The sequence below is a fragment of the Sorangium sp. So ce385 genome, assembly GCF_051474135.1.
Classification (GTDB): Bacteria; Myxococcota_A; Polyangia; order Polyangiales; family Polyangiaceae; genus Sorangium; species Sorangium cellulosum_D.
Window position 1 is genome coordinate 1,035,448 of record NZ_CP150337.1, and the last position, 57,671, is coordinate 1,093,118.

The window sequence follows — 57,671 nt, forward strand, 5'->3', positions numbered from 1 at the left end:
GACTCGACGGGCGGGCGATTCGTCAAGCCGAGCGTGAAGTTCTACCTGACGGCGATCCTCTTTGTCGTGTTCGACATCGAGGCGGTGCTCATCTACCCGTGGACGGTCCAGTTCCGCTCCCTGGGGTGGACGGGCCTCGCAACGATGAGCTCGTTCATCGCGCTGCTCGTCGTCGCGCTCGTGTACGTGTGGAAGAAGGGAGCTCTGGAATGGGAGAAATGAAGGGTGGAGGGCCCTCGACGCGAGTGATGGAGGGCTCCGAGCACGGGTTCGCGACGACGCGCGTGGACGCGCTGCTCAACTGGGCGAAGAAGTACTCCCTGTTCCAGTACCCGTTCGTGACGGCCTGCTGCGGCATGGAGTACATGGCGATGGCGAGCCCGCGCTACGACATGGCGCGGTTCGGCGCCGAGGTGCCGCGCTTCTCGCCGCGCCAGGCCGACCTGCTCTGGGTGGTGGGGACCATCAGCCAGCGCCAGGCGCCCGCGCTCCGGCGCATCTACGAGCAGATGGCCGACCCGAAGTGGGTGCTCGCCTTCGGCACGTGCGCCTCGTGCGGCGGCTTCTACGACAACTACACGACCGTCGCCGGCATCGACAAAATCATCCCCTGCGACGTCTACGTGCCCGGGTGCCCGCCGCGCCCCGAGGCGGTGCTCGACGGCCTCATGCTCCTCCAGGACAAGATCGCGCGCGGCGACCGCACGCCGGCGATCGTGAAGCCGCGCGAGGACCCGGCCCAGACCGCGGAGCGCCTCGTCACCCTCCAGCGCAAGGAGAGGAGCCAGCAGTGAGCAAGAAGGTCCTCGAGATCCTGACGGCCCAGTTCCCGGGCGCCGTCCTGGAGACGCACTCGCAGTTCGGCGACGACACCGCGGTGATCGACCCGGCGGTGTGGCGCGACGTCGCGCTCTTCCTCCGCAACGACCCGCGGACGCTGATGAACATGTTCGTCGACCTCACGGCGGTCGACTACCTCTGGCGCGGCGACGTGCCCCGCTTCGAGGTGGTCTGCCACCTGCGCTCCTTCGAGAGGAACCACCGCATCCGGATCAAGGCGCGCGTGGGCGACGAGGAGGGCAACGGCGCCGAGATCGACTCGATCGTGCCGGTGTGGAAGGGCGCGAACTGGTTCGAGCGCGAGTGCTACGACCTGCTCGGCATCGTCTTCCGCGGGCACCCCGACCTCCGGCGCATCCTGATGTACCCGGAGTTCGAGGGGCACCCGCTGCGCAAGGACTACCCGGCCAACCGCATCCAGCCGCTCATCCCGTTCCGGGAGGTGCCGAACATCGGCAAGCTGCCGCCGTTCGGCCCCGACGAGGGCATGAGCTTCGGCCGCCAGACGCACGACTTCGCGATGCTGAACGCGGGCGCGGGCGCGTCGCTCGAGTCGACCGGCGGGGACGAGGCCTCGGACAAGGGCAAACCGCAGGGCATCGGCGTGGGTGCGCTGCAGGAGCGGAGCTGAACGATGGAACCCCTGGATCGCGACCTGGACGAGGCCCACCTCGATCTCCCGAGCGAGCCGATGCTCCTCAACATGGGGCCGTCCCACCCGGCGATGCACGGCACGGTGCGGATCGTGCTCGAGCTCTCGGGCGAGACGATCAACAAGGCCGACGTGCAGATCGGCTACCTGCACCGCGGCTTCGAGAAGATGTGCGAGCGCGGCACGTGGACGCAGGTCTTCCCGTACGTCGACCGGCTCAACTACGTCTCGCCGATGCTCAACAACGTCGGCTTCGCGCTGGCGGTCGAGAAGATGCTCGGCGTCACGGTGCCCGAGCGCTGCCAGTACTACCGCGTGATCCTCGGCGAGATGGCGCGCATCTGCGATCACATGATCTGCAGCGGCGCCATGAGCATGGAGCTCGGCGCCTTCACGCCGTTCCTCTACCTGTGCCGCGCGCGCGAGATCTTCTGGGAGATCTTCGAGGAGGAGACGGGGGCGCGCCTGACGCACAGCTTCGGCCGCGTCGGCGGCATGGCGCGGCCGCCCACGCCCGACTTCAAGTCGATGGTGCGGGTGGGCCTCGCGCGCGTGCTCGCGCTCGTCAACGACGCCGAGAAGCTCATCCTGAAGAACCGCATCTTCCTCGATCGCCTCGACGGCGTCGGGCAGATCTCGCAGGAGGACGCGCTCGCGCTCGGCTGGACGGGCGTCGTGCTCCGGGCGACCGGCCTGGCGTACGACGTGCGCCGCGCGAACCCGTACATGGTCTACGACCGCTTCGAGTTCGACGTGCCGGTCGGCACGCGGGGCGACAACTACGACCGGTTCATGTGCCGCCAGGAGGAGATCCGCCAGTCGGCGCGGATCATCGAGCAGGCGCTCGACCAGATGCCCGACGAGGGGCCGGTCAACATCGACGATCCGCGCATCGTGCTGCCGCCGAAGGAGGAGGTCTACACGACCATCGAGGCGACCATCCAGCACTTCAAGATCGTCATGGAGGGCATCAAGGTGCCCGCCGGCGAGTGCTACTCGTACACCGAGGCCGGCAACGGCGAGCTCGGCTTCTACCTGGTGTCCGACGGCAGCGGCACGCCCTACCGCGTCCGCATCCGGCCGCCGTGCTTCGCCACGACGCAGGGGCTCTCGCAGCTCATCACCGGGCTGATGATCCCCGACGTCGTGCCGACCTTCGGCTCGCTCAACATGATCGGCGGGGAGTGCGACCACTAGCGACGGCGCTCCCGTCATCGACCTAAGGAAGCTGGGGCCCGCGCGGCCCCGCCGGGAACCGAGAGCACGATGCCTACGATCAAGATCGACGGAAGGGAGATCCCCTTCGAGAGCGGTGACACGATCATCCGGGCGGCGCACCGCGCCGGGATCGACATCCCCCATTACTGCTGGCACCCGGGCCTCAGCGTCGCCGCCAACTGCCGGATGTGCCTCGTCGAGGTGCTGCCGCCGCCCGGGCGCCCGGCGATGAGCCTCGACATCCTCCGCTGGGACCCGGCCAAGCAGGACTACGTGCCGGCGGCGAAGCCGAAGCTCCAGCCGGCCTGCCAGATGGCCTGCGCGAACGGCATGGAGGTGCTGTCCGAGAGCAGCGATCACGTGTCCGAGGCGCGCTCGGCGGTGCAGGAGCTCCTGCTCCTGAACCACCCGGTCGACTGCCCGATCTGCGACCAGGCCGGCGAGTGCCGCCTCCAGGACTACTGGCTCGAGCACCAGCGCAAGGGCAAGCGGATGCACCAGGAGCCGGTGCACAAGCCGAAGGCGGTGACGTTTGGGCCGACCATCGTCTACGACGCCGAGCGCTGCATCGTCTGCACGCGGTGCATCCGCGTCTGCAACGAGCTCGCCCGCGATCCGGTGCTCTCGGTCCGCGAGCGCGGCAACCTCGGGGAGATCACGGTCTCGCCGGGGCGCGAGCTCGACCACAACTACACGCTGATGACCGAGCACGTCTGCCCGGTCGGCGCCCTCACGTCGCGCGACTTCCGGTTCAAGGCGCGGGTCTGGTTCCTCCGCAGCGCCCGGACCATCTGCCAGGGCTGCGCGACGGGCTGCAACGCCTACCTCGACTACGATCCGCGCAACAACACGCCGTACCGGCACCGCCCGCGCGAGAACATGGCCGTCAACACGTACTGGATGTGCGACGACGGCATGCTGTCGTACCGGCACGCGGTCGAGGGGCGGCTGCTCACGGCGCTCGTCGGCAACGACGACGCGAGCGTCGAGGACGCCCTGGCCGCGGCCAAGGAGCAGCTCAGCGGCCACGCCGACGACCCGTCGCGGGTCGCGATCGTCCTGTCGGCCCAGCACTCGAACGAGGACAACTTCGCGCTCTACCACCTCGCCACGACGTACCTCGGCGCGACCGACTTCTTCGTGTCGGGCAGGCCGCTCGGCCAGGGCGACGACATCCTCATCAGCGAGGACAAGAACCCGAACACCCGCGGCGCCGTGCAGATCGCGGCGGCGACCCCGCCGCGCCCGGTCGCGGAGCTGCTCCAGGGGATCGCGTCGGGGCAGTACGCGTACGTCGTCGCCCTCGGGTCGGACCTCGAGGTCGACGCGGGCGAGGCGCAGCGGGCGCTCTCGCGGCTCAAGGGGGTGGTGACGATCGCCGCCCACGAGGGGCCGCTGGCGAAGGCGGCGCGCGTCGCGCTGCCGGCGTGCTCCTGGGCCGAGGCCGAGGGGACGTACGTGAACCGGAAGGGCCTCGCGCAGCGGAGCGAGCGGGCGCTGCTCCCGCACGGCGACGCGCGCCCGGCCTGGGAGCTCATCGGCCGGCTCGGGCGCGCGCTCGGGTACGAGACCGGGTGGAAGACCCTCGCAGAGCTGCGCCGCGCCATGCCGCCCGGCGCGGTCGCGGGGGCGGGCGCGCCCGCCGCGGTGCTCGGCGCGGCGCCCCCCGCGCACACCGCGGCGGCGACCGCCGTCGCCGACGGAGCGCGGGTTGAGCCGAAGAAGACGGAGGCCACGGCATGACTCTCGTCGAGGTCGTTCTCGCGATCGTGAAGATTCTCATCGTCGTCCTGTTCCTGCTGAACATGGCGGCGATCGCCACCTGGGCCGACCGGCGCCAGGGCGCGATGGTGCAGGACCGCGTCGGCCCGAACCGCGCGGTCGTCTACCTGCCGTCGATGCTCGTGCGCGGCATCGTGTTCTTCCCGCCGGCGCTGCTCGGGGCGCTCGCCGTGTTCACGGCGACGCGCGAGATGACCGGGCCGTCCGCCGTCGAGACGCTGGTGGTCGGCGCGCAGCTCGCGGTGCTCGTGACCTGGTTCGGCCTGCTCGTGTTCTGCGCGTCGGCCCGCCGGGGCGGCCCGATCAACGGGGCCGAGGAGGCGCTCGCCCGCGTCGACCCGCGCAACATCTTCTACGCCGGCGTCCTGGGCCACGTGCTGGCCTTCTTCGTCACGCAGGCGGTCCCGGTCGCGGCGGCGCCCACGGCCGCGCGGGTCGTGTGCGGGCTGCTCGGCGCGCTGCTCGTCGTGACGGGCGCGTACACGGCGCTGCGCGTCCCCGAGGGCAAGATCCCGCTGCGCCTGCTCGGCACGCTCCACGCGGCCGCCGACGCGATCAAGATGATCTGGAAGGAGGACTTCATCCCGAAGAACGCCGACCGGCTCCTCCACTCGCTCGCGCCGCTGCTCGCGATGTTCCCGGCGCTGGTGACGTTCGCGGTCATCCCCTTCGGCGACAAGCTCTGCTTCGCGGACAACGGCGACGGGATCTTCGGCTTCGCGGACCTCCCGCTCCTCCAGCGGACGGTCGACCCGTCGTTCACGTGCAGCGGCCACGTCGTGAACCTCCAGGTCGCCGACCTCAACGTCGGCATCCTCTACATCTTCGCGATGGCGGGCACGGGCATCATCGGCGCCGCGCTCGCCGGCTGGGCGAGCGACAACAAGTTCTCGCTGCTCGGCGGCCTGCGCGCCGCGAGCCAGATGGTCAGCTACGAGGTCGCCATGGGCCTCAGCGTCGTCGGGCTCTTCATGATCTACGGCAGCGTCCGGCTCGGCGACATGGTGCAGTGGCAGGCCCAGCACGCGTGGGGGATCTTCGTCCAGCCGTTCGCGTTCATCCTGTTCCTCGCGGCCCTCGCGGCCGAGACGAAGCGCATCCCGTTCGACCAGCCCGAGGGCGAGAGCGAGATCGTCGCCGGCTACTTCGTCGAGTACTCCGGGATGAAGTTCGGCATGTTCATGACGGGCGAGTACGTGGAGCTCATCACGTCGAGCGCGCTCCTCGTCACGCTCTTCTTCGGCGGCTACCACCTGCCGTTCCTGGACCGCGACGGCATCAACATCGTCCTCGGCGACGCGACGCTGTTCCAGTACAAGATGACCCACTGGGCCGTGAGCCTGACGTACGTCCTCGCCTTCTTCGGCAAGACGATCCTCATGTCGTGGGTCCAGGTCTTCTTCCGCTGGACGCTGCCGCGCTTCCGTTACGACCAGGTGATGCGGCTCGGGTGGACGAAGCTCCTGCCGCTCACGCTCGTCAACATGATGGTGACGGGCATCGTGATCCTGGCCGTCGACTCGGCGCCGGCGGGGCTCCGCGGCGGCCTCCAGGTCGCCGCCGACATCACCCACGCGGTCGTCGCCGTGGGCGGCTTCGCGGCGGTCGTGGCGATGATCGCCGGCCTCCTCGAGCCGGTCGAGCGCCAGCGCATCATCGTCTCCACCTCGGCCCGGTTCGCCGCCGCGGCGGGGGGCACCAAGGCGGCGCCGCAGCAGGCGTAGAGGAGGATCCCATGGCGAAGGCTACCCCGAGCAACCCCTGGACGAAGCCGGCCGGCAGGCCCGTCGCCGGCAAGCCGATCCCGCGTCCCTCCCGGAGCGCCGACGTGCAGGCCTACATCCCCGAGATGGTGAAGGGGCTGGGGCTCACGATGAAGCACTTCTTCAAGAACACGAAGGAGATGGTGCTCGGCCAGAAGCCGGACCCGGTGCTCAACGCGCTGGAGCCGGGGGTCACGACGATCAGCTACCCCGAGGAGAAGCGCCCCTACCCGGAGCGCTTCCGGGGCATCCACCGGCTCACGCTGCGCGAGGACGGCTCGCCCCGCTGCGTCGCGTGCCTCTGCTGCTCGACCGCGTGCCCGGCGCAGTGCATCGCGATCGATCCGGCCGAGTACCCCGAGGGCGATCGGCGGCACGGCTACGAGCGGTACCCGAGCAGCTTCGTCATCGACGAGCTCCGCTGCGTCTTCTGCGGCTACTGCGTCGAGGCGTGCCCCGTCGACGCGATCCGCATGGACACGGGCCTCCACGCGGTGCCCTACGACTCGCGCGAGCAGTTCATCTACCGGCGCGATCTCCTCATGAGCCTCACCGATCGCTCGGGCTCGCGGCTGACGGCGAACAAGCGCCACGAGCCGGGCGACCCGACGCACCCCGGCCTCACGCGCGAAGCCGCGGATCACTGAGCCGCGCCCACCCGGCGGGCTCCTGCCCGCCGGGCGATGAACCGGCGGGCTCCTGCCCGCCGGGCGGTGAGCGACGGCGGGCTCCTGCCCGCCGGGCGATGAACCACGACAGGTAGAGCCGGAGGCACCTCGCCCGCGCGAGGTTCTGCTAGAACGGCGAGCCATGGCGACGACGTACGGCTCCTTCGAGGCGGTCATCGGGCTCGAGGTCCACGCGCAGCTCCTCACCCGCACCAAGGCGTTCTGCGGCTGCGCGACCAGCTTCGGCGACCCGCCGAACACGCACACCTGCCCGGTCTGCCTCGGCCTCCCGGGCTCGCTCCCGGTGCTGAACCGCGAGGCGGTCCGGATGGCGGTGAGCGCCGCGCTCGCGCTCGGCTGCGAGATCCAGGAGAGCAGCATCTTCGCGCGGAAGAACTACTTCTACCCGGACCTCCCGAAGGGCTTTCAGCTCAGCCAGTACGATCGGCCGCTCGCGCTGCGCGGCGCCCTCGAGATCGAGACCGAGGCCGGCAAGCGGCGGGCGGGGATCACGCGCGTCCACATGGAGGAGGACGCGGGCAAGAACCTCCACGGCATCGGGGGCCTGTCGGTCGTCGATCTCAACCGCGCCGGCACGCCGCTCATCGAGATCGTCGGCGAGCCCGACCTCCGCTCGGGCGCCGAGGCCGCCGAGTACCTGAAGCGGCTGCGCGAGATCCTGATGTTCATCGGCGTCAACGACGGCAACCTCGAGCAGGGCAGCTTCCGCTGCGACGCCAACGTCTCGGTCCGCCCGGTCGGGGAGGCGAAGCTCGGCACGCGGACCGAGCTCAAGAACATCAACTCGTTCCGCTTCGTCGCCGAGGCGATCGATCTCGAGATCCGGCGGCAGATCGCGCTCATCGAGCAGGGCGGCCGGGTGCGGCAGCAGACCCGCGGGTACAACGCCGAGAAGAAGGAGACGTACCTCCTCCGCGACAAGGAGAACGAGTCCGGCTACCGCTACTTCCCCGAGCCGGACCTGCCGCCGCTCGTCGTGGACGAGGCGTTCCTCGCCGAGGTGCGCTCCGCGCTCCCGGAGCCGCCGGCCGACAAGCGCCGCCGCTTCGCCGAGTCGCTCGGGCTGACGCCGTACGCGGCGCAGGTCCTGACCGGCCACCCGCAGATCGCGGCGTTCTTCGAGGAGGCGGCGCGCCTCCACGGCGACGCGGTCAAGGTCGCGAACTTCGTCCAGGGCGAGGTGCTGCGCGACACCCGCACGGCGGGCCTGTCGGCGACGTTCCCGGTCTCCCCGGCGCAGGTGGCCGGGCTGCTCCGCCTCGTGGACGAGGGCGCGATCAGCGGCAAGCAGGCCAAGGAGGTCTACATGGAGATGGCCGGCACGGACCGTGCGCCCGGCGACATCGTCCGCGACAAGGGGATGGCCGTGATGAGCGACGCCGGCGCGATCGAGGCGATCGCCGCCTCGATCATCGCCGCGAACGAGAAGCAGGCGGCGGCGTACCGCGCCGGCAAGACCGCGCTGCTCGGCTTCTTCGTCGGGCAGATCATGAAGAAGACGGGGGGCAGCGCGAACCCGGCCGTCGTGAACGACGTCCTCAAGCGGCTGCTCGAAGGCGCCCCCGCCGCCGGCGCGTAAGGAAGGGAGCTGCCGCCGCGGGCGTCGCGCGGGCCTTCGTCCCGCCGGGCGCTCGCCACGAACTTGGCGAGCGGCGGTCTCGCCGCGGTCATCTGCATCCCGTATGCGGTCGCCTGCGACGCGCGGGCGCGCCGAGGCTTCCTCTCCGTGCGGTTCCACGCCAAGGATCGCCCCGCCGCCTGAACCGCCCGGCGACCAGGACACCCGAAGCATGGTCAGCGCTCTCCCCCTCGACGCCCTCCGCTTTCCGCTCCGCACCGCCGGCTTCGTCGGCCTCACCTTCGGCATGTACGGCCTGCTGGAGATCGACACCGCGCTCTCCAGCGACGCCGATCGCGAGGTGGTCCTCCATACATGGATGCGCCGTTACGGGCGCGCGCTCCTGAAGTTGTACGGCCTCGACGTGCGCGCCGGCGGTCTGGTCCAGGCGGAGCCCACGCGCGGCCCCGCCGGCGGCGCGGCCGACCCGGCCGTGGCGAGCGGGGCGTACTACCCCGGGCGCGATCCGCGGGGGATGGGGCGGCTGTTCGTGATGAACCACCGCTCCGCGCTCGACATCATGGTCACGCTCGCCTTCTTCGAGGCGACCGTCGTGAGCCGCGCCGACCTCGCCGGCTGGCCGGTCATCGGCATGGCGGCGCGCCGCGTCGGAACGCTCTTCGTCGACCGGTCGAGCAAGCGCAGCGGCTCCGCGGTCGTGCATGCGATGTGCACCGCGCTCAAGCGCGGCCGTGGTGTGATGGTTTACCCCGAGGGGACCACGTTCTCGGGGGATGAGGTGCGGCCGTTCCGCGCGGGCGGCTTCACCGCGGCCTGCCGCGTCGGCGCCGAGATCGTCCCCGTCGGGCTCGCGTACGGCGGCGCGGAATCGTCCTACGCCGACGAGTCGTTCGCGGCGCACATGGCCCGGGTAAGCCGTGCGCGACGTATCCCCGCGGCGATCGAGGTCGGCGCGCCCATCGCCACGGCAGGCCAGGACGTCGGCGCGGTCCGCGACGAGTCGCATCGGGCCGTCCAGGCGCTCGTCCACCGCGCCCGCGCGCGGCTCAGCGCCGACGTATAGGCGCCCGGCCCCGCTCCTGCGCCGCTGGCTTCTGCGATCGGCCCTCGCTACGATGCGGGCCGCCGGCGACCATCATGGAGCGTGAAGGCAACCCCACCGAGACCGCCATGGCGTGGCAGGTCCTCAAGCAGCCCCGCGGCGGGGCGATCCATAATGAGCTGATGTTCCTGGCGGACGCGAGCGAGCAGCTCACCGGATCGCTAGATCCGCACACGATCCTGGAGCGTCTCGCGCGTCTGTCGGTCCCCTTCCTCGCGGACTGGTGCACGGTCGACCTGATCGAGCGCGGCGCCGCGGACGCGATGGGCCTGGTCAGCTCCGTGCCGCCGCCGTCGCCGCTGTCCGAGGCCGACGGGCCGCCGTTCGCGCCGGGGGTGAGCGCGCTCGACGTCACGCCCGCGCCGGGCATCTACGCGCAGCGCCGCCAGCGCGCCGCGGCCGAGGCGGCGGGCGAGGGGCGCGCGGGGCAGGCGGGCGCGCCGAAGAACCGGTTCTGCCGGGTCGCGGCCAAGCACGTGAACCCCGAGCGCGAGGGGCTCCTCCGCGCGATCTCGCCCGACGCCGAGGAGCGCCTCGGCATCGCCAAGGTGCTGCACAGCGGCGAGTCCGAGCTGCTGCACGAGCTCGACGGCGACCAGGGCGAGGAGGCCGCCGAGCGCGCCGCCGCGCTGGAGCAGCTCGGCACGCGCTCGGCCATGGCGGTGCCGCTCATCGCGCGCGGCCGCAAGCTCGGCGTGCTCTCGTTCGGCGTCTCCGAGTCGAACCGCATCTACTCCGCGGACGACCTCGTGCTCGCGGCCGAGCTCGCGCACCGCGTGGCGCTGGCGCTCGACAACGCCTACCTCTACCGGAAGGCGGAGGAGGCGCGCCAGTCCGCGGAGCGGAGCGCGGACCGCGCCGCCTGGCTCTTCGCGGTCACGGCCGCGCTCTCCGACGCGATCACGCCGCCCGCGGTGCTCCGCGTGCTCGCGAGCGACGTCGTCGCCGCCGCCGGCGCGGTGACGGGCATGGTGGCGCTGCGCGCCGGGCTCGGCGGCGAGCTCGAGACGGTGCGCTCGACGGGGTACCTGGAGGCGCAGATCGCGCGCTTCAAGACGTTCGAGCTGAGCGCGGAGCTGCCGCTCGCGCGGGCGGTCCGCGAGCGGCAGCCGATCTTCCTCGAGTCGGACGAGCGCTTCGTCGAGTTCGAGCCGGGCTTCGTGTCCTGCTGCGCCGCCACGGGCGAGCGCGCGTACGCCGCGATCCCGCTGTTCCTCGAGGGGCGCGTGCTCGGCGCCGTGGGCTTCGGCTTCTCGGCGCCGCAGTCGTTCTCCGAGGACGACCGGGCGTTCATGCTCGCGCTGGTCCAGCAGAGCGCGCAGGCGCTCGAGCGGGCGCGCCTCTCCGCGCTGCAGACGGAGGAGGCGATGCACCTCTCGCACGAGGTGCTCAAGCAGATGCCCGAGGCGATCCTCGTCACCGACGTCGAGGGCAACATCCGGTACTGGATGGGCGAGGCCGAGTCGATCTTCGGCTACCTCTCCGAGGAGATCGTCGGCAAGAGCATGGCGCTCCTGCACCGCGACGACGTCCGCGACGAGACCACGCGGAGGATCCTCCAGCAGATCGAGGACGCGCGCACCTTCGTCGGCGAGGTCCCGTGCGTGCGGCGCGACGGCTCCGAGGTGCCGATCGAGGTGACGGCGTACGCGGTGCACGACCAGGAGGGCCGCCCGCTGTTCCTGGTCGGCATCCACCGCGACATCACCGATCGGAAGCGGTCCGAGGAGGAGCGCGCGCGGCTCATCCGGGTGCAGGCGGCGCGCGCCGAGGCCGAGGAGGCGGCGCGGCGCTTCGCCTTCCTGGCGGAGCTCAGCACGGCGCTCGCCGCGTCGCTCGACTTCACGGCCACGCTCCAGTCGCTCGCGCGGCTCGTCCTCCCGGTGCTCGCCGATTTCTGCCTGGTGGACATCGACGACGGCCTCGGCCTGCGCCACGTCGCGGTCGCGCACGTGAGCCCGCTGAAGGAGCCGCTCCTCCGGTACTTCCACCCGAGCCGCGTCGATGGCGAGCCGGGCCCGGTGGCGCGCGTGCTGCGCACGGGCCGGTCGGAGCTCTACGCCGACGTGCGCGGGGACGTGCTGCTGCACGACGCGATGACGAGCGAGGAGGCCGCGGCCAACCGGGCGCTCGCGCCGCTCTCGTACCTCGTGGTGGCGCTCCGGGCGCGCGGGCGGATCCTCGGCGCGATCTCGCTCGTGTCGTCGGAGTCCGGCCGGTTCTTCGAGCGGTCCGACGTCGCCTTCGCCGAGGAGGTCGCGCACCGCGCCGCGCTCGCGCTCGACAACGCGCGGCTGTACCGCGAGGTGCAGGACGCGAACCGGCTGAAGGACGAGTTCCTCGGGACGGTGTCGCACGAGCTGCGCACGCCGCTCAACGCGATCCTCGGCTGGGCGCGGATGATGCAGGCGGGCTCGCTCGATCGGGTGGCGGAGACGCGGGCCCTGTCGGCGATCGAGCGCAACGCCGAGCACCAGGTGACGCTCATCGACGAGCTGCTCGACGCGTCGCAGGTCGTGACGGGCACGCTGAAGATCGAGCGGCTCGCGGTGGAGCTGACGCTGCCGGTGCAGACGGCGGTCGAGGCGATCCTCCCCTCGGCCGCCGGCAAGGGCGTGGCCATCGAGACCAGGCTCGATCCCGAGGGCGTGTTCGTGGAGGGCGATCCGGCGCGGCTCCAGCAGGTCGTGTGGCACCTCCTGTCGAACGCGGTGAAGTTCGCGCGGCCCGGGGGGCTGGTCCAGGTGCAGCTCTCGCAGGACGACCGCCACGCCGAGATCAAGGTGGTCGACGACGGGGAGGGCATCTCGGCGGACTCGCTGCCGCACGTGTTCGAGCGGTTCCGGCAGGAGGACAACAGCGGCGCGCGCCGCCACGGCGGCCTCGGCCTGGGGCTGTCGATCGTGCGGCACGTCGTGGGGCTGCACGGCGGCACGGTGCGCATCACGAGCGCCGGCCCCGGGCGCGGGACGACGTGCTCGGTGCAGCTGCCGCTGTCGACGGGCGCCACGGCGACGGCGCTGACGAGCGCCGGCATCGCGCCCGACCCGCGCAACCCCTTCCCGCGGCTCTCGGGCGTGCGCGTGCTCATCGCGGACGACGATCCCGACACGCTCGCGATGCTGACGTCGGTGCTGCGGCGCTGCGGGGCCGAGGTCAGCACGGCGACGTCGAGCGCCGAGGCGCTCAAGCTGCTGGAGACGTCGGAGCCGGCGCTGCTCGTTGTCGACATCGGGATGCCGGGCGAGGACGGGTACTCGCTGATCCGGAAGGTGCGGGACCTCCTGCCGCGCAAGGTGGGGCGGACGCCGGCGCTGGCGCTGACGCCGTACGCGCGGACCGAGGACCGGGTGCGGGCGCTCGCGGCCGGCTACCAGATGCACGTGCCCAAGCCGATCGAGCCGATCGAGCTGGCGGCGGCGGTGAAGAGCCTGGCGACCGGGCTCCTGCCGTGGTCACGAGACGAGTGACCGGGGGTCCAGGCGCGACGGCGCCGGGGTGGGGGTGTGCGCGGCAGCGCGCGGGGGGCGCTGGCCATCCGCCAAGACGGGGGCGGGGGAGCTCGCGCTGAGAACACCGCCCGGCATGTCTCACTTCGGGCCATGCCAGCTGAGACGTTATGGTGCGCGCCACACAAGGCGCGCCTGGGACGCGGAGACCGCTGAGACCTTATGGCACCTCGTTCGGTGCTCCAGCGCGCCCCCCGCGCGCTGCCGCGCACACCCCCACCCCGGCGCTCACGCCTTGACGCCCGGTGGAGAGGAAAAAGGGGGACTTAGGGCCGCGGAGGCCACGGAGAGGGGAGGGCACACGAACCATGTGCCGAGAGACGAGCAGCGACATGTGGAGCGCACGCCTCAGCGATGGCACTGGCCGTATATCACTTCACCGGCGATTTGCGACATTGACCGAGAGATATACCAGGTGAGGTGGACCGACACTGGTTAAAGCGTAATGCATTGCGACACACCGGGGGCCGGGCCTCTCGAGATCGCGATGGAGGGAAGCTTGGTCGAAGTTTTCCGATTCGGGTGGCGGCTAGGCCGCGAAGGGTCAAGGGGTCGGCTACGGAGAGGATCGCAGCCCTGACTCCTCGAGGTACGCTGAGGGAATGGGGGTTCCGAAACGGCCGACTTGGATCGCGCTCATTGGCGTCGCATTCGCTCTGCCCATGGCGTGCGGCAGGAGCGAGAACGCCGATCGTCCGGCTGCGAGCGGCGGGACATCGAGCGGTGAGACATCGGGCGGCGGCGGTGAGGCCGAGGCCGGGGAACCCGGGGCCGTAGGAAACGGTGGGAACGGAGCCGGCGGTCATGCGGGGACAGGCGGAGAAGGCGGCGCTCCAGCACCTGGAACGGATGACTGCGTCGAGGTGAGCCGGCTCGTCACCGAGGTCACGGACAGCCTTCTCCCTGCAATCCTCGGCCGCATCCCCGGAGGCTTCGGCACGTGCGAGGCCGAATCGTTTGGCTCGGGCTCCGGTGTGTCCCGGAACGTCTGGCTCCTCGGGACGGACGAGAACGCGTGGATGGCGCCGTCGATCCCGTCTCCGTCCGACGTCGGCCCTCCGATCTCGCTCGCGGTGGCCGGGAGCGCCGCCGACCCGCTCTTCATCCTCTCCCGTGCACGGGACGGGCTCGGCTACGAGACCACGCTCGTGGCGCAGGCCTTCCTGGCGAGCGGCGAGCCCGCCTCGGAGCCCGAGGAAGTGCTCGACATCTTCCATCGAGCGACGTCGAGGAACGCGGTGGCGGTCTCGGCGGATGGAGAACGCGTGGCGGTCGGGAATGGCCATCCGGGCACGACGGTCCCGCACTTTGCGCTGCTCGACAAGAAGGCTCACAAACTCGGCGAGGCGCAGCTGTACGAACACGAGGACAGCCTCGTCTTCGACTGCTTCACGCTCACGGGCACCGAGCACGGAGCTCTGGGGAGCGTGGTCGATGTGAACTCGAGCACGCTTCACATCGTCGAGCTCGATGCGACCGGGGAGGCTCGAGCGGTGATCGATTGGCCGATGCCCGACACGCTCTCGTGCCCGGCGGTCTCCGTGGACCCGACCGGAATCTATTTCTCCTTTCATGACAAGCTGCCGGACGCGGGGCCCCGAGGGCTCACGGTGTACCGCCTCGCGCCCGGCGCGCTGAGCCAGGTGGCGCGGCTGCCCCCCTCCGACGCGGTTCCAGTCTACTCCTGGGTGGCCGGCGGAGCTTCGCCCCTCGTCGAGCTCCGGAGCTCGAGCGGATCCACGTTCGCCCGCTGGAAGGACGACACCCTGATCCCGCTCACGGGCGGACCCTTTCCAGCGGCGCGTACGCCTCGTATCCCGTCGACCGAGGGGCGCATCTTTCTCACGCAGGAGGAGGCGGGCCAGCTCCAGATCCGCGAGATCGTCTGCGGAGCCGTAGCGCCTTGAGCGCCCGCACGCCGCGCCCCGGCGCGCGGCGCCGACGCGAAGAGCGCGTCACGCGGACGGCAGCACGGCGAGATCGACCAGGATCCGTCGGAGCTCCTCGACCCGCTCCTTCTCCAGCGGCTGCAGCGGGGCCCGGAGCGGCCCGACCCGGGTGCCCATCAGCTCGAGGGCCGCCGAGATGGCGCGCGGCAGGCCGTGCGCGACGATGAACTGAAGGAAAGGCAGCTGGCGGTAAAAGCACCTCCGCGCGGCGTCGAGGTCGCCGCGCGTCACCGCGTCGTAGAGCTCGACGGTGAGGCGAGGGATCACGTGCGGGGCCGCCGTGCACCAGCCGCGGGCCCCGGCCACGAACGCGGCGAGCGCGAGCGGATTGCTCCCGTTGTAGAAGGCCACCTGGTCGCCGCAGAGCTGCACGAGCCGGTGCATCCGGTTCACGTCCCCGGTGCTCTCCTTCACCATCGTGACGTTCGGGATGCGCAGTAGCCGCGCGATCGCGTCGGGGCTCAGGTCGATGCCGCCCGTCGCCGGGTTGTTGTACACCGCGATCGGGATGGAGACGGCCTTCGCGACGGCCTCGAAGTGCGCCACGATCTCCTTGTCCGAGAGCTTCCAGTAGCTCATCGGGATGATCATCACCGCGGTGGCGCCAGCCCGCTCCGCGTACTTCGCGTGGCGCACGGTCCGCTCGGTGGTGAGGCTCGACACGCCGACAAGGGTCGGCGCCCGGCCGGCCACGCGCCTGACGACGAGGTCGGTGACGGCCTCGCGCTCCTCGTCCGAGAGGTACGGCAGCACCCCGGTGCTGCCCAGCGGCGCGATCGCATGCACGCCCGCGGCGAGCATGTCGTCGACGATGCGCCCGAGGAGCTGCTCATCGACGCGCCCGGCCTCGGTGAACGGCGTGATGGGGTAAGCGACGATGCCACGGAGAGGGGATGTCATCGCGCGCCTCCTTCCGCCTCGTGGTGCTTGTCGAAGAGCAGGTCGGCCCGGCCCGGCACCTCCTCGCGCAGCGCGACCCCGCCCATGTTCTGCAGCGCCGGCGCGTTCTCGCAGGCGAGGTAGCGCGCCCGCCCCTCTCCGGTGTTGACGTGGTTGTGCCAGGCCCACACCGGGACGTAGATCGCGTCCCCCTGCTTCCAGTCGACGCGCTTCCCGCCCACGTACGAATAGCCCTCTCCCTCCAGAACGTAGAGGATCGTCTCGTACGTGTGCCGGTGCCGATTCGAGGATTGCCCCGGCTCGAGCCAGCCGATGGTCACGCTGATCGCGTGCGACGGGAGATCCACGAAGAAGACCGGGTGCTTTCTCGCCCTCGAGTAGGCGTCGCGATGCCCGTCCGACTCGACCGCGGGGTGCGCGAGCCGCTCGGGCATCACCACGCGAGGCCGCGGCGGCGTCTTGTCGAAGTCTGCTGAATGAAACCGTTCGCCCATGTCTGCTCCTTGTCGGCGCGAAGAGCGCCTTGCGCAGGAGAAGGAATAGCGCGATGCTGGACCCATGGGAGGCTCCAGAACCAACATATCGACGGGTCCAGCTGGTCGCCCGTGGCGCTTCGACCTGGCGCTCGACGGCGGCGCGTCGGTGCCGCGCCAAACCCAGCTGAGCCGCGCGATCGTCCAGGAGATCCAGCGCGGGCGGCTCCTGCCGGGGGCGACGCTCCCGGGCAGCCGGACGCTCGCGGCCCAGCTCAAGGTCAACAGGAAGGTCGTCGTCGCCGCCGTGGGCGAGCTGGTGGCCCAAGGGTGGCTCGAGGCGCTCCCCGCCCGCGGCACCCGGGTCGCGCTCAACCTGCCGACGCTCGCCGTCGCGGACGCCGAGGGCCGCCGCTCCGTCGGCGCGGCGCCCGCCCAGCGGCGCGCCGCCGTGATCGCGGTGAGCGACGGAGTCCCCGACGCCCGGATCGCGCCCGTGGACCCGCTCGCCCGCGCCCAGCGGCGCGCCCTCCGAGCGCTGACCCGGACGGGCCTCGGCTACGGCGACGCCGCGGGCGATCCCGTGCTCCGGGATGTCCTTGCGGGCTTCGTCAACCACGCTCGCGGCCTCTCGTGCTCCTCGGAGGAGGTCGTCCTGACGCGCGGCAGCCAGGGCGCGCTGAGCCTGTTCGCGCTGGCGATGCTGGAGCCCGGGGACGTCGTCGCCGCCGAGCACCCCGGCTACGCGCCGGCGTGGCGCGCCTTCCGGCTCGCCCGGGCCGAGGTCGTCCATGTGCCCGTCGACGCCGAGGGCCTTCGCACCGATGAGCTGGAGGCGCACGCCAAGCGGCTCAAGGGGCGCCTCAAGGCCGTGTACGTGACACCGCACCATCAATACCCCACGACCGTGGCGATGTCCGCCGAGCGCCGGATGCACCTGCGGCGGATCTGCGAGGCTCACCGGCTCTACATCGTGGAGGACGACTACGACTACGAGTACCACTTCGAGGGCGCGCCGCTCTTGCCCCTCTCCGCGACCAAGGACCTCTCGTCGCGCTGCGTCTACGTCGCCTCGCTGTCGAAGCTCATCGCCCCCGCCCTGCGGCTCGGATACATCATCGCGGACAGGTCCGTGGTCGCGCGATTGAGCTCGGTCCGTGAGCTGCTCGATCGTCAGGGAGACGTCGTCCTCGAGCGCGCCGTGGCCGAGCTCATCGAGGACGGCGAGGTCCAGCGTCACGCGCGGCGCGCCCGGCAGCTCTACCGCGAGCGCCGTGACCACCTGCTGGAGCAGCTCGCGTCGCGGCCGCCCCTACGCGCCGCGCTCGCGTGCGATCCGCCCGGCGGGGGACTGGCGCTCTGGCTGCGCCTTCGCGGCGTGACCGCGGAAGAGCTGGTCCGACGCGCGCACGCGCGCAACCTGACCCTCACGCCGGGGTCTGCGCACGTCGCCGACGGGTCTTTGCCCGCGTTTCGCTTCGGCTTCGCGGCGCACACCACCGACGAGCTGTCGACGATCTGCGACACGCTGGAGGCGTGCCTCGAGCCCGACTCCGGCGCGAAGCGCCGATGATCGGCGCGGGGGCGCGCGACGCTCTCCATCTCACGCTCATTCCATCGAAGCTCCTGGCCCGGGGGAGTTCGACGCCCACGCGCATGCAGGGTGGGATTCCTTCACCCCCACACACCGCACGCCTTCCCGACACGCACACACAGCCATCCGCGCCAATCCCGCGGCGCCCCGCGCCCTCGACTCGATCTCCTTTGCCGCGCGGCGTCGGCGCGCCTGCGCGCGTCGGTCGTGATCAGGGATAGCCATTGATTCGAAAATGCTGTTAGCCTCAAATCCTCGCCCGTCATCACCCCGGATCCCACGAACGGGAGGGAGGAATCATGCAATCGAATGTCAAGCTCGCGCGCTTCCATGCGCGCCTCGCCGTCGCTGCGGCCGCTTCATTGGGCACGCTCGCGACGAGCGATCTCGCGCGCGGCGCGCCGTCGTACACCCTCTTCGAGAGCGGCCAGGTCCGCCCCCTGGCCATGTCGCCCGACGGCAACTTGCTCCTCGCGCTCAACACGCCCGACGGCCGCCTCGAGGTCTTCCGGGCCCACCAGGGCGGCCTCTCCCATCGCGCGTCGATCCCGGTGGGCGTCGAGCCGGTGGCGGTCGCCGCGCGGACCAATGACGAGGTGTGGGTCGTCAATCACCTGTCCGACAGCGTGAGCGTCGTCGAGCTCGACCCCGGGGGCACCGGCGGGCGCGTGGTGCGCACGCTGCTCGTCGGCGACGAGCCGCGCGATATCGTCTTTGCCGGGCCGGGACGGCGCCGCGCCTTCATCACCACGGCGCATCGCGGCCAGAACGTCCCCTTCGACCCGCAGTTCACGACGCCCGGCGTCGGCCGCGCCGACGTGTGGGTCTTCGACGCGAACCACCTCGGCGCGTCGCTCGGCGGCGACCCGCTCACCATCGTCACCCTGTTCACCGACACCCCCAGGGCGCTCGTCGCGACGCCGGACGGCAAGCGCGTCTACGCGGCGGGCTTCCATTCGGGCAACCGGACGACCGTCGTCAACGAGCAGGTCATCCCCGACGGTTTCGGGCCCGGCGGGACGCTCGGCCCGTCGACCAACGCGCAAGGCTTCCAGGCGCCGGAGGTCTCCGTCATCGTCCAGCACGACGGCGCGCACTGGAAGGACGAGGCCGGGCGCGACTGGGACGACGTCATCAAGCTCTCGCTGCCCGACAAGGACGTGTTCGCGATCGACGCGATGGCGAGCCCGCCCAAGCAGGTCAGCGGCCCCGCCGGCTTCTTCACCGGCGTCGGCACCATCCTGTTCAACATGGCGGTGAACCCCGTCAACGGGAACGTCTACGTCTCGAACACCGAGGCGCTCAACCTGCAGCGCTTCGAGGGGCCCGGCATCTTCGCCGGCAGCAGCCTGCGCGGGCACCTCCACGAGAGCCGGATCACCGTCCTCGGGGGCGGCTCGGTCGCGCCGCGGCACCTGAACAAGCACATCGACTACGCGAGCTGCTGCGCGCCGGTGCCCAACGCGGAGAGCAAGAAGAGCCTCGCCCAGCCCACGGGCATGGCCGTCTCGCCCGACGGCGAGACGCTCTATGTGGCGGCGCTGGGCTCGAGCAAGGTCGGCGTCTTCAGCACGGAAGCGCTGGAGGACGACACGTTCGTCCCCGACCCGAGCAGCCACATCCCGGTGAGCGGCGGCGGCCCGACGGGGCTCGTGCTCGACCACGCGCGGCGCCAGCTCTACGTGATGACGCGGTTCGACAACGGCATCTCGATCATCAACACCAAGAAGCGCAAGGAGGTGGCGCACGTCACGATGTTCACCCCCGAGCCCCCCGCCATCGTGAACGGCCGGCGTTTCCTCTACGACGCGGCGTTCTCCTCGAGCCACGGCGACTCGTCGTGCGCGAGCTGCCATATCTTCGGCGATTTCGACAGCCTGGCGTGGGACCTCGGCAACCCGGACGCCCCCGTGGAGCCGAACCCGGGTCCGTTCGGGAACATCACGAATTTCTTCACCGGCGAGCCGATGCCGACCGACTTCCACCCCATGAAGGGCCCCATGACGACGCAGAGCCTGCGCGGCATGGCCAACCACGGGCCCATGCACTGGCGCGGCGATCGGACGGGCGGCACCCCCGACGCGCCCTCGGCGCAGCCCGACACGGGCACGTTCGACGAGCGCGCGGCCTTCAAGAAGTTCCGGCCCTCCTTCATGGACCTGCTCGGGCGGCACGAGCTCATCCCGGAGGCCGACATGGAGGCCTTCACCGATTTCATCCTCAAGGTGACCTACCCGCCGAACCCCGTCCGGAACCTCGACAACTCGCTGACCCCCGCCCAGCAGCAAGCCGAGGACTTCTTCAACAACGTCGTCGTCGACATCACCGAGCGGTGCGGCGACTGCCACGCCGTGAACCCCGCCGCGAACCCGGAGTCCGACGCCCCCGGCTTCTTCGGCACGACGGCGTTCACGACCTTCGAGTTCCAGCCGATGGTGCTCAAGATCCCGCACCTGCGCAACGCTTACCAGAAGGTGGGGATGTTCGGCGCGGAGCTCCCGCTCTCGAACACCTTCGACGATTTCCCGTTCATGGGAGACCAGGTGCGGGGCTTCGGCTACATCCACGACGGGACGTTCGATACGATCTTCAGGTTCCTCCGGGTCTCGGATTTCTCGGATCAGTTCGTGACGCCGTTCGCCGAGAACCCGACGGGTATCCCGGTCACGCCGGAGGGCGACGCGCTCCGCCGCGGGCTCGAGTCGCTCATCCTCGCGTTCCCGACCAACATGGCGCCCATCGTGGGCCAGCAGATCACGCTGACCCGCCACAACGCGCACGTCGCGGCGCCCCGCATCCACCTGCTGCGTTCGCGCGCCGACGCCGGCGAGTGCGATCTCGTCGCGAGGACAACCCTGCTCGGCCGATCGCTCGGCTATCATTATTTGGGCGGCGGCTACTTCTCCGCCAACCGCAGCGCCGCCCCGCCGCTCAGCGAACCGCTGCTCCGGTATCTGGCCGTCGTGACCGGCCGGGAGCTGACGTATACCTGCATGCCGCCAGGCTCCGGAGAGCGCGCGGGGATCGACCGCGACCTCGACGGCTTCCTCGACGGCGACGAAGAAGACGCCGGCAGCGATCCCGCCGATCCCTCGGACACGCCCTGATCCGCGCGCGGACGCGCACATCGTCGCCCATCGCCGCCTAGCGGCCCGTCACCCGCGCCGCCTGCGGCTCTGGCCCGTTTCCTGAATCGCTGCGCACGCCTCGACGCGGCGGGGATCGACCACGGCCATGACGTAAGCGTGGCCACCGGCGGCCGTCCTGCGATAAAGAGGGCAGACTCATCAGGAGAGTCTCGCCATGCAGCCGTTCCTGGACTCGCACGCCCCCCCTGCCGGCACCTTGCTGGCCGCGCCGATGGACATGCCGCGTTTCCTCGCCGCGGCGGTGCGCCTGGCCCTGTCGCTCGCGGAGCTGCACAAGGACGGCTCGATCCATGGACGGCTGTCGCCTCGCAGCCTGCTCGTCGGGGAGGGCGGTGACCCGCTCCGCATCGTCGCCCCTCCGGCCGGCGCTCTCGACCGAGAGCAGCTCGTGGCGTACGTGCTCGCCCAGCCGGAGCTGTTTCCGTACATATCGCCCGAGATCACGGGGCGGATCAACCGGCCGATCGATCACCGCGCCGACCTGTATTCGCTGGGGGCCATCTTCTACGAGATGATCTCGGGCGCGCCGCCGTTTCAGGCCAGCGACCTGCTCGAGTGGACCCATTGTCACGTCGCCCGGCGGCCACGCCCGCTCACGGAGGTGGCGCCGGCGACACCGCCTCTCGTGTCCGAGATCGTCTTGAAGCTCCTCGCCAAGATGCCCGACGAGCGTTACAGGACGGCGCGCGGGCTCGCGCACGATCTCGAGCGGTGCGCCGCCGCCCTGCGCGAGGCGGGCGACGTCGCGCCGTTCGCGCTCGGCGCTCGCGACACGCCGGATCGGTTCCAGATCCCGAGGACCCTCCTCGGGCGCGACCGCGAGATCTCCGCGCTGACCGGCGCGTTCGAGCAGGTCGTCTCGACGGGAACGCCGGCGCTCGCGCTGGTCACCGGCCCCTCGGGGATCGGCAAATCATCGCTCGTGCGCGAGCTGCTCCACCACGTCGTGAGGGCCCGCGGGTCGTTCGCCTCGGGCAAGTTCGATCAGTACAAGCGCGGTATCCCGTATTCCACGTTCACGCAGGCGTTCGGAGAGCTCGTCCGCGGGCTCCTGACCGAGAGCGAGGCTCGCCTCGACGCGTGGAGGGCGCGCTTGCTCGAGGCGCTCGGCCGGTACGGTCAGCTCATCATCGACGTCATCCCCCGGGTCGAGCTCATCCTCGGGCCACAGCCGCCCGTGGAGCGGCTGCCGATGAGCGAGGCGGAGCACCGCTTCGTCAGGACGTTCCAGCAGTTCGTCGGCGTCTTCGCCGCCCCCGATCACCCGTTCGTCCTGTTCCTGGACGACCTGCAGTGGGCGGACGCCGCCAGCCTGCGGCTGCTGCGGCGCCTGCTCGATCCGGCGCCGTCGCGCCCCCTGCTCATCCTCGGCGCCTACCGCGATGGCGAGGTCGGCCGCTCGCACCCCCTGACGGCCATCGTGGAGGAGCTGACCGCCGCGGGCGCGCCGGTGCGCCGCGTCCCCCTGGGGCCGCTCGCCGCCGCCGACGTGCGCGCGCTGGTGGCGGCCACGCTCTCCTGCGATCCGGAGGCCGCCGCGCCCCTCGCCGAGCGCGTGCACCTCGCGTCGGGCGGCAACCCGTTCCTCTCGGCGCAGGCGCTCACCGCGCTGCACAAGCGCGGGCTCGTGCGCTTCGACGGCGGCGAGGGCGCATGGCGGTGGGATCTCGCCGAGATCGACGCGAAGGGGCAGCTCGGCGGCGCCTCGGACCTGTCGGCGAGCGCGCTCGAGCGCCTGTCGAGCGAGGCGAGGGCAGCGCTGCGGCTCGGCGCGTGCATTGGCGACGAGCTCGAGGTCGCCACGCTGGCGCTGCTCGCCGGGGCGCCGGAGGAGGCGCTCCGAGAGCACCTCCGGGAGGCGGCCCGGGAGGAGCTCGTGACGCTCGGACAGCGCACGTGCGCGTTCGTGCACGATCGGGTGAGGCAGGCGGCCTACGCGCTGATCCCCGAGGAGAAGCGCGCGGCGGAGCACCTCCGCATCGGGCGGCTCCTTCTCTCGGCGGAGGCGCCGGAACAGAGCGTCTTCGCCGTCGCCACCCAGATGAACCTGGGCGCGGCCCTGATCCGCGAGCGGGGCGAGCGGGCGCGGGTCGCCGCGCTGAACCTCGACGCGGGGCGAAGGGCCAAGTCCTCCGCGGCCTACCGGCCGGCCGCGGACTACCTCGCCGCCGGCATCGCGATGCTCGCGGAGGATTGCTGGGAGACGCAGCACGAGCTCGCGTTCGCCCTGCACCTCGAGCGCGCCGAGTGCGCGCAGCAGAACGGCGACCTCGACGAGGCGGAGCGGCTCTGCGCCCTCCTCCTCTCGCACGCGAGGACGCTCCTGCACAGGGCGCCCGTCTACCGGGTGAAGATCGAGATCTGCACGAGCCGGTTCAGCCCCGACACGATGCCTTGCATCCTCGAGTGCCTGAGCGCCCTCGGCGTGGGCGTGCCCGAGCGCCCGAGCGACGCCGACGTCCAGGCCGCGTTCGACAAGGTGTGGCGCGCGCTCGGGGATCGCCCCGTCGCGTCGCTGATCGAGCTGCCGCCGATGGCCGACCCGGAGAGCCAGGCGGTGATGAGCACGCTGGCCGTGACCTACGTCGCGACGTGGTTCATGGACGAGAACGTCGCGCACCTGACGGCCAGCTGGATGGTGCACCTCAGCATGACGCGCGGCAATGCGGACGCGTCGGCGCTCGCGTACGGCGGCTTCGGGATGTCGCTCGTGCAGCGGTTCGGCGATTACAAGAACGCGGTTCGCTTCAGCGAGCTCGCCTACGATTTCGCCGAGCAGCGCGGATCGATCTATTTCCTGGGCGTCGCGGCGGACCTCCACGGGGTCATGATCTCGCCCTGGGTGCGCCCGTTGCCGGTGAGCCTCGAGGTCATCCGGAGGGGCCTTGGCGCGGCCATCGAGTCCGGAAACCTCATCTTCTCGGCCTTCCTCGCCCTCGGCACGGTGTCGCACGGCCTCGCGCGGGGGGAGCCGCTGGAGGAGCTCTATCGCGCGAGCGAGGCGCGGATGGAGACCGTGCGGGCGGCGAGCTTCGCCATGGCCGAGCGCTGCCTCGTCGTCCTCCAGCGCTTCATCAAGAACATGATGGGCCAGACGAGCGGTCCGCTGACGTTCAGCGGCGACGGCTTCGACGAGGCGGAGTTCGTGGAGCGGCTCGCCGATGGGAGCTCGCCGCTCGCGGCGCTCTGGTATCACGTGGCGCGGCTCCAGGCGCGCTTCCTCGTCGGCGAGCTCGACGAGGCTGCCCGGGCCGCGGCGGCGGCGCAGGAGATGTACTGGGCGAGCGTGCTCCAGATCCTGGTGCCGGATTATCACTGCTATGCCGCCCTCACCCTCGCGGCGAGCCCCGCCGATCCCGAGGACCCCCGGAGGAGGCGCGAGGCCCTCGCGATGCACGAGGCGCGCCTCCGCGGCTTCGCGGAGAATTGCCCCGAGAACTTCGCGCACAAACATGCGCTGATCCAGGCCGAGATCGCCAGGATCGAGGACCGCGCGCTCGACGCGATGGGGCTTTACGAGCGCGCCATCGGCGCGGCCCGGGAGGGCGGCTTCGTGCAGGACGAGGGCCTCTGCGCGGAGATCGCCGCGCGCTTTTACATGGCGCGCGGGGCCACGACCGCGGGGCTCGGCTACCTCGGCGTGGCGCGGGCGTGTTACGCCCGCTGGGGCGCGGCGCTCCTCGTCGACAGGCTCGATGAGCGGTACCCGGAGCTCCGTCAGGCGGCGATCGGCGCGCCCCAGCGCGCCGCGGGCGACCGCAGCCGGCAGCTGGACACGCTCGCCGTCGTGAGGGCGCTCCAGGCCATCTCCAGCGAGATCGTCCTCGACAAGCTCCTCTCGAACCTGCTCCGCGTCGTCATCGAGCACGCGGCGGCGGAGCGATGCCGCCTGCTCCTCGTCCAGGATGGCCAGTTCACGCTGCTCGCGAGCGCCTGCGCCGAGCAGCCGGTGGAGATCCAGCGCCTCGCGGAGGGGGGCTCGCTGCCCGCGGGCTGCGTGCCGATGTCCATCGTCAGCTACGTGAAGCGGACGGGAGAGCACGTGATCCTGGACGACGCGTCCGAGGGCGGCCATTTCGCGACCGACGAGTATGTCGCGCGCCGCCGGACGAAGTCGGCGTGCTGCGTGCCGATCACGAGGCAGAAGGCGCTGACAGGCATCCTTTATCTGGAGAACGATCTCACGAGCGGCGCGTTCAAGGCGGACCGGCTCGCGCTGCTGGATCTCGTGGCGAAGCAGGCGGCCATCTCCGTGGAGAACGCCCTTCTTTACGAGGGGCTCGCCCGCGAGAACGGCGAGCGGAAGCGGGTGGAGGACGAGCTGCGCGCGCAGCTCGAGATCGTCGTGCGCCAGGAGGACGCGATACGGGCGCTGTCGACGCCGATCATCGAGGTGTGGGACGGCGTCGTGACGATGCCGATCTTCGGGGCCATCGACGGGCAGCGCGCGGCGCAGATCATGGATGTGCTGCTGACGACGATCACGCGCAAGCACTGCAGGTTCGCGATTTTGGATCTCACCGGCGTCGAGGTCGTCGATACGGTCACGGCGCACCATGTGATCTCGGTGATCCGCGCGGTCGAGCTGCTGGGGGCTCGGGGCATGGTGGTCGGGCTCCGGGCCGAGGTGGCGCAGACCATCGTCTCGGCCGGCGTGGATCTCACGCGCATCAAGACGCTCGGGAACCTCCGGCAGGCGCTCCAGGTCTGCATGCGGGCGTCGAGGCGCTGAGGCGGCCCGGGCGGCTGGCCTCTGCCTCTCGCTGGCTGGAGGCGCCGAGGCGCGCCTTGTGGCCGTGCTCCGCGACGAGCTCGCGGCTCGCGAGGGGGTCCGGGTCGATCCGGAACCGAAACGGAGGGCCTCGCGAGGGGGTCCGGGTCGATCCGGAACCGAAACGGAGGGCCTCGCGAGGGGGTCCGGGTCGATCCGGAACCGAAACGGAGGGCCTCGCGAGGGGTCCGGGTCGATCCGGAACCGAAACGGAGGGCCTCGGAGGGCCCCTTGGAGAGGTGGCGACGTGCCGACACCCCCTCGCCAGGGGGGCGGATCGGTTCGGAACCGAAACGGAGGGCCTCGGAGGGCCGCCCGGGGAGGTCGCGACGTGCCGGCACCCCCTCGCGAGGGGGTCCAAGTCGATCCGGCACCTCAACGGACGGCCTCGGAGGGCCGGCCGGGGAGGTGGCGACGTGCAAGCGCCCCCTCGCGAGGGGGTCCGGATCGATCCGGAACCTCCCCGGGCGGCCTCGATTGCCGTCAAACCCTGATCCTCACACCCCGCCTGCACGGGGACGCCGCTCACGAGCGCCGCGCCCCACCTCCCTCACGCCCCGCCGCCACCCCAGCTCACGCCACCAGCCCCGGCAGCGCCCCGGTGCACACGCCGGGGATCCCGAACGTCGTCACGTCCTCCAGCCCCATCGCATTGCACACCGACACGAGCAGGTTGTTGTGCGGCAAGTCCGCATACTTGATGTAACGCCCCATCTTGAAGTACCCGCCCGCGCCGCCCGCGAGCACCCACGGGATGTCCCTGTACGTATGCGTATTGCCGACGCCGAGCTCGTTCCCCCACAACAATAGCGTGCTATCGAGCATCGAGCTGCCGTCCACCTCCTTGGCGAGCGCCAGCTGGTCCAGCACGTAGTTCACCTGCTCGCTGTGCCACCGGTTGATCTTCACGAGCTTCTCGTTCGCGACCGCGTCGTCGTCGCCGGCGTGGGACAGCTCGTGGTGCTCCTCGTTCACGCCGATCCAGGGATAGTATTGCCAGCTATCGGCGTTGGCCCACATGAACGTGGACACGCGGGTCATCCCGCAGATGTGCGCGAGCAGCATGAGATCCATCTGCAGCCGGCCGACCTTCGGGTAGTTCTCCATCGCGCGCGTGTCGAACTTCTCCGGCATCTCGAGCGGCGTGCACGAGACCCCCGAGCTCTGCAGCCGCTGCTCGATGTTGCGAATGCCGCCGAGGTGCGCCTCGAGCCGCGCCTTGTCCTCCGAGCTGACGCGCGCCTGCAGCCGGCCGATATCGTCCTTCAAGAAGTCCAGCACGCTCTGGCGCTCGGCGATCAGCCGCTGGAGCTCCGTGTCGGACAGGTCCGCGTTGGCGAAGATGCGCGCGTACATCTGGAACGGGTCGTCGACCGCGATGTTCGGCTGGTTCGCGCCGCGGTACGAGATGACGCGGAGCGGCTCCTGCCCCTCGATGCGCACGCCGAACTCGAGCGACGGAAACTGGCTGTTGCCGCCGATCCGATTGGCGATGTACTGATCCACCGAGATCCGATCCGCCCAGCCCGCAGGCCCGCCCGCGCCGGTGAAGCTGCCGGCGAGCAGCGAGCCGCCCGTCAGCATCGCGCCGGGGCCCTTCATGTGCGGGCCGCCGGGCTTGTTCGCGCTCGGCACCCCGAGCTCGTCCTCGACCGTCGAGTTCATGTGCACGCCCTTGAGCACCAGCATCTTCTGCTTGTGCGCCTCGAGGGGCTGGAGGATCGGGCCGAGCGACAGCGGCGCTTCGTGCGCGTCCCCCGGCGGGAAGAACGCCGACGGCACCGTGCCGTTCGCCGAGAAGATGCCGATGAAGCGCTTCGCGACCGGCTGGTTCGCGTCCTGTCCGAACACGGTGGCGCTCCGCCAGATGGGGCTCGTCAGCGCGACGGTCAGGGCGCCCAGCCCGCCGAGCAGCTTGCGGCGGCTGATCTGGGTCCGGAGGTCGATCGGGCCTTTGCGGTTCATGGCATCTCCTGCGTATCGATCGGGCGGCGGTAGAGGAAAGCGTCCGTCTCCACGACGGCGCGGGGCAGCGCGTTCAGGTCCTGACCGGCGGCCCTGAAGGTCTCGAGCAATTGCTCCATCGAGCACCCATCCATGCCTTGCTCGAAGCGGGCGATCGCGAAGCGGAACCACTGGCGCGCCACGCACTCTTCGACCTCGGTGCTGCCGGCGAGCCTCTCGCCGAGCTCCGCCACGCCCACGAAATCGCCGTTCATGTCGCGGGTGGCGACGACCTTGCCGCTCGCGTCGACCGGCTTGCCGCCGTCGAGCTCGCGGTAGCGGCCGAGCGCGTCGTAATGCTCGAAGCCGAAGCCGATCGGGTCGAGCAGCTGGTGGCAGCCGGAGCAGCTCGGGTCCACCTCGTGCTGCGCCAGCCGATCGCGGGTCGAGCTGCTCGCGTCGACCTCGGGCGGCTTGGGGATGTTGGCCGGCGGGGCCGGCAGCTGCTGGCAGAGCAGGGCCTCGCGCACGAACCTCCCGCGGTAGATCGGCGAGCTCTCGGCGGGCTTCGCCTGGACCGCGAGCAGCGCCGGGAGCGTCAGGATGCCGGACGCGGTGCCGTCCGCGCGCTCGAGCGCCTGGAAGGCGTCGCCGCCGGTGACGCCGTAATACCCGCCCAGGTCCTTGTTGTAGAAGACCGTCGTCGAGGTGAAGAGCGCGCGCAGCGCGCCGCCCTGGTCGTGGAGCACGTGGTCGAAGAAGGCGTCGGCCTGCCCGCGCAGCGACTCGCGGAACGACCGCGATTGCCACTCGGGGAAGGCGCTCTCGTCCTTCACCACGCCGACAAGGCCGTTCAGGTGCGTCCAGCTGCCGAGGAAGCGGTGGAGGAGCTCTTTGCCGCGCTCGTCCTCGAGCATCCAGCCGACCTGCGCCGCGACGCCCTCCCGGGTGGTCAGGCTGCCGTCCTCGATGGCCTCGTTCAGCCGGGCGTCCGGCAGGGTGCCCCACAGCGTGTAGGAGAGGCGAGCCGCCACCTCGTGCGGAGAGAGCTTCACGGCGCGCTCGCTCACCTTCTCCGCGGTGCCGATCTCGACGCGGTAGAGGAAGCGCGGCGATTGCAGCATCCCGCGGAGGAGCATCTCGATCCCGTGCTCGTAGCTCGTCTCCGCGCCGACGCCGAAGAGCCCGAGGTGTCGCTCGATGTCCGCCGCGTCCGTGATCGGCGCGCGGTAGGCGCGGGCGCCGAAGCTCACGACCATCTGGCGCGCGCACGCGCGCGGCTCGGCGCCGGCCCCGCAAGGCGCGATGGTGCCGAGCCGCGCCGGGTCCGAGGCGATCGCCGCGGCGATGACGTCCGCCGCGGCCTGGAAATGCTCGAGCTCGACCTGCGTCACGTCGGGCTGCACGAGGCCGAACGCCGACGCCTCGATCGCGGGGCCGAGCGCCGCCTCCAGGCCGGGCACGTCGCCGACGAGGTCGCGCACCGTATTCAGGTACTGCTCCCGCGAGAGCAGGCGCATCGGCGACGGCCCCGGATCGACGACGCTCGCGTCGCACGCGAGCGTCTCACCGGGGGTCACCGTCCCCGGGCCGCCGCCGCTCGAGCTGCCGCTCGTGCCGCTCGTGCCTTCCCCGGGCGGCGCGCCGTCGACACCGCCCAGATTGCCGAGGCACGCCGACAGCGCGAGCGCCAGGGCGAGCACGCCCACGCTTCCGTGGATCGTGGATTTATCGATGAATAACGTAGTCATTCAGGGCTCCGCTCGGGGCTGCTGGCGACTCCGGGTGGGTGGGAGTCCAGCGAGGGAGCGATCACCTTTTTCGTCATCGAGGCGTGGAGGCGCCTCGATGGGGTGCGAAGAGGTGTGTCTTCGGTCGACGAGCTCCGACCCGATCCCGGGGAGCGGCTCGGCTCACGGTCCTTCGATGCGGCAGCACACCCCGCAGTCGTAGGCGTCGAGCAATTCGCGCCCGGCGCACTGGGCCTCTCCGCATTCGGTGCCCTGCAAGGCGCCGCAGCTCGGGAGGCATTCGCCGGCGACCTCGATCGAATGCGGGGGATCGCACGGCGTGTCGTTGCCCGGCGGCTCATCGCCGTCCGGCGTGAAGTACAGCCGATCCAGCCGGACGCCGTCGGCGGCGTTCGCGAGGACGAGCTCGTGAGCCCCGGCCGCGAGGGAGAAGCGGAGCGGCTCGCCGTAGCGGGTGTCGTCGTGGAGGTCGTCCCAGAACCAGATCTCGCCGACGCTGATGCGCCAGAGGGTCCACGCTCCGCCGTCCACCTGGAACCAGAAGCGGTTGGCGATCGCGTCCGGCGCGTGGATCCGCCCCCAGATCACGTATTCTGCCGCGCTCGGCGCCTCGAAGCGGTAGCGAGCGCGCGCGGGCCCCGGCGCCTCGCCCGAGCTCATCCCGTCGGGGGGCGAGAGGAAACGGCCCCCGGAAGCGCGGCTGTCCTCGCCGACGGTGAAGCCGCCGGTCAGCTCTCCGAGCTCCGCCTCGACGTACGAAGATCCGGAGACGACCGGCGCCCACGCGCCGACCGAGGTGATCTCCGCGTCGCACCCGGAGGCCGCGAGGCAGCCGAGCGCCGCAATGCGAGCGGCCGACCAGCGCTTCACGGTTGATCCAGGAGCCGCTTCAGCTTCGCGCTGTGGGGGCTCCCGGGATACTGCTTGACGAAGGCCTGAGCGCGCCGCTTCGCTTCCTGCACATTGCCGCGCGAGGCCAGCACCTCGATGGCGAGCACCTCGCGCTCCTGCCGGAGGACGCCGTTCGGGAACTGCGCGCGCAGGCGCTCGAGGGTCGCCGCGGCCCCCGCCGCGTCTCCGGAGCGCAGCTTGGCGCGCGCTTCCGTGAGCAGCGCGCTCTCCGCGCGCAGCAGATCGGTCTCGGTCGGCTTCGGTCCGCTCGGCCTCCGGCCCGGCTCCCCCGCAATCGGAGCCTCCGGCCGCGGCTCGGGGCGCGGCGCCGGCTCGGCCGCCGTTGCGACCGGCGTCCGCGGCTCCTGCGGCGCCGCCGCCGGCGCCTGCGGCGCAACCGCCGGCGCCTGCACCGGGCCCGCCGAGCGGCTCGGCGGCGGCTCGGTCGACGACGAGAGCGCCCAGTACCCTCCGCCGAGCGCCAGGCCGCCGCCCACGAGCAGCGCCGCTGCCTTGATCGACAGCGCCGACGACAGGAGCGAGCCGGCGACCGCCTTCTTGGCGGCCGCCGCGCCGGAGCCCGCCGTGACGCCCACGGCCGCCGCCGCCGCGAGCTCGCCCGCGATGCCGCGCCACGCGCGCTCCTTCGCGCCCTCGGGCGGGCCCACGTGGCGCACGCTCCCCAGGAGCTCCCGCTCGAGCGGGTCCGCGCCGCCCTTGGCGCTCAGCAACCGTTCCGGATCCCCCATCACACCGCCTCCTTTCGGCCCGTGCCCTGTGCGAGGGCGAGGCGCTTGACCTCGCGCGAGAACGCTTCGCGCGCCAGGCGCAGGCGCGAGCGTACGGTGCCGACCGAGATTCCCAGCAGATCTGCGATGTCCTGGCCGGACATCTCCTCGAGCTCGAACAGGACGAACACGAGGCGCTGCGGCTCTGGCAGCTTGTTCAAGATGGCCTCCGCCTCCTGCGCGCGCTGCCGCGACTCCGCGCTCTGCGCGAGCTCCTCGGACGCGCCGCCGTAGAGGTCCATCTCCGCGGCGTCCGTCGTGACCTCGCGCCGGAACCGCGCGGAGCGCCGGTAGTCGCTCGCCACCCGCTGGCAGATGGCGAAGAGCCAGGTCGTGACGAGCGAGCGGCCCTCGAACTCGGGGAGCTTGAGGTGCGCGGTCAAGAACACCTTTTGCGCCAGATCGAGCACGTCCGCCTCGCGCACGCCGAGGCGCCTGAGCGAGCACCAGACGAAGTTGAAGTGCGCGTCATAGAGGGCTCGAAAGCTGGGGTCCGGTGTGCTCATGCCCGTGACGTCCGGCGACCTGCTCAGCGAGCGCAATGCGCCGAGCCCGCGAGCTCGGGCGCGGAATTGTACGGAGAGTCGAACGGAAACGATACCACTCGGCCCCCTTGTGGGGAGACGGGCCCGACCCGATCACAAAAAATCGCGCGTGTTCCGCGCTGCGGCTACGCTCGCGTCGTCCCGATGCGGAGGATTCGCGCTCTTTGCGTGGGTTTTTGTGCGATGCTGGCCGCCGCGGGGACCGCCAGGGCGCGCGCGGAGCCGTTTCTGAGCGTGACGCGCGGTGCCGGCGCCGAGAGCTGTCCGGACGCGGCGCACCTCATCGCGCGCGTCGAGCAGCTCCGGGGTCGACCGGAGACGGGGGCGAGCGGGGCCTACGCCGTCAGCTTCACCCGCGGCGACGACGGCTTCCGCGCGTCCATCCGGAGCGGGAGCGGCGCGCGCGAGCTGCGCGATCGCGGCGGCAGCTGCGCGGCGCTGGAGCAGGCGACGGCGGTGACGCTCGCGCTGCTGCTCGACTCCGACGCGCGGGAGCCGCCCTCGCAAGCGTCCGAGGCCGACGCGGGCGGCGAGCCCGGGCCCGGAGCGCCGGCGCCGGCCCCTGGAGCGCCGGCGACTGCCGCCGGGGCGCCGGCGCCAGCCGCTGGAGCGCGGGCGCCTTCGCCCGCCGTATCGGCCGTGGCGCCGCCCGCGCCCACGCCAGCCGACGGCGGCGAGCGGGGAGTCGAGGCGCCGAGCCCGGAGCGCGGCGCGACGCGGCTCACGCTCGCGGCCGGCGCCGCCGGCCTGTTCGGCGTGGTGCGCCCCTTCGCGCCCGCGCTCTCCGCGGAGGTCGGCATCGGCGGCGCGCGGTGGCGAGCGACGATGGGCGCGCTCTGGCTCGTCCCGCAGACGCTGAGGCACGGACCGGGCGAGCTCCGCGAAACGCTGCTCGGCGGCGCCGCGCGCGCCTGCTTCGCGGCCGCCGGCTCGGAGGCGCTGCGCTTCGATGTCTGCTCCGGCATTCACGCCGGCCGGCTCCAGGTGGCGGCGAGCGGCTACACGCGGAACGACGTCGCGGAGAAGGCGTGGCTGGCGGTGCCGCTCGAGCTGTCGCTCTCGCGCCTCTCGGGTCCGCTCGGCTTCGACGTCGGCGCCGCCGCGCTGCTGCCGATTCGGCGCAACGACTTCTCGGTGGATGGCGTGGGCGTCGCGTACAGCTCCCCGCCGGTCGGCGCGCTGGTGTCGCTCCGGGGCGTCGGGGTCTGGGTGCTTTAGCTCCGCGCCTCCGGCAGGCCCTCCGTCCTCGCCCACGGCTCCCGCGCCGCATCCTCCCCGAGGCGGAACAACAGCCCGAGGCGGAACAACAGGCGATCCGGGCCGGCGAAGCGCGGGCGCCCGCGCTGCGCCGAGCGCGCGCCTTGACAGCCGCGGTACGCTCGCGATGTAGTGCCGGCTTCGGAGGTGGTGAGCGCGGGACATGGCCGAGGGCGACGAGGCGAAAGGCGTGGCGATCTCGACCGGGAAGGCCCACCGCTTCATCTTCAGCCCGAAGATCGAGTGCAGTGAGCTCTCGGGCCCTCACTTCGATTTCGATCGCACGTTCATTCGCCCCGGCGGGATGGACTCTCTCGGCTCGATCGCCGCGACGGTCAAGGCCAAGCCCAGCAAACAGGCGGCGATCTTCGGCCACACGGACACGGTCGGCGACGAGGCGTACAACAAGGGGCTCTCCGAGCAGCGCGCCCGCCTGGCCCACGCGGCGCTCACCCATGACCCGGAGCCATGGGAAGAGCGTTATCGGGCCGAGCACTGGGGCCCGAGCGCGATCCAGGTGATGCTCAACGCCGTTCAGCCTCCCGAGGACAGGAGCCCTCGCCTCGCCGAGGACGGCGTGCTCGGCCCCAAGACAAGGGCCGCGATCGAGCGCTTTCAGGAGCGCTCCGGCCTCGGCCCCGACGGCGACGCCGGCCCTGACACCCGCAAAGCCCTCTTCAAGGCGTATTTCCAGCGCTCGATCCCGGAGCCCATCGACGCGGCGCAGGTCCTCGACGTCGGCGGCTCCAAGTTCATGGGCTGCGGCGAGTACAACCCCTTCACCCAGGGCGTCGCCGACGACGCCAGCCGCCGCGTGGTCGTCATCCTCTTCAGCCCCTCGACCAGGCCGAGCGGCCTCCCGTGCCGCCTGGGCGATGTGGGGCCGTGCAAGGGCAATCTCCGCGGCAAGGACGCGCCCCCGCCCCCGGACGACAAGACCCCTCATTTCCGCTGCCAGGTCTACCGCGGCATCGCCGAGCGCTGCCCCTGCGGCCCCGGCGTCGAGCTCCAGCCGTTCGAGCTCCAGATCCACGACGAGCTCTACCGCCCGTCCGGCGACGTCGAATATCGCCTCACCCTGCCCTCTCAGGCGCGGGTTCACGGCAAGGCGGACGCGAAGGGCTGGATCAAGAACGCCGTGCCCAAGGGCCGCCAGGCGATCGTCGTCACCTACACGCCCGAGGGGAGCGATCACGAGATCACGCTGCGCGTCCTCGTCACCGACGCCGACCCGAGCTCGGACGAGGCCATGCTCTGCCACCTGCGCAACTTCGGCTTCACCCACGACGATGACAGCGATCGCGGCGCGATCCTGCGCTTCCAGGCGGCGAAGGGCCTCGAGCGCTCGGGGGAGCTCGACGGGCCGACGCGCGACGCGATCCGGCGGATCGTCGAGGGAGGCGATGACTCCCTGCAAGAGAGCCTGCGGGAGGAGACGGCATGAGCGTCGTCAAGGCGGCCCCCAGCTTCTTCTATTACGCCATGGCCGACGGCACCTCGGCCGTCGACAGCGAGGCGTTCGGCAAGCTCCTCGACGCCAAGGGGGGCGCCACGGGCTGGCGCAACCTGCTCGACCTGCTCGACCAAGACCCGGCCGAGCCCGGGCGCCTCGTCGATCCCAAGCACGATTTCCTGCCCATCTACAAGCTGAAGCGCGCCGGCGCCCTCGCCGCGAAGGATCCGAAGGGCATCGCCTGCATCTGCCCGGGCGGGCTCAACGGGTTCGGTCAGGACGGCATGTGGCAGAACTTCCGCGGCGGCGCGGCCGTGGATTTCCCGGAGTTCAAGGGCACGAACTGGGAGAAGCTCGTCGGGCGCCACGCCGGCGCCGAGCTCTCCGCGAAGTTCCTCAGCGAGTTCATGCTCGATCCCGTGGTCGAGGTCGACGGCGCCAAGAAGCAGATCGTCAGCGGCGCGTCGGCCGGCGCCAAGGGCACCCTCTTCCGCGCCAGCCTGCTGTACATGAGCTCTCACGGCTGGCTCGGCGGCTTCGCCCGGGGCGACCTGAACCCCGAGCACCGAGCGGCGCTCCCGCTCCCCACGGCCGGCATCGTCGACGACCCGCGCAAGGTCTACCTCCCCTTCAACGCCTATTTCGTGGTCGGCAGGTTCGACGTGGCGGGCCGGGCGTTCAGCGGACCGGAGTGGATCGTCCTCGCCCAGTGCTCGACGCTCAACAACACGACCTGGGCGATGTGGGCGCGCGTCATGGCCCGCAGCGCGCCCCAGGTGCGCGGCATCCTCGGGTACGAGGAGGCCTCGCCCGCGGCGGTCTCGTCGATCCCGATCGCGACCTCGTTCTTCACGCACCTGAAGAGCAAGAAGACGTTCTACGAGGCGTGGAAGGCCGCCAACACCGGACAGAACTGGGCGGCGCTGGTCCACGAGGACGCCATGGGTGACACCCTCGACGGGTGGGCGGCGCGCAAGGCCCTTGGCGGAAAGGACCTGTCGAGTTATCTGGGTTCGGCGTCGAGGGCTGCGAAGCAGGTCAAGATCGTCGACCCGCCGCCTCCCTACCGCGTCCGGGTCTTCCACAAGCTCAGCGCCGCGAAGGGCGGTTCCACGTTCGAGATCACGCCCGACGTGCTCGACCGCATGCGTGCCTGGCTGCTCGACGAGAGCGAGTACCGCGTGGAGATCACCCACCTGGCCGGCGGGAAGATCAGCCAGGTGAAGGTGCAGTGGATCCACATACGTGACACCTTCAAGCAGTTCGATCTCAAGACCATCTTCAGCAGCCACTCCGCGCTCGGCGCCTCCGTGAGCACCAAGAACCCCAGGGTGCTCGTCGCCGACCTCGCCGCCCCGGCGACCACCGTCGAGGTCATCTTCACGGCGAGAGACAAGAACGGTCTTGGCGCGAGCGGCCTTGCGCCGGATCACTCCTATCTGTGGCCGCGAGTCCACGCGACGGGCGACGGCCTTGCCGATCAGCAGTACGACGTGAAGGCCCGCGGCCTCGCCTATAACGGAGTCTAGGGAGAATGACGACGCGTCGCGGTCTATGCTCGGTCTTGACGCTTGTGGCCGCCTGCTCCTCTGGAGGGCCAGCTACGCCTCCGTACGCGTCGAGCGCGCCGGCCCCCACGGCGGCGTCGGCGTCCGCGCCCGGCGCGCCCGCCTCCGCGTCCGCGCCCGGCGCGCCCGCCTCCGCGTCCGGCGCGCCCGCATCCGCGTCCGCGCCCGGGGCGCCCGCGCGTGCCGCCGCGCCGGCGAGCGAGGCGCCGCCTGCGCCGCCGGTCGTGGAGGTCCACACCTCGGGGCTCCGTAAGCTGTTCTCGATCACGGCCTCGGGGGCGGCCACGCGCCGGCTCAGCACGGGGTTCGAGCCGGATGTGGTGGGGCATGGGCAGGTAAAGCCCGAGAGCCTGGCGGCCTTTCACAAGCTCCTGCTCGACGTCGGGTTCTGCGGGCTCGTGCCGAAGGAGCGGGAGAGCGCGCCGGGCTACATCGTGCTCACGGCGGGCTTCCCCGACGTGACGTGCACCGTCGAGCTGCCCGACAGGAAGTGGGACAAGATCCCGAAGGCGAAGCGGGTCATCGAGGCGGCGCGGAAGCTCGAGGAGGAGGCGTGCGCTCAGGGGTGTCTGCCGTGAGCCGGAGGCTCGGGGAGCCCGTCCGGAGGCTCCCGCCTGCGGCTGGACCTCGTTGAGGACCGCGCGCGCTCCGCGCCCGGCTCCTCGCGCCACGCCTGGTCGCCGACCGCGCCGCGAGCGTCGTGGCCGCTCATGTCGTCTCTGCGCCTAAGCGGGCCGCCAGTCGTCGGCGTCGAGCTCGGGGAACGAGATCTTGCACGTCCCGGGGTCGATCCCCTCGACCAAGATCCGACCGTTTTGATCGAGCAAGCCCTCGCGGGGCAGCTGGCCGGGCAGCTCCAGGCGGTATTTCTTGAAAGGCACGGGCTGCGGCGGCTCCCCGTCGTCCATGAGCTGAATCGCGATCCAGGTCTTCTCTTCCCGGGCAGGCGGCTCGGGCCCGCTGGGCTCGGGGAGCTCCGGCGACGGGACGGGCGCGCCGGGGGAGGCGCGCTTCGTGCGGTACGCGACCAGACGGCCGTCGAGGAGCGCCTCCCGCACCCGCGCCCGGAGCCCGCTCGGATCGAGCCACGGTCCCGAGGAGGGCGTGTGGCCGAGCGCATCACAGATGTCGGCGAGCGCCAGCCGGCCGTAGATCGGGTCGGCGGCGCGCACGTCGAGCCACCACGTCGCCTCCAGCGCCGAGAGCCGCTGGGCGCCTGCGTGCGCCGGCACGTCGGAGCCTCGTGCAATCCACACGACCTCAGGGAAGGAGTCGATACGAAAGCGGTGACTCATCGGACGATCGGCTCGAGCTGAGCAGAACCGTCATGGCACCACATCGCGACGGACTCGTCAATCCCAGGCGCGCCCGGGGCCGGGCCCGACGAGCTCCGCCCGCCGGACATCGTCACATCGTCACATCGTCACGTCGTCACGTCGTCACATTGAGTTACATCGAGTTACATCGACTCGACCGACTTGAGCATCTCCGGGATGAAGTGGAGCCTCGGCCGGAGCAGCCTGTCGCGGCGCCCGGGCTGCCGGACCTGGAGCATGGCGCCGGTCGCGGCGCTGTTCGAGGCATCGAGAAGGTCGTCCGTGAATGTGTAGCTGTAATTCTCTTGCTTCGTAGGGGTCTTGTCCTGCGCGGCGGCCTCGGGGATCGAGACGCAGAGAAACGACAGCGCGGCTGTCACCAAAAAGAGCGATCGCGGCTTCATCATGACTCCTCGCTGTACTCGGACACGAGCGACGTCCACGGATTGGGACCCTTTTGGCAGAGCTCGATGTCGCGTCGCGGAGCACGCCCACGCGGCCATGCCGCCGCCGCGGATCTCCTTGCTCAGCCGTCCGCTCGGGGGTCGCGCTCCGGGGGGGCGATGCGCCGCTGTGGCCCCGTGCCGACAGCCGCGCTCGATGTCGTCGCGAGGCGCCCCCTGGACGGAGCGCCGGATTTGGCGACATCGCAGGTGACATCGCCCACCTTCCGCGTAGAATCACCCCCGATGCTCATCCGCGGTCGAAGGAGCACGGCGGGCAGCCTCATCGTCGCGACCGTCGCGGCGCTCGCCGTGGTCGTCCCCGGCGGAGCGGCGGGCGCGGCCGAGGAGGCGCCGGCCAAGGTGGCGAGCGGCATCGCCGTCGGCGTTCAGCTGGAGGCGCTCGCGGACGTCAAGGTCGCGCGCGCCGAGGTCGCCCGCGGCTCCAGGGTGAGCGTGGCCAGGCTGATCGAGCGCCAGGGGCAGCTCACCGCGGTCGACGTCGAGCTCGCCGACGGCCACATCGCGCGCGTGGCGATGGCGACGGTCCGCGCGTCGTTCCGCGTCCTCTCCGAGTAGCGCGGCGCGCCTCCCGGCCGCCCCGACCCCGCCTTCTTCACCCCCGCGCCCGATCGCGGCTAGGGTGCCGCCATGCGGAACCCCGCCAAGGTGCGCGTCGCCGTCCTGTTCGGCGGCCGCTCGGCCGAGCACGAGATCTCCCTCCTGTCCGCGCGCTTCGTCGTCGAGGCGCTCGACCGCGATCGCTTCGAGCCGGTGCTCATCGGCATCGACAGGTCCGGCCGCTGGCTGCTCCAGGACGAGGCGCTGCTCCTCGGCGCCGCGCGCGACCCCCGCCTCGCCCGGCTGAACGAGGCGATGCCCGAGATCGCGCTCGCCGCCCACCCGGGGCCCGCCGGCGAGGCGACGCTGACCGTGCCGGGCGGCGGGCGCTCGCCGATCGACGTGGTCTTCCCCGTCCTGCACGGGCCCACGGGCGAGGACGGGTGCGTCCAGGGCCTCCTCGAGCTCGCCGGCGTCCCGTACGTCGGCTCCGGCGTGCTCGGCTCCGCCGTGGGGATGGACAAGGACGTGATGAAGCGCCTGCTCCGCGACGCCGAGATCCCGATCGTGCCTCACGTCGCGCTCCGCCGCGCCGCGTGGGAGCGCGATCGCGGCGCGTGCCTCGAGCAGATCGCCGGCCTGTCCGCCGCCGGGGGCGGCGGCTTCGGACCGATCTTCGTCAAGCCGGCGAACCTCGGGTCGTCGGTCGGGGTCCGGCGCGTCACGGCGCGCGCCGAGCTGGAGGCGGCCGTCGAGCACGCCTTCGAGTTCGACCTGAAGATCGTCTGCGAGCGGGGCATCGAGGGCGTGCGCGAGATCGAGTGCTCCGTGCTCGGCGACGACGACCCCATCGCCTCGGTGCCCGGCGAGATCGTCGTCGGCCACGCCGACGGCTTCTACTCCTACGCCGCGAAGTACATCGACGCCGACGGCGCCACGATCCGCATCCCGGCCGACCTCTCCCCGGCCGAGGCGAACGCCGTCCAGCTGCTGGCGCTCCGCACGTTCCGCGCGCTGGAGGCGTCGGGCATGGCCCGCGTCGACCTCTTCCTCGCCCCGGACCGCTCGCTCTACGTGAACGAGATCAACACCATCCCCGGCTTCACCGCGATCTCGATGTACCCGAAGCTCTGGGAGGCGAGCGGCATCCCGCCGCGCGCGCTGATCGAGCGCCTCATCGCCCTCGCGCTCGAGCGCGGCGCCCGGAAGGCCCGCCTGAGGACGAGCGCCTAAGCCTCGCAGGTCGGAAGTCCCCGCGCGTCGCGCGCACACGGAGGCGGATGTTCGACACGTACCTGAGCCGCTGGGGCCTCATCCCCGACGGCGAGCCCATCGTCACCCGGAACGCACGCTTGCTGCCGGTCCGGCGCGCGGGCGAGCCCGCCATGCTCAAGCTGGCCGTGCACGAGGAAGAGCGCCGCGGGGGCCTCGTGATGGAGTGGTGGGGCGGCGACGGCGCCGCCCGCGTGCTGGCCCGCGAAGGCGAGGCCATCCTGCTGGAGCGCGCCGAGGGGCCGAGGTCGCTGGCCGAGATGTCTCGCAACGGAGAGGACGACGAGGCATGCCGGATCCTGTGCGCCGTGGCGGCTCGGCTGCACGCGCCGAGGGCCCGGCCCCTCCCGGAGCTGGTCCCGCTCACGCGCTGGTTCCGGGCGCTCGAGCCCGCCGCCGCGGCCCACGGCGGCATCCTGGTGCGCTGCCTGGAAGCCGCCCGCGCCCTGCTCGCGGAGCCCCGCGAGGTCGTCGTGCTGCACGGCGATCTGCACCACGACAACGTGCTCGACTTCGGCGACCGCGGCTTTCTGGCGATCGACCCCAAGCACCTCGCGGGCGAGCGAAGCTTCGACTTCGCCAACATCTTCACCAACCCGGATCTGGCCGATCCCACCCGGCCGGTCGCGACGGAGCCCGGCCGGTTCGCCCGGCGGCTGGAGATCGTGGCCCTCGCGGCCGGCCTCGAACGGACGCGCCTGCTGCGCTGGATCCTCGCGTGGACCGGCCTGTCCGCGGCCTGGTTCCTGGGGGACGGCGACTCGCCCGACATCGACCTGCGCGTGGCGGAGCTCTCCGCCGCGGAGCTGGACCGCTAGAGGCAACGCGCGAGCGGCCGGGCAGCTCGGCAGCTCACGCCGCGGGTTCGGGATCGAGCCGCACCCCCGCCGCCCCCAGCGCAGGCCGCCGCACCAGGCACGGCCCGAGCGCCGCCAGGATCCGCGCGTGCCGCTCCGCCGGCGCCCAGATCAGGATGTGCCCGCCCCCGCCCGCGCCGCACATCCGGAGCACCTCGACCCCCAGCCCGTCGAGCCGCTGCTGCATGGAGACCGCGATCGCGCTCGCCGCCTCCGACAGCCGCACCTTGGCCGCCGCCCCGCGCCGCATGCCCGAGAGCACCAGCGCGAGCGAGCCGATCTCGAACCCGCGCGCGACGTCGCCGGCCGCCGCGACGAGCTCGCCCTTCGCCCGGCACGCCGCGCCGGCGTCCACCCGATCCAGCACCTCGCCGGACACGCGCCGCACCGCCGTGTCCACCAGCAAGAGCCCGGCCGAGAGCGCCGGCACGAGCTCCGGGCTGCCGAGCGCGAGCCGCCGCACCCCCGAGCAGCCCCGGGCGTCGAAGGCGAGATCGAGCAGCCCGCCGAACGCCGCGAACACCTGATCCTGCGCGCCGCACGCGTTGCCGAGGCGCTCGCGCTCGATCGCGACCGCCTCGCGCGAGAGCTCCTCCGGCGAGGCGACCTCGCCCAACGAGGCGCGCAGCGCGAACAGCGCCGCCACCGCCGCGGACGCGCTGCCGCCGAGCCCGGCGCCGGGCGACATCTCGGTCTCGACCCGGAGCGCGACCCCGTCGCCCACGCCCGTCGCGGCGAGCGTCGCCTCGATCAGCCGGAACGCGACATCGTCGCGCGGAGGATCCGCGCGGCGCCGCGTGAGCACGCGCGGCGCGCCGGCCTCGGCGGCCTCGGTCCCCCCGCCGGGCGGCCGCTGGCCGCGCGAGGCGAGCTCCATCCGCACCCAGCCCCGGTCGAACGGCTCCACGACCACGCGGACCCGCAGATCGATCGCCGCGCCGACGACGCGCCCGCCGTCCAGCAGGGCGACGCCGGGCAGATCGCTGCCGCCTCCGGCGAAGGAGACGCGCATCGGGGCGCTCGCGGCCGCGCGCCGGAGCGGGGTTCGCGGCGCTCGCGGCGCGAGGAGGGGGCCGGCGCAGGGGGTGCTCATGTCGTCTTCAACGCTTCAACGCGCAATGCCTCGGCTTCAACGCGCAATGCCTCGGCGCGGGAGCGACCCGACGGGACGCGAGAGGGGTCCAGGGACCGAGGTGGAGCGCCCCGCGGCGGCCCCCGGTGCAGGGAGCGAGCCAGCGATGGAGCGCCCGGCGTGCACGCACGCCCGCGCCCGAGCGGGGAGCGAGCCGCGGCCCTCGAGCGCCGTCGTCCAGAGGGGCACGCGCCCGCGCGGCCCCGGTGCGGCTCGGTCGTGGACGGAGATCGCGGGAGCGGCGCGCCGCCGCCCGCCGGCCGCGCTCAGTTCAGGTCCTTGCTCGCCGGCTCGTCCCGGGGCGCGGGCTGCGCGCGCGCCGCGTCGAGGATCCGCTCGATGACCCTGAGGCCGGCCGCGAACATCTCCCGCTCAGCGCGCTCGCCCCCGGCGTGCACCTCGGCCGCCTTCTCGCGCAGCGCGAGCGCGTCGCGGCGGACGACCGGGAGGCGGGCCGCGGCCGCCGCCTCGGCGATGCACCCGGCGAGATCGTAGACGAGGAACGCGTCCTCCTCGCTGATCCGGGGCTCCGCGCGGCGCGCCCCGGCGCGCCCGCGCGCCCCGGCTCCGCCCGCGCGACCCTTCTGGACGAACGACGACGCGACGTCCCGCTCCTCGTCGTCCCCGATCGAGCCCGCCGAGACGCGATCGAGCAGGCTGGTCAGCTCGGCGCGGTAGGCGGCGAGGACCAGCGCGCAGAGCGCCCCGCGATCGCGCAGCGAGAAGAGGATCAGCTCGAGGAGCCGGTCGGACCGGGTCGCGCAGTTTTGCATCGCTGCCTTTTACGGTGTTCACCCTCGCGACCTCAATCCAGAACGCCACCGCCCTCGGCGGATCCACCCGCGGAAGCGGGGCGCGTTACGCCGCGAAGGCGCTTGCACGGCGGCCGCCGGCGCGCCGCCCACCGCCGGCGCGCCGCCCAGGTGGGGGCCCCCACGCGGCGGTTGCGGAGCTGGGCCGGATCGGTCAATAGGTCCGACCCTCCTGCCAGCGGGCCTCGACGGATGTCCGGCGCGCTGGCGCTGCCGCTCAGCCTGTCACCTGATCCTCACCGCACCGGCATTCCCGTGACCGCGAATCGTTCTACGAGCCCCACGCCCACCGAAGAGCAGTCCACCGCGCCGACCTCGGCCACCGTCGTGACCACGTCCGCCCAGCCCGCAGCCGGCGCCCCCGGCGCCGGGCTGAGCGCGAAGGGCGAGGCGATCGTGCGCGAGGAGGAGGCCTTGCTCGCCCGCGTGACCGCGCACCTCGCCACCGCCACGGCCAAGCCGTCGCGGCCGCCGCCCGTCGAGAACTACGAGGAGCAGCTCCTCTCGCTGCGCGATCAGATCGCGGCGGCGCGGCTGGAGGACGTGCCGGCGCTGGTGCAGCAGATGGAGCGCCTGCAAGGGATCGCCGCGCGGCGGAACGAGAACGTCGTCGAGCCCGTCGACCCGAAGTCGCCCTACTTCGGCCACCTGCGCCTGCGGGAGAAGGGCCGTCCCGAGCGCGACGTGCTCATCGGGCGCACGACGCTCGTCGACGCGAGCGCGGGCGTGCGGATCGTCGACTGGCGCCACGCCCCGGTCAGCCAGATCTACTACCGCTACGAGGAGGGCGCGGAGTACGAGGAGACCTTCGGCGAGCGCGAGGTCGAGGGCACTGTGCTCGTGCGGCGCACCGTGACCATCGACAACGGCGAGCTCTACCGCATCGCGGCGCCGCAGGGGACGTTCGTGCGGGCGCCCTCGGGCTTCCGCGAGATCGCGACGCGGGCGACCGAGCTCGCCGGCGGCCAGGGCAGCGCGGTGCGCCCCGAGGACATGCGCGACATCGCGCTCGCGGCCGGCGCGCGCGGCGGGCTCGGGACCGGGGCGGCGTTCCACGCGCGCGAGGACCGGCACCTGCCCGAGATCGCCGCGCTCCTCGACCCGCGGCAGTTCGAGCTCATCTCGAAGCCGGACGCCGGCATCGTGGTCATCCAGGGCGGCGCCGGCAGCGGCAAGACGACGATCGGCGTCCACCGCCTCGCCTTCCTCGCGTACAACGGCGGCCGCCGCTTCACCGCCGACAAGATGCTCGTCATCGTCGGCAGCCCGGCGCTCCGCGCGTACATCAGCGAGGCGCTCCCCGCGCTCGGCCTGGGCGGCATCGCGGTGGAGACGTTCTCCGAGTGGGCGCGCGTGGCCAGGAAGCGCGCGTTCCCGTGGCTCGAGGCGCCGGTCGAGGAGAACACGCCCTCGGTCGTGACCCGGTACAAGACCCACCCGGCGATGCTCCACCTCCTCGAGCAGCGCGCGTCGGAGCTCAAGGACGACGCGCGGGCGCGCCGCGACTCGCGCGGCACCCTCGCGTTCTGGGCGGACCTGCTCACCGATCTCGATCGGGTGATGGCCGCCTTCGAGGCGGCGGGGGATCCCGAGTTCGGCCCGGAGCAGGTGAAGCGCGCGTGGCGCTGGTGCGCGGATCGCTGCCCCGCCGTGCTCGAGCTCGACCCCGGCGATCGCGCCGAGCGCAAGGCGGCGATGGCCGACGAGCCCGCGGACGACCGCGACGAGGAGCGCGGCGCCGACGCGCGCGAGGTCTCGAGCGACGACCGCGCGGTGCTCGATCCCGAGGACGACGCGCTCCTCCTGCGGGCGTACCAGCTCCTCCGGGGCGAGCTCCGCAAGGGGAAGAACGTGCTCACCTACGAGCACCTGTTCGTGGACGAGGCGCAGGATCTCGCGCCGATCGACCTCGCGGTGCTGCTCGGCGTGGTGGCCGAGCCGCGCAGCGTGACGCTGGCGGGCGACACGGCGCAGCGGCTCTTCATGGACTCCGGCTTCCGCGACTGGCGCGCGACGCTCGACGACCTCGGCCTGTCGCGGGTCGACGTCGAGCCGCTGCGCATCGCGTACCGCTCCACGCGCGAGGTGCTCGCGTTCGCCCGCGCGGTGCTCGGCCCGCTCGCGGATCCGACGCCGCCGCTCGCGCCGCGCAGCGGCGCGCCGGTCGAGCACCACCATTTCCCGAGCGCCGGCGCCGCCGTCGCGTTCCTGGCCGACGCGATCCGCCCGCTGTTCGCCCGCGAGCCCCGCGCGACGCTGGCGATCCTGGCGCGCCACCCCGAGCAGGCGGACGTTTACTACGACGCCCTCAGGATGGCGGAGATCCCGAACCTCCGGCGCGTGCGCGCCTACGAGTTCGCGTTCCGCCCCGGCGTCGAGGTGACGGAGATCCGGCAGGTGAAGGGGCTGGAGTACGACTACGTGGTGCTCGTCGACGTGAACGCGTCGACCTACCCGGCGGACGACGAGTCGCGGCACCTGCTCCACATCGGCGCGACGCGCGCGGCGCACCAGCTCTGGGCGGTGTCGACGGCGGCGCCGTCGCCGCTCCTGCCGGACTGGCTGGGCTGAGGCCGGCCGGCGCCGCGGTGCCGGGCCGGCCGGCGCCGCGGAGCCGGGACTAACCGGCTCGGAGGCGAGCTCGACACAATCGACATGGCGCCGTGAGAGAATCCTTGACCTTCAGGGGACCGCGAGTAGATTCCCTCTCGCGCGGTGGAGCAGCCTGGTAGCTCGTCGGGCTCATAACCCGAAGGTCGTGGGTTCAAATCCCGCCCGCGCAACCAAACGGTCACGAGGACCAACCCAAGCAGCCCCGGTGGTTATCCCCCGGGGCTTTTTGCTGTCCGCGCTCTGCGATTCTTCGCGAGCTCGCGTCGACGGCATCGGGGGGCTCGGCGCGAGGTCGCCTCGTACCGCGCTGGCCCACCGTGCGGTTGCCGCCGTCGTGGCGCGGCGGCGCGTCAATCGTCCTTGGGACCTCACGATTCGTGATGGGTGCACGCTCCCTCGAGCAACTGGGTCCGACATGGACCACGGCGCCGCTGCCCGCGCGCTCCTTACCCGTGCTGTCTGGTGCGCTGGCCGGGGGCGACCCGTTCTCACCACGAACGACCGGCGGCGGATCCGTGGCCTTGACGCGTGGAGGGTGCCGATGAAGCGACTCAACGATCGTTCGCGTGGGGTCATGCTCCGTGCCTCGAGCACGACCCCAGCTGTTCTCCTCGTGGTCGCGGCGCTCGTCACGCCCGCGTGCGGCGACGGCGGTGGCAGCCCCCCGGGCTCGGGCGCGGCTGGAGCGCCGGGGGACGGCGGCGCAGGATCCGCGGGCGGCGGGGGAGGATCGGGCTCGATCTCTGGTGTCGCCTCGAGCGGTGGTGCCGCGGGGGACGGCGGGGCGGCGGTCGCCGGCAGCGGCGGCTCGTCCGGCGGCGGCGCTCCTGCCGGCGGGGGCTCCGCGGCTTCCGGCGCCGGCGGCGGCGGGGCCCCGCCGAGCGGCGAAGTGCTCGCGTTTCCGGGGGCTCAGGGGTTCGGGCGACACGCGGTCGGCGGGCGCGGCGGCGACGTCGTGCACGTCACGAACCTGAACGACGCCGGCGCGGGCTCGCTGCGCGACGCGATCAGCCAGCCGAACCGCACGGTCGTGTTCGACGTGGGCGGCGTGATCGAGATCTCGTCGCGCCTCGTGTTCAAGAGCAACCAGACGATCGCGGGTCAAACGGCCCCGGGCGGCGGTATCACCATCTACGGCAATGGCACCTCGTTCTCCGGAGCGTCGAACACCATCGTACGCTTCGTCCGCTTCCGCATGGGCGCCGGGGGCGATTCGGGCAAGGACACCGTCACCATGGCGAACGGGCACGACGTGATCTGGGACCACTGCTCGCTCAGCTGGGGGCGCGACGGCACGTTCGATCTCAACCAGGAGAGCGGCGCCGAGCTCTACAACTTGACGCTTCAGGACTCGATCGTCGCGCAAGGGCTCCAGTCGCACAGCACGGGCGGCCTGGTGAACACCGCCGGCACGTCGATCATCCGCTCGCTCTACATCGACAACAACTCGCGCAACCCGAAGGCGCGCGGCACGCTGCAGTTCGTCAACAACGTGGTCTACAACTGGGTCGTGTCCGGCTACATCCTGGGCGACACCAGCGGCCGCTCGGACGGCTCGATGCTGGGCAACTACTTCATCACTGGCCCGGAGACGAGGGGCGGCACGCTGGATAGCCCCACTCCCGCGTACAATCTTTACGCCGACGGCAATTACTACGACAGCGACAAGGACGGCGCGCTCGACGGCAGGCTCCTCGGCAAGGGCGACTTCGGAACGGTCACCTGGCTCGACGCGCCTTCCGTCGAGTTCCCTGACGTGCCCGCCATGACCGCGCAGGAGGCCTACGCGTACGTCAGCGCGCACGCCGGAGCGTCGATCCACCGCGACGACGCGGATCTTTACGTGCTCGACGAGCTGGCCTCGCTCGGCGAGCGGGGCGCGACGATCAGCAACGAGTCGAGCCTCGGCTTCGCCAACGGTGTCGGCGCCCTGCCCGGCGGCAGCGCCCCGAGCGACGCCGATCGGGACGGCATGCCGGACGCCTGGGAGAGCGCACGAGATCTCGACCCGGCGAACGCGGACGATCGAAACGGGGACCGCGACGGCGACGGCTACACGAACCTCGAGGAGTATCTGAGCTCGCTCGTGCCGTGAGCCCGGCCTGCGAGGGCGCGTCCGGCCAGGAGGAGCCGTCGGGATCGACCCTCTCGGCCCTCGACCCGGGCACGTTCCACGACGACACGCTCGATCCCCGTACCGAGTGTCCACGCGCTCGTCGCACGCTGCGCGGGACCTCGCGCCCCGCGCGGAAGCCGGGCCTTCGTCCGGGCGAGGGCTGCTTCGGCGTCGAGCACGCCCGCGGTGCCCCGTCGATGAGCCTGCTCGGCGAACCGTCAGCCAGCCTGAGGGGTTGCAGCGCGATCGCTACGGCGCCGACCGCGACGTGCGCCGTGAGAGAATCCTTGACCTGCGCAGGGCCGCGAGTAGATTCCCTCCCGCGCGGTGGAGCAGCCTGGTAGCTCGTCGGGCTCATAACCCGAAGGTCGTGGGTTCAAATCCCGCCCGCGCAACCACGACCCCAAGCAGCGCAGCACGAAGCGACGCAAAAAGACGCGAGGGCTGGCCGAATCTGGCCGCCTCGCGTTTTTTGCGTTCAGCCCTCCGGGCCCTCGCCTCGGCGCGCGTGTGACTCGCTGCACGGCGGCTGCGGTCCAGCAAGCCTCGCTTGCTCCTCCTGATCGCCTCCGGCGCGCGGCCGCCGGGCCACGTCGGCAACACCGCCGGCCAGTCCCGCTCATTGCCACGAGCCCCGTCGTCGGGCGATGCGAGCCCGCCCACCAGCTCGTGCTGCCGCAGCCTCGGCCACGTCCCAACCTTACGCCGCTCCCTTGTGTTTGGCGCAGCCGGGGACCACGGACGCGGGCACTGCTTCTTCCGACACCGACGTTCGCGCCGGGCCCACCCGGGGTCGCTCTCCAGCGATATCGAGGGGAACGCCAGCACGCCGCGGCGCGCACCCCCGGCCGGAGCTGCGGTCCTCATCAGCGTCGCGGTCCTCGCCGGCGCCGTGGTCCTCGCCGGCGCCGCGCCGCCGTCGCGCCGCGGTCCTCGTCGCGCCGTAGGCAGGCGCCGGCTCCCTGATGTAGGATGGCGGTAGCGGCAGCTCCTGCGCTCTGAACGCGCGCGCCACGGCGCGCAACTCACCGATGCAATCCCGGTAACCCCCAGCGGACAACTCACGATGGCCAAACCGAACGATCCCTTCGCACCCCCGACCAACACGCGCGGCTCCGCGACGCCGGGGGACGCCGCGAAGCCGCAACGCGGGGTCAGCGCGCCCGCGCCCGCCGCGCGCGCGTTGCCCGCGACGTCGGCCGGGCCCGCCACCCAGCGAGGGCCGGGGGCCTACGGCGCCCCGGATTTCCTGAACAAGGCCGCCCGCACCGCGCCGCCAGCCGAGCTCCTGAGCGCGCGCACCATCGAGCTCGTGCAGTGGTCCTGGGCGAAGGTGATGCCCATCTCCGATGCCGCGGCGTCCCTGTTCTATGAGCGGCTGTTCACGCTGGATCCGTCCGTGCGGCCGCTCTTCAAGAACGACATGGCCGAGCAGAAGAAGAAGCTCATGCAGATGCTCTCGGTGGCCGTCGACGGGCTGAACAACCTGCAGAAGCTCGTGCCCGTGCTCCAGGGGCTCGGCGTCCGCCACCAGGGCTATATGGTGGCCGAGCGCCATTACGATGTCGTGGGCGAGGCGCTGCTCTGGACGCTGCGCGAGGGGCTCGGCGACGCCTTCTCGAGCGACGTCGAGACGGCGTGGAAAGAGGTCTATGGCGTCGTCGCCGACGTCATGAAGAAGGCCGCCGCGGCGCACGTGGCGGTGGGCACCACGCAGGCGCTCCCGCCGACGCCCGCGCCGGGCGGGAGGGACGGCGCCCGGGGCAACGCCCCGCCCGCGCCGGGCCCCGCGGCGCGCCCGGGCGCCGTGGACCCGGTGCATCGGCCGAAGTCGGTGCCGCCGCCCTCGTCGGCCCAGGCCGCGCGGACGCTGGTCGGGGTCGTCCCGCCGTGGCAGGGCGAGCAGCCTCCGCCGGCAGCGGCGCCGGCGGCAGCGGGCCCGAGCGCGGGCGGGCCGATCACCCCGCGCACCATCGAGCTCGTGCAGCGCTCGTGGGCGAAGGTGATGCCGATCTCGGACGCGGCGTCGGCGCTCTTCTACGACCGCCTCTTCGAGCTCGATCCGTCGGTGCGGCCGCTCTTCAAGAACGACATGGCCGAGCAGAAGAAGAAGCTCATGCAGACGCTCGCGGTGGCCGTCGACGGGCTGAGCAACCTCAACCGGCTCGTGCCCGTGCTCCAGGCGCTCGGCGTCCGGCACCACGGCTACATGGTCGTCGATCGCCACTACGACGTGGTGGGCGAGGCGCTGCTCTGGACGCTGCGCGAGGGGCTGGGCGACGGCTTCACGCGCGACGTCGAGGCGGCGTGGAAGGACGTCTACGGCGTCATCGCCGACGTCATGAAGAAGGCGGCCGCCGAGCACGTCGCCGGCGGGGCCCCGGGCAAGGCCGACGCGGCCCCGCCCCGCGAGCGCCCGCAGCGGCCGCCGATGTCGGAGCCGCGGGCGCCGGCGCCGCAGAGCGTGACCGAGGTGATGCCGCAGAAGAAGCGCCCGCGGAGCCCGATCGACGAGGACGCCGACACGCTCCACTACCAGACCAACCCGGCCCACGAGGCCCTGGCGAGCAGCGGCATCGACCACGAGGCGCCTCGGGGCCCGAGGCCAGCCGCCGGCGTGCCGGCGAGCCCGCAGGGGCTCGTCGTCCCGCTGTCGGGGCAGGACATGGTCCTCCACGTCCAGGTCAAGCTGGACGGCCCGCTCGTGACGGTCCCCGCCGCTGCGCCGGTCGTGGCCCCCGCCGCGCCGGTCGCGCAGGAGCCGACCGGGCCGAGCGGCCTCGTCGCCGGCCTCGCGATCGGGTTGCTCTCGATCGCCGCCTCGATGGCCACGGCCATCCTGCTCACGGTGGGCGGGCCCGACCGGGCCGCGGCCGGCGCGGGCGCCGCGGCGGACCGGGCGTCGACCAACATCGCGTCCCTCGCGACCTACGCCGTGCCGATCATCGTCACGGTCCTGGTCCTCTCCGCCTTCACGATGGGCCACCTCCTGGGGCGGGGCCGGGCGCGGAGCGACGCGGGGCCGGGCGGGGGCCGGCTGTGAGCCCGCGCGCGGGGGATCACCGGTGACCTCGGGCCGACGCATGCGCCGGGCGAGCGCAGGGGTTTGATGTCAAGATGGGAATAACTCTCCGATGATCGCGGATCCTGCGATGACGCTGACCCACCTGGCGGGACAGTGGCTGGGCCCCTTCCAGCTGATCCAGCTGCTCGGCATCGGCGCGATGGGCGCCGTCTACCTGGCCCGGGACACCGTCCTCCAGCGCGACGTGGCGGTGAAGCTCATCGCGAAGGGGAGCGCGGACACGGATCCCGACCGGCGCGACCGCTTCCTGCGCGAGGCGCGGGCGGCGGCGCGCCTCCTCCACCCGAACGTGGTGCAGATCTTCCAGGTCGGCGAGGACGAGGACGTCCGTTACATCGCCATGGAGTACGTCCACGGCCTGACCATGGCGCAGGCCGCGAAGCAGCACGGCGGGCGCCTGCCGGAGCAGTTCGGGATCGAGAAGATGCGCGAGGCCGCGGCGGCGCTCGAGCTCGCGGCCTCGTTCGGCATCTCCCACCGCGACGTCAAGCCCGCGAACCTCCTCCTGAACGCGTCGGGGACGCTCAAGATCGCGGACTTCGGCCTGGCGTCGCACCCGGAGAGCGGCCCGCTCGGCAGCGCCAGCGCCTCCCGCACGCTGGAGGGAACGCCGTTCTACATGAGCCCGGAGCAGTGGACCGGGCAGGAGATCGCGCCCCCGTCCGACATCTACAGCCTCGGCTGCACCTTTTACCACCTGCTGGTCGGCCGGACGCCGTTCTCGGCGCGGGATCTCGCCGGCTGCTTCCAGGCGCACTGCCACGCTCCGGTCCCGGATCCGAAGGTGTCGATGCCGGACATCGATCCGCTCCTCGCGGAGCTCCTGCGCCGCTGCATGGCGAAGCGGCCCCAGGAGCGGCCGTCCGCCGGGCACATCGTGGCGTTCCTCGAGGACATGCTGATGCTCCGGCGCAGCAGCGTGCGGCCGCGGGAGCTGCCGGAGCCCAAGCGCCCGAGCCTGCTCTCGACGATGGATCTCTCCGACACGCGGATGAGCGAGCTGCCGCCGGCGCCCAAGGGCTCGGTCGCGACGCCGACGGGCACGATCCTGGTGAGCAGCTCGACCGCGCTCGGGCACTTCACCGGCCAGTACAGCTACCGCGACCATTTCGGGCTGACCGGGTATCCGTTCAGCGACATCCGGCAGCCGAGCTCCTTCTGGGATGCGGGCCCGTATGCCTGGATCCTGAGGACCCTGGCGTCGCAGATCGTGGCCGGGCAGCGCCCTGCGATCCTCGTGGGCGAGCCCGGGAGCGGCCGGACGTTCGTGTGCGAGATGATCAAGAACAAGGTCCCTCGCATCCAGGTCTTCACGATCGAGCCGCAGCTGCTCTTCGGGACGCGGCCCCTCGTGTCGCTGTGCAGGCAGGTGGGGGCGACGGCCATCTCCCCGAACCTGAGCCAGCAGTTCCTTGTCGACGCGTTCCTCGGTCAGGCGCTCCTCCGCGCCGGGCCGGACGCGATCGCGGTCCTGGTCATCGACGGCGTCGATCCGGAGGATCACGAACTCCTGATGGAGCTCCACGACATCCTCCGCTGCGCCCCCCTGGGCCGGCTGTCGATGATCCTGGTGGGCGCCCCCGATCTACCGGCGACGCTCGCGTCGAACGGCGTGCCGCGCGAGCTCTACACCGGCGCGCAATCGCTCCTGCTCCCCGGCATGACGCAGCAGGAGATGATCGAGTACATCGACTTCAGGATGCGGTCGGTCGGGGGGAGCGGGCGGGGGCTCAAGCTGGACCTCGCGTCCCAGCAGCTCTTGCACGCGCGGAGCGGCGGCAGCCCGAAGCTCATCAACATCTATTGCCACAACGCGCTGACGCTCGCGGCGCTCCAGGGCGAGCCCGAGGTGAGCCTGTCGTCGATCCGCCTCGGCATGAAGAGCAAGAGCTACCTCACCGCCGACGCGGCCACGGCCCTGCTCCGCGGCTGAGCCGCGCGCCGCGGCGAGGGCTGGTCGAGGGCGCTGGCGGCGTCTCCGGCCCCGCCGGACCTCAGTCGGTCCACTGGTGGGTCTCTTCCGGTTTCCCGCCGAAGGTGGCCATGGGGATGGTCCACGTGCGGGGTCGCCGATCGCTGCGCACGTACGCGCGGACGCGGTCGGCCGAGAAGAAGGCGGTCGTGGCGCGGAGCAGCTCCGGGAACTCCTTCACGAGGCCGGTATGGACGGGCATGACGGTCTCCACGGCGAAGGCCATGGCGACGTCGGCCAGGGTGGTTCGGCCGGGCTGGATCCAGTGCTCGGCGTCGGCGCGCGTGCGCACGAAATAGTCTTCCAGCCGCTCGAGCTTCGCCCCGGTGGCGGCGCGGTGATCGGCGCGGACCTCATGGAAGCGCGGGTTCCAGAAGAGCGCGCCGACGTCCAGGAGCACCTCGAGCGCGGTCTCGGTCACCTCGTCGACGCGCGCGCTCTCCTCGAGCGTGTCGCCGTACAGCCCCAGCTTGCGCGCCAGATAGCGGTTGATCGCCTGGGACTGGCAGAGGGTGAGCCGCCCGTCCTGCAGCACGGGCAGCTGCCCGAACGGGGTACAGCTCTGGAATCGCTCCTTGGTATCCGGCTGCATCCATCGCTCCAGAGGGATGAGCTCGTTCTCGTAAGGCACGCCGCTCAGCTCCATCATGAGCCTGGCGACCTCCACGCGTCCGCGCACTGCAAAATAGGTGAGCTTCATCCTCGTCCTCCTGTGTTGGCCGGGGACTCTACAGCAACTCGGATCCCCGAGCCAACGGGCATCGGACCGGCCCGAGCCCGACTCTGCTCCACGCAGCATCGGCATCCACGTTGCTTGGACGAGGAGCGATCGATCTGCCGATCTTTCGACCTAGCTATCGTTTCCGGCCGCCGCCGCCGGCGCCGCGCGCGGAGCGGGCTTGGCCTTGCCCCCCGACATGGAGGCGAGCACCGCCTCGTCCGTCATCGGAGCGCGCGGCACGTTCTGCGCGCGTCCGATACGTGCTCTCGAGTGTTTGTCGTTGTCGATACACCTGCCGCGCGTGTATGCGCTGAGCCGGTCGCGCGCCTCCTGTTTGCGGCACGCGCCGAAGGATCTCCTGATCAGCGTGAGGCCCGAGCGAAAGCACTTCTCGCGATCCGAGACGAGGTCCTCGTGCGACCACCCCTCCCGGGTCTTGCCGGCGCCGACGCGGATCTGGAGCAGACAGGAGTCGACCCCCGAGCCGCGCGCGAGCTTCCCGAGGCCGAGGTCCACGTCGCGGCGGTAGCCGCTCTCGAAATACGCGATCGACAGGAGCAGCGCCATCGTCTCGGCTCGCCCGCGCGGGCCGCCGAAGAGCGGCTTCAACTCGGGATCATACGCCACCTTCGCCGCCGCGCGCGCGATCTCGTGATAGCGCGCGCGGCCGTCCTCGGGCGTCTCGACCGCGTCCTTGATGTGGCTCGTCCCGGGCGGGGCCCATGCGATCATGATACCGACCGCCCACGCGATAATCGAGTCCATGAGATATGTAAGGTCCTGTTGTCCCCCTGTGTCAAGCAATTAGGACAGCCTGGCTGGGATTATCGCCGAGCATTGTATGATTGCGTGCCGCCCAGCGTGCATTTATACCGTCCTCGTCAAATTGCCAATCGTGCGGACGGCCGTACGCGGTGCGCAAGTGTTTTCGCAGCAGAGTCATTTCGCGCGTTTGTCGCGGGGCCGAAGCGTGGATTGGCTCCCTTCGGGTCCTCGCGAGAGCGACTCGCGCTCATCGTTCCTCTTTCATCGAGCCGGCGCGAGCACGGCATCGGCGGTGTGTGCTGCGCTCTGCCGGACGTGAGCCCGCGCGGGCGCGCGGCGCACGTCGCCGCGCGGCGCTCATCACGCCTTCTCGGCGGCGTCTTCCTCGGAGGTCGCGCGCGTGTCCTCGAGCCTGTCCACCGCGCGCAGCTCGGGGAACAGCCATCCCCAGAGCAGCACGACGGCGATCGTCCCAAGGCCGCCGACGATCACGGTAGGGACCGTCCCGATGAGCCTCGCGAGGGTGCCCGACTCGAGCTCTCCGAGCTCGTTCGAGGCGCCGACGAACACCATGTTGACCGCGCTCACGCGGCCGCGCATCTCGGGCGGCGTCGCGAGCTGCTCCAGGGTCATCCGCACGACGACGCTCACCATGTCGGCGGCGCCGATCACGGTCAGCGCGACGAGCGAGAGCAGGAAGCTGCGCGACAGGCCGAACACGACCGTGGCGAGCCCGAACACCCCCACGCAGAAGAGCATCTTCGTCCCGGCGTGGCGCCGGATCGGCCGGAACGCGAGGAGCACGGCCATGAGCCCGGCCCCCACCGCGGGCGCGGCGCGCAGCAGGCCGAACCCCTGGGGACCGACGCGGAGCACGTCGGTCGCGAAGATGGGCAAGAGCGCGACCGCGCCGCCCAGGAAGACCGCCACGAAGTCGAGCGAGATGGACGCGAGGAGGACCTTCCTCCGGTAGACGTAGCGCAGCCCGGCGAGCGCCGTGGCGAGCGACGGCGGCTTCTTCTCCATGCGCCCCGTGCGCGCCCGCACGGCCAGGAGGCCCGCGGACGCCGCGCCGAGCGCGAGGCTCGCGGTCAGGTAGACCGGCGCGGGCGCCTTCCAGACGCCGTAGAGCACCCCGCCCAGGCTCGGCCCGCCGATGGCCCCGACCTGCCAGAGCGTCGACTGCCACGTCGCGGCGTTCTGGAAGTGCGCCGCGGGCACGAGGGACGGCAGGAGCGACGCGCCGGCTGGCCCCTGGAACGCGCGCACCGTGCCGAGGAGCACGAGGACGGCATAGATGGCCGACACGTTCGGGGTCGGCGAGCGCGCGAGGAAGAAGAGCCCGAGCGCCGCGAGCGACGAGGTGAGGTAGCAAAGGAGGAGGATCCCTCGCCGATCGAAGCGATCCGCCGCGTGCCCGGAGGCGAGGGACAACCCCGCGATGGGGAGGAACTGGGCGAGACCCACGTAGCCGAGCGCGAGCGGATCGCGCGTGAGGTCGTAAATCTGAAACCCCACGGCGACCGACTGCATCTGGTACGCCATGGTGGCGAGCAGGCGAGCCGCCGCGTACACGCGGAAATCGTGCGATTCGAAGGCGGCGAAAGGCGACGAAGGCTTCAGGGCGGTGAGATCGGCGGCCATGAAAAGTCCGGGTGACGTTCATGGCGCATTCCAGCACGGGCCGCCAGGGACGCCCTGCGCCCACCTCATCAAAAATCAGTGAGGTTGTTTCTCTCGTCGGTAGAGAGCGTTCTGTCTCGGCGATCCGCAGTTCGGGGCGGCCCGTGGTTCGGGGGGGCGGCGGTCGAGCCTGCGCGCAGAAAGCTGGCGCGTCGGCCCGGAATCGTGGTAAGCGGCTGCCCGACATGATGCCCCATGGAGACGACACCTCGTCGGGCTTAGCGCGCGACCTCGCCGCGCAGGCGCGGCGTGCCTGGATGCTGTTCGGGAGCCGTTCGCGCCGCGGGCGCGATGGCCGGCGCGACGACGACGATGACGACGACCTGCCGCGCCCGAACGCGATCGTCGCCCTGTTTCCGTTGCTGAGCTTCGCCGTCTCGCCGCTGCCGGCCTGACCTGCGCCCGCCCGCCCATCGAGCGCCTGAGACGGCGGCGCCGTTCCTCGACGCGACCTCGTCAGGAACGCACCTCGAGCTCCCCGTCCCGCCACGCCACGACCCGGTCCGCCGTCGCGACCCTCGCCCAGCTGAACTCCGGCAGCAGCTCCGCCGGCGTGCACGGCTCCGGCCGATCCCGCAAGCCGACGCACCACGCGAGCGCGCCGGAGAGCGCGGGCGCGCTCCGGGCGAGCGCCGCGCCGCGCGCCGCGCCGTGCGTCTTGGCCAGCTTGCCGCCGCGCTCCTCCAGGAGGAGCAGGTGGTGGCGGTAGACCGGCGCCGGCAGCCCGAGCAGCGCCTGGAGCGCCGCCTGCGTCGCGGTGCTCGGCGCGATGTCGCGCCCGCGGACGACGCGGGTCACGCCGGCCGCCCCGTCGTCGACGACCACCGCGAGCTGGTACGAGAACGCGCCGTCGCGCCGGCGCACCACCGGATCGCCCATCGCCAGCGCGGGCTCCTGCGACAGGTCGAGCCCGCCCTCGTCGACGGGCCGGAACACCCCGTCCGGCAGCCGTGCCCGGATCGGCTCCGCGCTCGCGCGCCATCCGCCGGGTGGCAGCGCGCGGCCGCGGCCGCGGTTGTCGTAGGCCCAGCCGCCGTCGGGCGCGCGCCGGCCGATCGCGCGCACCTCCTCGCGCGTCGCGGAGCAGGGGTACAGCGCGCCGAGCGCCTCCAGCCGGTCCATCGCCGCCTCGTGGTGCGCCCGCCGGGTGTGCTGCTCGACGCGCTCGTCGAAATCGAGCCCCAGCCACGCGAGATCCTCCTCCAGGGAGCGCGCGAACTCGGCCCGGCAGCGATCGGGATCGAGGTCCTCCAGCCGGAGCAGCAGCCGCGCGCCCCGCGACCGCGCGTCGAGCCACGCGAGCAGCGCCGCGGCGAGCGTGCCGAGGTGGGCCGGCCCGGTGGTCGACGGGGCGAACCGGCACACCTCGCTCATCGTTGCACCTCGCGCCGCCGGCCGCGGCGCCGAGGCCGCCCGCGCCCTGGGCGCGCCGCCCGCGGGCTCGCCACCCCGCGCCTCAGAGGAAGCGCGCGATGCGCGCCCGCACGCGCTGCTCGCCCAGCACCGCCATGACCTCGGCCAGATCGGGGCTGTTGCGCGTCCCGCAGATCGCGACCCGGATCACCATCGAGACGTCGCCGACATGGCCCTTCCACGACTCGGGAGAGGCCTTGTACTGCTTCACCTCGCCGGCGTAGCCCAGGGTCACCCCGATCTGCCGGACCTTCTCGAACCACGCCTCCTTCGAGTCGGCCGGATCGAAGGCGTCGAGCATCTGCTTGAGGACCGCGGAGCGGTCCGCCTCGGGGACGTTCTCCGGGAAATCGAACGACTCCAGGTTGCTATAGAGCTCGTCGTAGAAGAAGAAGAGCTGAGGGCGCAGGTCGGGCCAGGTGACGATGCGCTTGTTCGACTTCTTGCCGCCGCGCTCAATGCCGAGCGCGCGCCTCGTGTACTCCGGATCTCGCTCCATCAGGGCGGCGAGCTCCTTGTCGTACGCCCTCGCCCAGTCGAGCCCCTGGGTGTAGACGTCCTCGGCGCTCATCCGGCTCACGACCGCCTGGCTGACGCTCTTCAGCTTGACCAGGTCGCTCAGGGCGCCGCCGGGGGCGAGTTTGTTCAGCTTGAGGGGGAAGGCGGAATAGGGCTTGTCGGGGTTCGCCTTGCGCCAGTCCTCGAACGCGGAGTTGGCGATGTTGAGCAGGTACTCGATCGTG

General features: G+C 71.9%; 42 protein-coding genes and 2 tRNA genes (2 of these 44 only partly in view). 28 read left to right on the top strand and 16 right to left on the bottom strand.

Features of this window, described 5'->3' with window-relative positions:
* The 11 genes from WME83_RS03910 to WME83_RS03960 form a co-directional block, all read left to right on the top strand.
* On the top strand, positions 1–222 hold the 3' portion of the coding sequence (locus WME83_RS03910) for an NADH-quinone oxidoreductase subunit A (protein ID WP_437317907.1). The gene continues 135 nt to the left of window position 1, outside the view; 222 of the gene's 357 nt are visible here — the last part of the coding sequence; the start codon falls outside the window, past its left edge; it ends in the stop codon at positions 220–222.
* Positions 210–794 (top strand): NADH-quinone oxidoreductase subunit B, encoded by a 585-nt coding sequence (locus WME83_RS03915; RefSeq protein WP_129573004.1) that lies wholly within the window; start codon positions 210–212, stop codon positions 792–794. The genes WME83_RS03910 and WME83_RS03915 overlap by 13 nt, the downstream gene beginning before the upstream one ends.
* Complete coding sequence (locus WME83_RS03920; RefSeq protein ID WP_437317908.1) at positions 791–1,471, top strand: NADH-quinone oxidoreductase subunit C; 681 nt, start codon at positions 791–793, stop codon at positions 1,469–1,471. Before WME83_RS03915 ends, WME83_RS03920 begins: the two co-directional genes overlap by 4 nt.
* 3 nt (positions 1,472–1,474) lie before the next feature.
* Positions 1,475–2,689 (top strand): NADH-quinone oxidoreductase subunit D, encoded by a 1,215-nt coding sequence (locus tag WME83_RS03925; protein ID WP_437317909.1) that lies wholly within the window; start codon positions 1,475–1,477, stop codon positions 2,687–2,689.
* 69 nt (positions 2,690–2,758) lie between these two features.
* On the top strand, positions 2,759–4,453 hold the full coding sequence (locus WME83_RS03930) for a 2Fe-2S iron-sulfur cluster-binding protein (RefSeq protein WP_437317910.1): 1,695 nt from the start codon (positions 2,759–2,761) through the stop codon (positions 4,451–4,453).
* The gene (locus WME83_RS03935; protein WP_437317911.1) at positions 4,450–6,216 is read left to right on the top strand and encodes a complex I subunit 1/NuoH family protein; all 1,767 of its coding nucleotides are present in this window, start codon (positions 4,450–4,452) and stop codon (positions 6,214–6,216) included. Before WME83_RS03930 ends, WME83_RS03935 begins: the two co-directional genes overlap by 4 nt.
* Before the next feature lie 11 nt (positions 6,217–6,227).
* A complete protein-coding gene (locus WME83_RS03940) occupies positions 6,228–6,902 on the top strand; it encodes a NuoI/complex I 23 kDa subunit family protein (RefSeq protein ID WP_061623964.1) in 675 nt (224 codons plus the stop codon).
* Positions 6,903–7,065: 163 nt separating this feature from the next.
* A complete protein-coding gene (gene gatB / locus WME83_RS03945) occupies positions 7,066–8,523 on the top strand; it encodes an Asp-tRNA(Asn)/Glu-tRNA(Gln) amidotransferase subunit GatB (RefSeq protein WP_437317912.1) in 1,458 nt (485 codons plus the stop codon).
* A 211-nt stretch (positions 8,524–8,734) separates the two neighbouring features.
* Positions 8,735–9,586 (top strand): lysophospholipid acyltransferase family protein, encoded by an 852-nt coding sequence (locus tag WME83_RS03950; protein ID WP_437317913.1) that lies wholly within the window; start codon positions 8,735–8,737, stop codon positions 9,584–9,586.
* A 74-nt stretch (positions 9,587–9,660) separates the two neighbouring features.
* Entirely contained in the window at positions 9,661–13,095 is a 3,435-nt protein-coding gene (locus tag WME83_RS03955; protein ID WP_437317914.1) for a GAF domain-containing protein, read from the top strand.
* 902 nt (positions 13,096–13,997) lie between these two features.
* Positions 13,998–15,041: a hypothetical protein gene (locus WME83_RS03960; RefSeq protein ID WP_437317915.1), complete on the top strand. Its 1,044-nt coding sequence runs from the start codon at positions 13,998–14,000 to the stop codon at positions 15,039–15,041.
* 48 nt (positions 15,042–15,089) lie between these two features.
* On the opposite strand, the gene WME83_RS03965 is transcribed toward WME83_RS03960, so the two are convergent.
* Positions 15,090–15,983 (bottom strand): dihydrodipicolinate synthase family protein, encoded by an 894-nt coding sequence (locus WME83_RS03965; protein WP_437317916.1) that lies wholly within the window; start codon positions 15,981–15,983, stop codon positions 15,090–15,092.
* Complete coding sequence (locus WME83_RS03970) at positions 15,980–16,477, bottom strand: cupin domain-containing protein (protein ID WP_061628827.1); 498 nt, start codon at positions 16,475–16,477, stop codon at positions 15,980–15,982. Before WME83_RS03970 ends, WME83_RS03965 begins: the two co-directional genes overlap by 4 nt.
* Before the next feature lie 64 nt (positions 16,478–16,541).
* Here WME83_RS03970 and WME83_RS03975 point away from each other — a divergent pair, with 64 nt between their 5' ends.
* From WME83_RS03975 to WME83_RS03985, 3 genes are all read left to right on the top strand, one after another.
* Entirely contained in the window at positions 16,542–18,029 is a 1,488-nt protein-coding gene (locus tag WME83_RS03975; protein ID WP_437317917.1) for a PLP-dependent aminotransferase family protein, read from the top strand.
* 320 nt (positions 18,030–18,349) lie between these two features.
* A complete protein-coding gene (locus WME83_RS03980) occupies positions 18,350–21,157 on the top strand; it encodes a YncE family protein (RefSeq protein ID WP_437317918.1) in 2,808 nt (935 codons plus the stop codon).
* A 196-nt stretch (positions 21,158–21,353) separates the two neighbouring features.
* Positions 21,354–25,931, top strand: a complete 4,578-nt coding sequence (locus tag WME83_RS03985) for an AAA family ATPase (RefSeq protein WP_437317919.1) — start codon at positions 21,354–21,356, stop codon at positions 25,929–25,931.
* 612 nt (positions 25,932–26,543) lie between these two features.
* Here the strand turns inward: WME83_RS03985 and WME83_RS03990 are convergent.
* The 5 genes from WME83_RS03990 to WME83_RS04010 all read right to left on the bottom strand — a co-directional run bounded on the left by WME83_RS03990 (position 26,544) and on the right by WME83_RS04010 (position 31,850).
* Positions 26,544–27,935, bottom strand: coding sequence for a DUF1552 domain-containing protein (locus WME83_RS03990; protein WP_437317920.1), 1,392 nt, complete (start codon positions 27,933–27,935; stop codon positions 26,544–26,546).
* The gene (locus tag WME83_RS03995; RefSeq protein ID WP_437317921.1) at positions 27,932–29,665 is read right to left on the bottom strand and encodes a DUF1592 domain-containing protein; all 1,734 of its coding nucleotides are present in this window, start codon (positions 29,663–29,665) and stop codon (positions 27,932–27,934) included. The genes WME83_RS03990 and WME83_RS03995 overlap by 4 nt, the downstream gene beginning before the upstream one ends.
* 162 nt (positions 29,666–29,827) lie before the next feature.
* On the bottom strand, positions 29,828–30,535 hold the full coding sequence (locus WME83_RS04000; RefSeq protein ID WP_437317922.1) for a hypothetical protein: 708 nt from the start codon (positions 30,533–30,535) through the stop codon (positions 29,828–29,830).
* A complete protein-coding gene (locus tag WME83_RS04005; RefSeq protein WP_437317923.1) occupies positions 30,532–31,305 on the bottom strand; it encodes a tetratricopeptide repeat protein in 774 nt (257 codons plus the stop codon). The genes WME83_RS04000 and WME83_RS04005 overlap by 4 nt, the downstream gene beginning before the upstream one ends.
* On the bottom strand, positions 31,305–31,850 hold the full coding sequence (locus tag WME83_RS04010; protein WP_437317924.1) for an RNA polymerase sigma factor: 546 nt from the start codon (positions 31,848–31,850) through the stop codon (positions 31,305–31,307). The genes WME83_RS04005 and WME83_RS04010 overlap by 1 nt, the downstream gene beginning before the upstream one ends.
* 207 nt (positions 31,851–32,057) lie before the next feature.
* Here WME83_RS04010 and WME83_RS04015 point away from each other — a divergent pair, with 207 nt between their 5' ends.
* The 4 genes from WME83_RS04015 (at position 32,058) to WME83_RS04030 (ending at position 36,745) form a co-directional block, all read left to right on the top strand.
* Complete coding sequence (locus tag WME83_RS04015; RefSeq protein WP_437317925.1) at positions 32,058–33,107, top strand: hypothetical protein; 1,050 nt, start codon at positions 32,058–32,060, stop codon at positions 33,105–33,107.
* A gap of 202 nt (positions 33,108–33,309) precedes the next feature.
* Positions 33,310–34,590 (top strand): peptidoglycan-binding protein, encoded by a 1,281-nt coding sequence (locus WME83_RS04020; RefSeq protein WP_437317926.1) that lies wholly within the window; start codon positions 33,310–33,312, stop codon positions 34,588–34,590.
* On the top strand, positions 34,587–36,128 hold the full coding sequence (locus WME83_RS04025; protein ID WP_437317927.1) for a hypothetical protein: 1,542 nt from the start codon (positions 34,587–34,589) through the stop codon (positions 36,126–36,128). Before WME83_RS04020 ends, WME83_RS04025 begins: the two co-directional genes overlap by 4 nt.
* Before the next feature lie 35 nt (positions 36,129–36,163).
* Positions 36,164–36,745 (top strand): hypothetical protein, encoded by a 582-nt coding sequence (locus tag WME83_RS04030; RefSeq protein ID WP_437317928.1) that lies wholly within the window; start codon positions 36,164–36,166, stop codon positions 36,743–36,745.
* 147 nt (positions 36,746–36,892) lie between these two features.
* Here the strand turns inward: WME83_RS04030 and WME83_RS04035 are convergent, their stop codons facing one another.
* Positions 36,893–37,399, bottom strand: coding sequence for a hypothetical protein (locus tag WME83_RS04035; protein WP_437317929.1), 507 nt, complete (start codon positions 37,397–37,399; stop codon positions 36,893–36,895).
* 227 nt (positions 37,400–37,626) lie between these two features.
* The gene (locus WME83_RS04040; protein WP_437317930.1) at positions 37,627–37,890 is read right to left on the bottom strand and encodes a hypothetical protein; all 264 of its coding nucleotides are present in this window, start codon (positions 37,888–37,890) and stop codon (positions 37,627–37,629) included.
* A 282-nt stretch (positions 37,891–38,172) separates the two neighbouring features.
* On the opposite strand from WME83_RS04040, the gene WME83_RS04045 reads away from it, so the two are divergent.
* The 3 genes from WME83_RS04045 (at position 38,173) to WME83_RS04055 (ending at position 40,577) form a co-directional block, all read left to right on the top strand.
* On the top strand, positions 38,173–38,505 hold the full coding sequence (locus WME83_RS04045; RefSeq protein ID WP_437317931.1) for a hypothetical protein: 333 nt from the start codon (positions 38,173–38,175) through the stop codon (positions 38,503–38,505).
* A gap of 72 nt (positions 38,506–38,577) precedes the next feature.
* Positions 38,578–39,720, top strand: coding sequence for a D-alanine--D-alanine ligase family protein (locus tag WME83_RS04050; protein ID WP_437317932.1), 1,143 nt, complete (start codon positions 38,578–38,580; stop codon positions 39,718–39,720).
* 47 nt (positions 39,721–39,767) lie between these two features.
* Positions 39,768–40,577, top strand: coding sequence for an aminoglycoside phosphotransferase family protein (locus WME83_RS04055; RefSeq protein WP_437317933.1), 810 nt, complete (start codon positions 39,768–39,770; stop codon positions 40,575–40,577).
* A 34-nt stretch (positions 40,578–40,611) separates the two neighbouring features.
* On the opposite strand, the gene WME83_RS04060 is transcribed toward WME83_RS04055, so the two are convergent.
* Both WME83_RS04060 and WME83_RS04065 read right to left on the bottom strand, forming a co-directional pair.
* On the bottom strand, positions 40,612–41,709 hold the full coding sequence (locus tag WME83_RS04060) for a GHMP family kinase ATP-binding protein (protein ID WP_437317934.1): 1,098 nt from the start codon (positions 41,707–41,709) through the stop codon (positions 40,612–40,614).
* Positions 41,710–42,014: 305 nt separating this feature from the next.
* Complete coding sequence (locus WME83_RS04065) at positions 42,015–42,521, bottom strand: hypothetical protein (RefSeq protein ID WP_437317935.1); 507 nt, start codon at positions 42,519–42,521, stop codon at positions 42,015–42,017.
* A gap of 294 nt (positions 42,522–42,815) precedes the next feature.
* On the opposite strand from WME83_RS04065, the gene WME83_RS04070 reads away from it, so the two are divergent.
* From WME83_RS04070 to WME83_RS04095, 6 genes are all read left to right on the top strand, one after another.
* Complete coding sequence (locus tag WME83_RS04070) at positions 42,816–45,131, top strand: ATP-binding domain-containing protein (RefSeq protein WP_437317936.1); 2,316 nt, start codon at positions 42,816–42,818, stop codon at positions 45,129–45,131.
* 138 nt (positions 45,132–45,269) lie between these two features.
* Positions 45,270–45,346: transfer RNA gene (locus tag WME83_RS04075), tRNA-Met, on the top strand.
* A 401-nt stretch (positions 45,347–45,747) separates the two neighbouring features.
* Positions 45,748–47,268, top strand: coding sequence for a pectate lyase family protein (locus WME83_RS04080; RefSeq protein WP_437317937.1), 1,521 nt, complete (start codon positions 45,748–45,750; stop codon positions 47,266–47,268).
* 342 nt (positions 47,269–47,610) lie between these two features.
* Positions 47,611–47,687, top strand: a tRNA-Met gene (locus WME83_RS04085).
* A 668-nt stretch (positions 47,688–48,355) separates the two neighbouring features.
* Entirely contained in the window at positions 48,356–50,332 is a 1,977-nt protein-coding gene (locus WME83_RS04090) for a globin family protein (RefSeq protein WP_437317938.1), read from the top strand.
* 91 nt (positions 50,333–50,423) lie between these two features.
* Complete coding sequence (locus tag WME83_RS04095) at positions 50,424–52,307, top strand: protein kinase domain-containing protein (RefSeq protein WP_437317939.1); 1,884 nt, start codon at positions 50,424–50,426, stop codon at positions 52,305–52,307.
* Between the two features lie 61 nt (positions 52,308–52,368).
* On the opposite strand, the gene WME83_RS04100 is transcribed toward WME83_RS04095, so the two are convergent.
* The 3 genes from WME83_RS04100 to WME83_RS04110 form a co-directional block, all read right to left on the bottom strand.
* Entirely contained in the window at positions 52,369–53,046 is a 678-nt protein-coding gene (locus tag WME83_RS04100) for a glutathione S-transferase family protein (RefSeq protein ID WP_437317940.1), read from the bottom strand.
* A gap of 150 nt (positions 53,047–53,196) precedes the next feature.
* Complete coding sequence (locus tag WME83_RS04105) at positions 53,197–53,871, bottom strand: hypothetical protein (RefSeq protein WP_437317941.1); 675 nt, start codon at positions 53,869–53,871, stop codon at positions 53,197–53,199.
* A gap of 321 nt (positions 53,872–54,192) precedes the next feature.
* A complete protein-coding gene (locus WME83_RS04110) occupies positions 54,193–55,476 on the bottom strand; it encodes an MFS transporter (protein WP_437317942.1) in 1,284 nt (427 codons plus the stop codon).
* A gap of 11 nt (positions 55,477–55,487) precedes the next feature.
* Here WME83_RS04110 and WME83_RS04115 point away from each other — a divergent pair, with 11 nt between their 5' ends.
* Positions 55,488–55,910 carry a hypothetical protein gene (locus tag WME83_RS04115; protein ID WP_437317943.1) on the top strand — a complete coding sequence of 141 codons (423 nt, stop codon included), beginning with the start codon at positions 55,488–55,490 and terminating at the stop codon, positions 55,908–55,910.
* A 61-nt stretch (positions 55,911–55,971) separates the two neighbouring features.
* Here the strand turns inward: WME83_RS04115 and WME83_RS04120 are convergent, their stop codons facing one another.
* Together WME83_RS04120 and WME83_RS04125 are read right to left on the bottom strand one after the other, a co-directional pair.
* A complete protein-coding gene (locus tag WME83_RS04120; RefSeq protein ID WP_437317944.1) occupies positions 55,972–56,889 on the bottom strand; it encodes a glutamate--tRNA ligase family protein in 918 nt (305 codons plus the stop codon).
* A gap of 82 nt (positions 56,890–56,971) precedes the next feature.
* A protein-coding gene (locus WME83_RS04125) for a glutamate--tRNA ligase (RefSeq protein ID WP_437317945.1) crosses the window boundary here: on the bottom strand, positions 56,972–57,671 show its final stretch. The gene runs 1,100 nt beyond the window's last position; the window shows 700 of its 1,800 coding nt (coding positions 1,101–1,800); its start codon lies beyond the right edge, outside the window; its stop codon occupies positions 56,972–56,974.

What these genes read in the sequence shown, in the direction of transcription:
- WME83_RS04080 (WP_437317937.1), top strand. Translation starts at nt 45,748, where the DNA reads ATGCTCCGTGCCTCGAGCACGACCCCAGCTGTTCTCCTCGTGGTCGCG.
- WME83_RS04110 (WP_437317942.1), bottom strand. Translation starts at nt 55,476, where the DNA reads ATGGCCGCCGATCTCACCGCCCTGAAGCCTTCGTCGCCTTTCGCCGCC.
- WME83_RS04020 (WP_437317926.1), top strand. Translation starts at nt 33,310, where the DNA reads ATGGCCGAGGGCGACGAGGCGAAAGGCGTGGCGATCTCGACCGGGAAG.
- WME83_RS04005 (WP_437317923.1), bottom strand. Translation starts at nt 31,305, where the DNA reads ATGGGGGATCCGGAACGGTTGCTGAGCGCCAAGGGCGGCGCGGACCCG.
- WME83_RS03915 (WP_129573004.1), top strand. Translation starts at nt 210, where the DNA reads ATGGGAGAAATGAAGGGTGGAGGGCCCTCGACGCGAGTGATGGAGGGC.
- WME83_RS04065 (WP_437317935.1), bottom strand. Translation starts at nt 42,521, where the DNA reads ATGCAAAACTGCGCGACCCGGTCCGACCGGCTCCTCGAGCTGATCCTC.
- WME83_RS04095 (WP_437317939.1), top strand. Translation starts at nt 50,424, where the DNA reads ATGATCGCGGATCCTGCGATGACGCTGACCCACCTGGCGGGACAGTGG.
- gatB (WP_437317912.1), top strand. Translation starts at nt 7,066, where the DNA reads ATGGCGACGACGTACGGCTCCTTCGAGGCGGTCATCGGGCTCGAGGTC.
- WME83_RS04090 (WP_437317938.1), top strand. Translation starts at nt 48,356, where the DNA reads ATGGCCAAACCGAACGATCCCTTCGCACCCCCGACCAACACGCGCGGC.
- WME83_RS03940 (WP_061623964.1), top strand. Translation starts at nt 6,228, where the DNA reads ATGGCGAAGGCTACCCCGAGCAACCCCTGGACGAAGCCGGCCGGCAGG.
- WME83_RS04045 (WP_437317931.1), top strand. Translation starts at nt 38,173, where the DNA reads ATGCTCATCCGCGGTCGAAGGAGCACGGCGGGCAGCCTCATCGTCGCG.
- WME83_RS04040 (WP_437317930.1), bottom strand. Translation starts at nt 37,890, where the DNA reads ATGATGAAGCCGCGATCGCTCTTTTTGGTGACAGCCGCGCTGTCGTTT.
- WME83_RS04025 (WP_437317927.1), top strand. Translation starts at nt 34,587, where the DNA reads ATGAGCGTCGTCAAGGCGGCCCCCAGCTTCTTCTATTACGCCATGGCC.
- WME83_RS04010 (WP_437317924.1), bottom strand. Translation starts at nt 31,850, where the DNA reads ATGAGCACACCGGACCCCAGCTTTCGAGCCCTCTATGACGCGCACTTC.
- WME83_RS03975 (WP_437317917.1), top strand. Translation starts at nt 16,542, where the DNA reads ATGGGAGGCTCCAGAACCAACATATCGACGGGTCCAGCTGGTCGCCCG.
- WME83_RS03970 (WP_061628827.1), bottom strand. Translation starts at nt 16,477, where the DNA reads ATGGGCGAACGGTTTCATTCAGCAGACTTCGACAAGACGCCGCCGCGG.
- WME83_RS03955 (WP_437317914.1), top strand. Translation starts at nt 9,661, where the DNA reads ATGGAGCGTGAAGGCAACCCCACCGAGACCGCCATGGCGTGGCAGGTC.
- WME83_RS03995 (WP_437317921.1), bottom strand. Translation starts at nt 29,665, where the DNA reads ATGACTACGTTATTCATCGATAAATCCACGATCCACGGAAGCGTGGGC.
- WME83_RS04060 (WP_437317934.1), bottom strand. Translation starts at nt 41,709, where the DNA reads ATGAGCACCCCCTGCGCCGGCCCCCTCCTCGCGCCGCGAGCGCCGCGA.
- WME83_RS04050 (WP_437317932.1), top strand. Translation starts at nt 38,578, where the DNA reads ATGCGGAACCCCGCCAAGGTGCGCGTCGCCGTCCTGTTCGGCGGCCGC.
- WME83_RS03925 (WP_437317909.1), top strand. Translation starts at nt 1,475, where the DNA reads ATGGAACCCCTGGATCGCGACCTGGACGAGGCCCACCTCGATCTCCCG.
- WME83_RS03985 (WP_437317919.1), top strand. Translation starts at nt 21,354, where the DNA reads ATGCAGCCGTTCCTGGACTCGCACGCCCCCCCTGCCGGCACCTTGCTG.
- WME83_RS03980 (WP_437317918.1), top strand. Translation starts at nt 18,350, where the DNA reads ATGCAATCGAATGTCAAGCTCGCGCGCTTCCATGCGCGCCTCGCCGTC.
- WME83_RS03930 (WP_437317910.1), top strand. Translation starts at nt 2,759, where the DNA reads ATGCCTACGATCAAGATCGACGGAAGGGAGATCCCCTTCGAGAGCGGT.
- WME83_RS03935 (WP_437317911.1), top strand. Translation starts at nt 4,450, where the DNA reads ATGACTCTCGTCGAGGTCGTTCTCGCGATCGTGAAGATTCTCATCGTC.
- WME83_RS03965 (WP_437317916.1), bottom strand. Translation starts at nt 15,983, where the DNA reads ATGACATCCCCTCTCCGTGGCATCGTCGCTTACCCCATCACGCCGTTC.
- WME83_RS04120 (WP_437317944.1), bottom strand. Translation starts at nt 56,889, where the DNA reads ATGAGCGAGGTGTGCCGGTTCGCCCCGTCGACCACCGGGCCGGCCCAC.
- WME83_RS04100 (WP_437317940.1), bottom strand. Translation starts at nt 53,046, where the DNA reads ATGAAGCTCACCTATTTTGCAGTGCGCGGACGCGTGGAGGTCGCCAGG.
- WME83_RS03950 (WP_437317913.1), top strand. Translation starts at nt 8,735, where the DNA reads ATGGTCAGCGCTCTCCCCCTCGACGCCCTCCGCTTTCCGCTCCGCACC.
- WME83_RS04055 (WP_437317933.1), top strand. Translation starts at nt 39,768, where the DNA reads ATGTTCGACACGTACCTGAGCCGCTGGGGCCTCATCCCCGACGGCGAG.
- WME83_RS03990 (WP_437317920.1), bottom strand. Translation starts at nt 27,935, where the DNA reads ATGAACCGCAAAGGCCCGATCGACCTCCGGACCCAGATCAGCCGCCGC.